Annotated in this window: 48 protein-coding genes, 20 tRNA genes, 3 rRNA genes, 2 pseudogenes, 1 riboswitch and 1 other annotated feature (2 of these 75 only partly in view); of the genes and pseudogenes, 60 read left to right on the forward strand and 13 right to left on the reverse strand. The window is 37.7% G+C overall.

Going from position 1 to position 57,671, the window contains the following annotated elements:
* The 27 genes from AC3IS5_RS04060 to AC3IS5_RS04190 form a co-directional block, all read left to right on the forward strand.
* Window positions 1–1,511, forward strand: a 16S ribosomal RNA gene (locus AC3IS5_RS04060) (it extends 42 nt beyond the left edge of the window).
* Window positions 1,512–1,695: 184 nt separating this feature from the next.
* A 23S ribosomal RNA gene (locus tag AC3IS5_RS04065) occupies window positions 1,696–4,625 on the forward strand.
* A 135-nt stretch (window positions 4,626–4,760) separates the two neighbouring features.
* Window positions 4,761–4,876: ribosomal RNA gene (rrf, locus tag AC3IS5_RS04070) — 5S ribosomal RNA — on the forward strand.
* Together the 16S, 23S and 5S rRNA genes with 20 tRNA genes alongside form the textbook arrangement of a ribosomal RNA operon.
* Window positions 4,877–4,885: 9 nt before the next feature.
* Window positions 4,886–4,961 (forward strand) — tRNA-Val (locus tag AC3IS5_RS04075).
* A gap of 18 nt (window positions 4,962–4,979) precedes the next feature.
* Window positions 4,980–5,055: transfer RNA gene (locus AC3IS5_RS04080), tRNA-Thr, on the forward strand.
* A gap of 12 nt (window positions 5,056–5,067) precedes the next feature.
* Window positions 5,068–5,143 (forward strand) — tRNA-Lys (locus tag AC3IS5_RS04085).
* A 19-nt stretch (window positions 5,144–5,162) separates the two neighbouring features.
* Window positions 5,163–5,247: transfer RNA gene (locus tag AC3IS5_RS04090), tRNA-Leu, on the forward strand.
* Between the two features lie 25 nt (window positions 5,248–5,272).
* Window positions 5,273–5,347, forward strand: a tRNA-Gly gene (locus AC3IS5_RS04095).
* A 6-nt stretch (window positions 5,348–5,353) separates the two neighbouring features.
* A tRNA-Leu gene (locus AC3IS5_RS04100) sits at window positions 5,354–5,442 on the forward strand.
* Between the two features lie 29 nt (window positions 5,443–5,471).
* Window positions 5,472–5,548: transfer RNA gene (locus AC3IS5_RS04105), tRNA-Arg, on the forward strand.
* 4 nt (window positions 5,549–5,552) lie between these two features.
* A tRNA-Pro gene (locus AC3IS5_RS04110) sits at window positions 5,553–5,629 on the forward strand.
* 18 nt (window positions 5,630–5,647) lie between these two features.
* Window positions 5,648–5,723, forward strand: a tRNA-Ala gene (locus tag AC3IS5_RS04115).
* 27 nt (window positions 5,724–5,750) lie between these two features.
* Window positions 5,751–5,824 (forward strand) — tRNA-Met (locus AC3IS5_RS04120).
* A gap of 16 nt (window positions 5,825–5,840) precedes the next feature.
* Window positions 5,841–5,917, forward strand: a tRNA-Ile gene (locus tag AC3IS5_RS04125).
* A gap of 22 nt (window positions 5,918–5,939) precedes the next feature.
* Window positions 5,940–6,032, forward strand: a tRNA-Ser gene (locus tag AC3IS5_RS04130).
* A 32-nt stretch (window positions 6,033–6,064) separates the two neighbouring features.
* Window positions 6,065–6,141, forward strand: a tRNA-Met gene (locus AC3IS5_RS04135).
* A 3-nt stretch (window positions 6,142–6,144) separates the two neighbouring features.
* Window positions 6,145–6,221, forward strand: a tRNA-Asp gene (locus AC3IS5_RS04140).
* A gap of 29 nt (window positions 6,222–6,250) precedes the next feature.
* Window positions 6,251–6,326, forward strand: a tRNA-Phe gene (locus tag AC3IS5_RS04145).
* A 4-nt stretch (window positions 6,327–6,330) separates the two neighbouring features.
* Window positions 6,331–6,404: transfer RNA gene (locus AC3IS5_RS04150), tRNA-Gly, on the forward strand.
* A gap of 7 nt (window positions 6,405–6,411) precedes the next feature.
* Window positions 6,412–6,488, forward strand: a tRNA-Ile gene (locus tag AC3IS5_RS04155).
* 10 nt (window positions 6,489–6,498) lie between these two features.
* Window positions 6,499–6,573 (forward strand) — tRNA-Asn (locus AC3IS5_RS04160).
* A gap of 5 nt (window positions 6,574–6,578) precedes the next feature.
* Window positions 6,579–6,669 (forward strand) — tRNA-Ser (locus AC3IS5_RS04165).
* Between the two features lie 4 nt (window positions 6,670–6,673).
* Window positions 6,674–6,745 (forward strand) — tRNA-Glu (locus AC3IS5_RS04170).
* 270 nt (window positions 6,746–7,015) lie between these two features.
* Window positions 7,016–7,780 (forward strand): MerR family transcriptional regulator, encoded by a 765-nt coding sequence (locus tag AC3IS5_RS04175; protein WP_489426677.1) that lies wholly within the window; start codon window positions 7,016–7,018, stop codon window positions 7,778–7,780.
* Window positions 7,781–7,869: 89 nt separating this feature from the next.
* Window positions 7,870–8,361, forward strand: coding sequence for a TraR/DksA C4-type zinc finger protein (locus tag AC3IS5_RS04180; protein WP_489426678.1), 492 nt, complete (start codon window positions 7,870–7,872; stop codon window positions 8,359–8,361).
* A gap of 226 nt (window positions 8,362–8,587) precedes the next feature.
* Window positions 8,588–9,790 carry an MFS transporter gene (locus AC3IS5_RS04185; RefSeq protein WP_489426679.1) on the forward strand — a complete coding sequence of 401 codons (1,203 nt, stop codon included), beginning with the start codon at window positions 8,588–8,590 and terminating at the stop codon, window positions 9,788–9,790.
* Between the two features lie 45 nt (window positions 9,791–9,835).
* On the forward strand, window positions 9,836–10,774 hold the full coding sequence (locus AC3IS5_RS04190; RefSeq protein ID WP_489426680.1) for a dipeptidase: 939 nt from the start codon (window positions 9,836–9,838) through the stop codon (window positions 10,772–10,774).
* A 79-nt stretch (window positions 10,775–10,853) separates the two neighbouring features.
* Here AC3IS5_RS04190 and AC3IS5_RS04195 read toward each other — a convergent pair whose 3' ends face one another.
* Entirely contained in the window at window positions 10,854–11,789 is a 936-nt protein-coding gene (locus tag AC3IS5_RS04195) for a hypothetical protein (protein ID WP_489426681.1), read from the reverse strand.
* Between the two features lie 354 nt (window positions 11,790–12,143).
* Between AC3IS5_RS04195 and AC3IS5_RS04200 the strand changes: the two genes are divergently transcribed.
* The 8 genes from AC3IS5_RS04200 (at window position 12,144) to AC3IS5_RS04235 (ending at window position 21,388) form a co-directional block, all read left to right on the forward strand.
* Window positions 12,144–13,529, forward strand: coding sequence for an isochorismate synthase (locus AC3IS5_RS04200; protein ID WP_489426682.1), 1,386 nt, complete (start codon window positions 12,144–12,146; stop codon window positions 13,527–13,529).
* Window positions 13,522–15,246, forward strand: coding sequence for a 2-succinyl-5-enolpyruvyl-6-hydroxy-3-cyclohexene-1-carboxylic-acid synthase (menD, locus tag AC3IS5_RS04205; RefSeq protein WP_489426683.1), 1,725 nt, complete (start codon window positions 13,522–13,524; stop codon window positions 15,244–15,246). The genes AC3IS5_RS04200 and menD overlap by 8 nt, the downstream gene beginning before the upstream one ends.
* Entirely contained in the window at window positions 15,234–16,049 is an 816-nt protein-coding gene (menH, locus tag AC3IS5_RS04210) for a 2-succinyl-6-hydroxy-2,4-cyclohexadiene-1-carboxylate synthase (RefSeq protein WP_489426684.1), read from the forward strand. The genes menD and menH overlap by 13 nt, the downstream gene beginning before the upstream one ends.
* A 26-nt stretch (window positions 16,050–16,075) precedes the next feature.
* Window positions 16,076–16,894 (forward strand): 1,4-dihydroxy-2-naphthoyl-CoA synthase, encoded by an 819-nt coding sequence (gene menB / locus AC3IS5_RS04215; RefSeq protein ID WP_038188163.1) that lies wholly within the window; start codon window positions 16,076–16,078, stop codon window positions 16,892–16,894.
* 209 nt (window positions 16,895–17,103) lie between these two features.
* Window positions 17,104–18,552 carry an o-succinylbenzoate--CoA ligase gene (locus AC3IS5_RS04220; RefSeq protein ID WP_489426685.1) on the forward strand — a complete coding sequence of 483 codons (1,449 nt, stop codon included), beginning with the start codon at window positions 17,104–17,106 and terminating at the stop codon, window positions 18,550–18,552.
* 178 nt (window positions 18,553–18,730) lie between these two features.
* Complete coding sequence (locus AC3IS5_RS04225) at window positions 18,731–19,690, forward strand: response regulator transcription factor (RefSeq protein WP_489426686.1); 960 nt, start codon at window positions 18,731–18,733, stop codon at window positions 19,688–19,690.
* Window positions 19,691–19,835: 145 nt separating this feature from the next.
* Window positions 19,836–20,684, forward strand: a complete 849-nt coding sequence (locus AC3IS5_RS04230) for an ABC transporter ATP-binding protein (protein ID WP_489426687.1) — start codon at window positions 19,836–19,838, stop codon at window positions 20,682–20,684.
* Window positions 20,681–21,388, forward strand: a complete 708-nt coding sequence (locus tag AC3IS5_RS04235) for an ABC transporter permease (RefSeq protein WP_489426688.1) — start codon at window positions 20,681–20,683, stop codon at window positions 21,386–21,388. Before AC3IS5_RS04230 ends, AC3IS5_RS04235 begins: the two co-directional genes overlap by 4 nt.
* Before the next feature lie 76 nt (window positions 21,389–21,464).
* On the opposite strand, the gene AC3IS5_RS04240 is transcribed toward AC3IS5_RS04235, so the two are convergent.
* The 3 genes from AC3IS5_RS04240 to AC3IS5_RS04250 form a co-directional block, all read right to left on the reverse strand.
* A complete protein-coding gene (locus AC3IS5_RS04240; RefSeq protein WP_489426689.1) occupies window positions 21,465–22,427 on the reverse strand; it encodes a metal ABC transporter solute-binding protein, Zn/Mn family in 963 nt (320 codons plus the stop codon).
* A gap of 97 nt (window positions 22,428–22,524) precedes the next feature.
* Window positions 22,525–22,758, reverse strand: a complete 234-nt coding sequence (gene yidD, locus AC3IS5_RS04245; protein ID WP_038188145.1) for a membrane protein insertion efficiency factor YidD — start codon at window positions 22,756–22,758, stop codon at window positions 22,525–22,527.
* Complete coding sequence (locus tag AC3IS5_RS04250) at window positions 22,759–22,923, reverse strand: hypothetical protein (protein WP_489426690.1); 165 nt, start codon at window positions 22,921–22,923, stop codon at window positions 22,759–22,761.
* Between the two features lie 98 nt (window positions 22,924–23,021).
* On the opposite strand from AC3IS5_RS04250, the gene AC3IS5_RS04255 reads away from it, so the two are divergent.
* The 8 genes from AC3IS5_RS04255 to AC3IS5_RS04290 all read left to right on the forward strand — a co-directional run bounded on the left by AC3IS5_RS04255 (window position 23,022) and on the right by AC3IS5_RS04290 (window position 27,479).
* Window positions 23,022–23,456, forward strand: coding sequence for a Dps family protein (locus AC3IS5_RS04255; RefSeq protein ID WP_489426691.1), 435 nt, complete (start codon window positions 23,022–23,024; stop codon window positions 23,454–23,456).
* 111 nt (window positions 23,457–23,567) lie between these two features.
* A complete protein-coding gene (locus tag AC3IS5_RS04260; protein WP_489426692.1) occupies window positions 23,568–24,209 on the forward strand; it encodes a hypothetical protein in 642 nt (213 codons plus the stop codon).
* Between the two features lie 79 nt (window positions 24,210–24,288).
* On the forward strand, window positions 24,289–24,471 hold the full coding sequence (locus tag AC3IS5_RS04265; protein ID WP_038188115.1) for a YjfB family protein: 183 nt from the start codon (window positions 24,289–24,291) through the stop codon (window positions 24,469–24,471).
* 171 nt (window positions 24,472–24,642) lie between these two features.
* Entirely contained in the window at window positions 24,643–25,065 is a 423-nt protein-coding gene (locus AC3IS5_RS04270; RefSeq protein WP_489426693.1) for a VOC family protein, read from the forward strand.
* Between the two features lie 351 nt (window positions 25,066–25,416).
* Window positions 25,417–25,728, forward strand: a complete 312-nt coding sequence (locus AC3IS5_RS04275) for a hypothetical protein (protein ID WP_053416703.1) — start codon at window positions 25,417–25,419, stop codon at window positions 25,726–25,728.
* A gap of 51 nt (window positions 25,729–25,779) precedes the next feature.
* Window positions 25,780–26,253: an RNA deprotection pyrophosphohydrolase gene (gene ytkD, locus AC3IS5_RS04280; protein ID WP_489426694.1), complete on the forward strand. Its 474-nt coding sequence runs from the start codon at window positions 25,780–25,782 to the stop codon at window positions 26,251–26,253.
* Window positions 26,231–27,016, forward strand: coding sequence for an alpha/beta hydrolase family protein (locus AC3IS5_RS04285; RefSeq protein WP_489427815.1), 786 nt, complete (start codon window positions 26,231–26,233; stop codon window positions 27,014–27,016). Before ytkD ends, AC3IS5_RS04285 begins: the two co-directional genes overlap by 23 nt.
* Window positions 27,017–27,020: 4 nt before the next feature.
* Entirely contained in the window at window positions 27,021–27,479 is a 459-nt protein-coding gene (locus tag AC3IS5_RS04290; RefSeq protein WP_489426695.1) for a hypothetical protein, read from the forward strand.
* 606 nt (window positions 27,480–28,085) lie between these two features.
* Here AC3IS5_RS04290 and pckA read toward each other — a convergent pair.
* Window positions 28,086–29,672 carry a phosphoenolpyruvate carboxykinase (ATP) gene (gene pckA, locus AC3IS5_RS04295; protein ID WP_489426696.1) on the reverse strand — a complete coding sequence of 529 codons (1,587 nt, stop codon included), beginning with the start codon at window positions 29,670–29,672 and terminating at the stop codon, window positions 28,086–28,088.
* 202 nt (window positions 29,673–29,874) lie between these two features.
* Window positions 29,875–29,993, forward strand: a riboswitch (SAM riboswitch).
* Window positions 29,994–30,254: 261 nt separating this feature from the next.
* Between pckA and metK the strand changes: the two genes are divergently transcribed.
* Window positions 30,255–31,451: a methionine adenosyltransferase gene (gene metK / locus AC3IS5_RS04300; protein ID WP_489426697.1), complete on the forward strand. Its 1,197-nt coding sequence runs from the start codon at window positions 30,255–30,257 to the stop codon at window positions 31,449–31,451.
* A gap of 171 nt (window positions 31,452–31,622) precedes the next feature.
* Here metK and AC3IS5_RS04305 read toward each other — a convergent pair whose 3' ends face one another.
* Entirely contained in the window at window positions 31,623–32,135 is a 513-nt protein-coding gene (locus tag AC3IS5_RS04305; protein WP_427733631.1) for a gamma carbonic anhydrase, read from the reverse strand.
* A gap of 123 nt (window positions 32,136–32,258) precedes the next feature.
* Between AC3IS5_RS04305 and AC3IS5_RS04310 the strand changes: the two genes are divergently transcribed.
* The 4 genes from AC3IS5_RS04310 to AC3IS5_RS04325 all read left to right on the forward strand — a co-directional run bounded on the left by AC3IS5_RS04310 (window position 32,259) and on the right by AC3IS5_RS04325 (window position 37,709).
* Window positions 32,259–33,056, forward strand: a complete 798-nt coding sequence (locus AC3IS5_RS04310) for an alpha/beta hydrolase (protein WP_489426698.1) — start codon at window positions 32,259–32,261, stop codon at window positions 33,054–33,056.
* Between the two features lie 209 nt (window positions 33,057–33,265).
* Window positions 33,266–34,720, forward strand: a complete 1,455-nt coding sequence (locus AC3IS5_RS04315; protein WP_489426699.1) for an alanine/glycine:cation symporter family protein — start codon at window positions 33,266–33,268, stop codon at window positions 34,718–34,720.
* A gap of 420 nt (window positions 34,721–35,140) precedes the next feature.
* The gene (locus tag AC3IS5_RS04320; protein WP_489426700.1) at window positions 35,141–36,613 is read left to right on the forward strand and encodes an alanine/glycine:cation symporter family protein; all 1,473 of its coding nucleotides are present in this window, start codon (window positions 35,141–35,143) and stop codon (window positions 36,611–36,613) included.
* A gap of 94 nt (window positions 36,614–36,707) precedes the next feature.
* A complete protein-coding gene (locus AC3IS5_RS04325) occupies window positions 36,708–37,709 on the forward strand; it encodes an LLM class flavin-dependent oxidoreductase (RefSeq protein ID WP_489426701.1) in 1,002 nt (333 codons plus the stop codon).
* 46 nt (window positions 37,710–37,755) lie between these two features.
* Here the strand turns inward: AC3IS5_RS04325 and AC3IS5_RS04330 are convergent, their stop codons facing one another.
* From AC3IS5_RS04330 to mnmL, 4 genes are all read right to left on the reverse strand, one after another.
* On the reverse strand, window positions 37,756–38,241 hold the full coding sequence (locus tag AC3IS5_RS04330; RefSeq protein WP_489426702.1) for an isoprenylcysteine carboxyl methyltransferase family protein: 486 nt from the start codon (window positions 38,239–38,241) through the stop codon (window positions 37,756–37,758).
* Between the two features lie 58 nt (window positions 38,242–38,299).
* Window positions 38,300–39,367 carry a type III polyketide synthase gene (locus tag AC3IS5_RS04335; protein ID WP_489426703.1) on the reverse strand — a complete coding sequence of 356 codons (1,068 nt, stop codon included), beginning with the start codon at window positions 39,365–39,367 and terminating at the stop codon, window positions 38,300–38,302.
* A gap of 157 nt (window positions 39,368–39,524) precedes the next feature.
* The gene (gene mnmM, locus AC3IS5_RS04340) at window positions 39,525–40,097 is read right to left on the reverse strand and encodes a tRNA 5-(aminomethyl)-2-thiouridylate-methyltransferase MnmM (RefSeq protein WP_489426704.1); all 573 of its coding nucleotides are present in this window, start codon (window positions 40,095–40,097) and stop codon (window positions 39,525–39,527) included.
* Entirely contained in the window at window positions 40,094–41,053 is a 960-nt protein-coding gene (gene mnmL, locus AC3IS5_RS04345; protein ID WP_489426705.1) for a tRNA modification radical SAM protein MnmL/YtqA, read from the reverse strand. The genes mnmM and mnmL overlap by 4 nt, the downstream gene beginning before the upstream one ends.
* A 165-nt stretch (window positions 41,054–41,218) precedes the next feature.
* On the opposite strand from mnmL, the gene AC3IS5_RS04350 reads away from it, so the two are divergent.
* From AC3IS5_RS04350 to leuS, 4 genes are all read left to right on the forward strand, one after another.
* Complete coding sequence (locus AC3IS5_RS04350) at window positions 41,219–42,397, forward strand: MDR family MFS transporter (protein WP_489426706.1); 1,179 nt, start codon at window positions 41,219–41,221, stop codon at window positions 42,395–42,397.
* 128 nt (window positions 42,398–42,525) lie between these two features.
* Window positions 42,526–43,215, forward strand: a complete 690-nt coding sequence (locus AC3IS5_RS04355; protein WP_489426707.1) for a CoA transferase subunit A — start codon at window positions 42,526–42,528, stop codon at window positions 43,213–43,215.
* 19 nt (window positions 43,216–43,234) lie between these two features.
* Entirely contained in the window at window positions 43,235–43,891 is a 657-nt protein-coding gene (locus tag AC3IS5_RS04360) for a 3-oxoacid CoA-transferase subunit B (RefSeq protein WP_489426708.1), read from the forward strand.
* Between the two features lie 233 nt (window positions 43,892–44,124).
* Window positions 44,125–44,340, forward strand: a binding site (T-box leader).
* Window positions 44,341–44,436: 96 nt separating this feature from the next.
* On the forward strand, window positions 44,437–46,851 hold the full coding sequence (gene leuS / locus AC3IS5_RS04365; RefSeq protein WP_489426709.1) for a leucine--tRNA ligase: 2,415 nt from the start codon (window positions 44,437–44,439) through the stop codon (window positions 46,849–46,851).
* Between the two features lie 185 nt (window positions 46,852–47,036).
* Here leuS and AC3IS5_RS04370 read toward each other — a convergent pair whose 3' ends face one another.
* A complete protein-coding gene (locus AC3IS5_RS04370) occupies window positions 47,037–47,345 on the reverse strand; it encodes a hypothetical protein (protein ID WP_489426710.1) in 309 nt (102 codons plus the stop codon).
* Between the two features lie 315 nt (window positions 47,346–47,660).
* On the opposite strand from AC3IS5_RS04370, the gene AC3IS5_RS04375 reads away from it, so the two are divergent.
* The gene (locus tag AC3IS5_RS04375) at window positions 47,661–48,347 is read left to right on the forward strand and encodes an ArsR/SmtB family transcription factor (RefSeq protein WP_489426711.1); all 687 of its coding nucleotides are present in this window, start codon (window positions 47,661–47,663) and stop codon (window positions 48,345–48,347) included.
* Window positions 48,348–48,409: 62 nt separating this feature from the next.
* Here the strand turns inward: AC3IS5_RS04375 and AC3IS5_RS04380 are convergent, their stop codons facing one another.
* Window positions 48,410–49,306 carry a DMT family transporter gene (locus tag AC3IS5_RS04380; protein WP_489426712.1) on the reverse strand — a complete coding sequence of 299 codons (897 nt, stop codon included), beginning with the start codon at window positions 49,304–49,306 and terminating at the stop codon, window positions 48,410–48,412.
* A 284-nt stretch (window positions 49,307–49,590) separates the two neighbouring features.
* Between AC3IS5_RS04380 and AC3IS5_RS04385 the strand changes: the two genes are divergently transcribed.
* From AC3IS5_RS04385 to AC3IS5_RS04395, 3 genes and pseudogenes are all read left to right on the forward strand, one after another.
* On the forward strand, window positions 49,591–50,220 hold the full coding sequence (locus tag AC3IS5_RS04385; protein WP_489426713.1) for a Bax inhibitor-1/YccA family protein: 630 nt from the start codon (window positions 49,591–49,593) through the stop codon (window positions 50,218–50,220).
* A gap of 280 nt (window positions 50,221–50,500) precedes the next feature.
* Window positions 50,501–50,842, forward strand: a pseudogene (locus tag AC3IS5_RS04390) (S-layer homology domain-containing protein); the annotation flags it as partial.
* 276 nt (window positions 50,843–51,118) lie between these two features.
* A pseudogene (locus AC3IS5_RS04395) lies at window positions 51,119–51,520 on the forward strand (CAP domain-containing protein); the annotation flags it as partial.
* Between the two features lie 217 nt (window positions 51,521–51,737).
* Here AC3IS5_RS04395 and AC3IS5_RS04400 read toward each other — a convergent pair.
* Window positions 51,738–53,876 carry a sigma 54-interacting transcriptional regulator gene (locus AC3IS5_RS04400; protein WP_489426714.1) on the reverse strand — a complete coding sequence of 713 codons (2,139 nt, stop codon included), beginning with the start codon at window positions 53,874–53,876 and terminating at the stop codon, window positions 51,738–51,740.
* 404 nt (window positions 53,877–54,280) lie between these two features.
* Here AC3IS5_RS04400 and AC3IS5_RS04405 point away from each other — a divergent pair, with 404 nt between their 5' ends.
* From AC3IS5_RS04405 to AC3IS5_RS04420, 4 genes are all read left to right on the forward strand, one after another.
* On the forward strand, window positions 54,281–55,444 hold the full coding sequence (locus AC3IS5_RS04405) for an acyl-CoA dehydrogenase family protein (protein ID WP_489426715.1): 1,164 nt from the start codon (window positions 54,281–54,283) through the stop codon (window positions 55,442–55,444).
* Window positions 55,445–55,465: 21 nt separating this feature from the next.
* On the forward strand, window positions 55,466–56,650 hold the full coding sequence (locus tag AC3IS5_RS04410) for a CaiB/BaiF CoA transferase family protein (protein ID WP_489426716.1): 1,185 nt from the start codon (window positions 55,466–55,468) through the stop codon (window positions 56,648–56,650).
* A 15-nt stretch (window positions 56,651–56,665) separates the two neighbouring features.
* Complete coding sequence (locus AC3IS5_RS04415; RefSeq protein WP_489426717.1) at window positions 56,666–57,454, forward strand: enoyl-CoA hydratase/isomerase family protein; 789 nt, start codon at window positions 56,666–56,668, stop codon at window positions 57,452–57,454.
* Between the two features lie 96 nt (window positions 57,455–57,550).
* On the forward strand, window positions 57,551–57,671 hold the 5' portion of the coding sequence (locus tag AC3IS5_RS04420) for a 3-hydroxyacyl-CoA dehydrogenase (RefSeq protein ID WP_489426718.1). It continues 650 nt past the right edge of the window; 121 of the gene's 771 nt are visible here — the first part of the coding sequence; it begins with the start codon at window positions 57,551–57,553; the stop codon falls past the right edge of the window.

Below are 57,671 nucleotides of genomic sequence, written 5' to 3' on the forward strand. Positions count from 1 at the left end.
CGTGCCTAATACATGCAAGTCGAGCGAATGATGAAGAAGCTTGCTTCTTCTGATTTAGCGGCGGACGGGTGAGTAACACGTGGGCAACCTACCTAGTAGATTGGGATAACTCCGGGAAACCGGGGCTAATACCGAATAATCCATTTTGTCACATGGCAAAATGCTGAAAGGCGGTTTCGGCTGTCACTACTAGATGGGCCCGCGGTGCATTAGCTAGTTGGTGGGGTAACGGCCTACCAAGGCAACGATGCATAGCCGACCTGAGAGGGTGATCGGCCACATTGGGACTGAGACACGGCCCAAACTCCTACGGGAGGCAGCAGTAGGGAATCTTCCACAATGGACGAAAGTCTGATGGAGCAACGCCGCGTGAGTGATGAAGGTTTTCGGATTGTAAAACTCTGTTGTAAGGGAAGAACAAGTACGTTAGTAACTGAACGTACCTTGACGGTACCTTATTAGAAAGCCACGGCTAACTACGTGCCAGCAGCCGCGGTAATACGTAGGTGGCAAGCGTTGTCCGGATTTATTGGGCGTAAAGCGCGCGCAGGTGGTTTCTTAAGTCTGATGTGAAAGCCCACGGCTCAACCGTGGAGGGTCATTGGAAACTGGGAGACTTGAGTGCAGAAGAGGAAAGTGGAATTCCAAGTGTAGCGGTGAAATGCGTAGAGATTTGGAGGAACACCAGTGGCGAAGGCGACTTTCTGGTCTGTAACTGACACTGAGGCGCGAAAGCGTGGGGAGCAAACAGGATTAGATACCCTGGTAGTCCACGCCGTAAACGATGAGTGCTAAGTGTTAGGGGGTTTCCGCCCCTTAGTGCTGCAGCTAACGCATTAAGCACTCCGCCTGGGGAGTACGGCCGCAAGGTTGAAACTCAAAGGAATTGACGGGGGCCCGCACAAGCGGTGGAGCATGTGGTTTAATTCGAAGCAACGCGAAGAACCTTACCAGGTCTTGACATCCCAATGACCGCTCTAGAGATAGAGTTTTCCCTTCGGGGACATTGGTGACAGGTGGTGCATGGTTGTCGTCAGCTCGTGTCGTGAGATGTTGGGTTAAGTCCCGCAACGAGCGCAACCCTTGATCTTAGTTGCCATCATTAAGTTGGGCACTCTAAGGTGACTGCCGGTGACAAACCGGAGGAAGGTGGGGATGACGTCAAATCATCATGCCCCTTATGACCTGGGCTACACACGTGCTACAATGGACGATACAAAGAGTCGCTAACTCGCGAGGGTATGCTAATCTCATAAAATCGTTCTCAGTTCGGATTGTAGGCTGCAACTCGCCTACATGAAGCCGGAATCGCTAGTAATCGTGGATCAGCATGCCACGGTGAATACGTTCCCGGGCCTTGTACACACCGCCCGTCACACCACGAGAGTTTGTAACACCCGAAGTCGGTGAGGTAACCTTTATGGAGCCAGCCGCCGAAGGTGGGATAGATGATTGGGGTGAAGTCGTAACAAGGTAGCCGTATCGGAAGGTGCGGCTGGATCACCTCCTTTCTAAGGATAATTACGGAAACAGATCTTGGATCTGTCGATTAACGTCTTGCGTTCAGTTTTGAAGGCTCATTGTAAAATGATCTTCAAAACCTTGTTCTTTGAAAACTGGATAAAACGACATTGAAGCAAATTAAGTAACACATTTTTTATTATTAAGTTTTTTAGGCTTAATAACTAACTTTTAGGTTAAGTTATTAAGGGCGCATGGCGGATGCCTTGGCACTAGGAGCCGAAGAAGGACGGCACTAACACCGATATGCTTCGGGGAGCTGTAAGTGAGCTTTGATCCGGAGATTTCCGAATGGGGGAACCCACTGTTCGTAATGGAGCAGTATCTTGACGTGAATACATAGCGTCTTGATGGCAGACCCAGGGAACTGAAACATCTAAGTACCTGGAGGAAGAGAAAGAAAAATCGATTCCCTGAGTAGCGGCGAGCGAAACGGGAATAGCCCAAACTAAGAGGCTTGCCTCTTGGGGTTGTAGGACACTCTATATGGAGTTACAAAGGAATGAGTTAAATGAAGCGGTCTGGAAAGGCCCGCCAGAGCAGGTAACAGCCCTGTAGTTGAAAGTTCATTCTCTCTTGAGTGTATCCTGAGTACGGCGGAACACGTGAAATTCCGTCGGAATCTGGGAGGACCATCTCCCAAGGCTAAATACTACCTAGTGACCGATAGTGAACCAGTACCGTGAGGGAAAGGTGAAAAGCACCCCGGAAGGGGAGTGAAATAGATCCTGAAACCATGTGCCTACAAGTAGTTAGAGCCCGTTAATGGGTGATAGCGTGCCTTTTGTAGAATGAACCGGCGAGTTACGATTACATGCGAGGTTAAGTTTTAGAAGACGGAGCCGTAGCGAAAGCGAGTCTGAATAGGGCGAATGAGTATGTGGTTGTAGACCCGAAACCAGGTGATCTACCCATGTCCAGGGTGAAGGTAAGGTAACACTTACTGGAGGCCCGAACCCACGTACGTTGAAAAGTGCGGGGATGAGGTGTGGGTAGCGGAGAAATTCCAATCGAACCTGGAGATAGCTGGTTCTCTCCGAAATAGCTTTAGGGCTAGCCTCGTGATAGAGAATCCTGGAGGTAGAGCACTGTTTGAACTAGGGGTCCATCCCGGATTACCGAATTCAGACAAACTCCGAATGCCAGTGATTTATGCACGGGAGTCAGACTGCGAGTGATAAGATCCGTAGTCAAAAGGGAAACAGCCCAGACCACCAGCTAAGGTCCCAAAGTAATTGTTAAGTGGAAAAGGATGTGACGTTGCTTAGACAACCAGGATGTTGGCTCAGAAGCAGCCATCATTTAAAGAGTGCGTAATAGCTCACTGGTCGAGTGACGCTGCGCCGAAAATGTATCGGGGCTAAACAATTCACCGAAGCTGTGGATGGACATCTTAGATGTCCGTGGTAGGAGAGCGTTCTAAGTGCTGTGAAGTCAGACCGGAAGGACTGGTGGAGCGCTTAGAAGTGAGAATGCCGGTATGAGTAGCGAAAGACGGGTGAGAATCCCGTCCACCGAATGACTAAGGTTTCCTGAGGAAGGCTCGTCCGCTCAGGGTTAGTCGGGACCTAAGCCGAGGCCGATAGGCGTAGGCGATGGACAACAGGTTGATATTCCTGTACCACCTATTTACCATTTGAGCAATGGGGGGACGCAGTAGGATAGGGTAAGCATGCTGTTGGTTATGCATGTTCAAGCAGTGAGGCGTGAAATGAGGCAAATCCCATTTCTATAACGTTGAGCTGTGATGACGAGGACGTATGTCCGGAGTTCCTGATTTCACACTGCCAAGAAAAGCCTCTAGCGAGGTAAAAGGTGCCCGTACCGCAAACCGACACAGGTAGTCGAGGAGAGAATCCTAAGGTGTGCGAGAGAACTCTCGTTAAGGAACTCGGCAAAATGACCCCGTAACTTCGGGAGAAGGGGTGCTCTAGTAGGGTGAAAGCCCGAGAGAGCCGCAGTGAATAGGCCCAGGCGACTGTTTAGCAAAAACACAGGTCTCTGCAAAACCGTAAGGTGACGTATAGGGGCTGACGCCTGCCCGGTGCTGGAAGGTTAAGAGGAGTGCTTAGCGCAAGCGAAGGTGCGAATTGAAGCCCCAGTAAACGGCGGCCGTAACTATAACGGTCCTAAGGTAGCGAAATTCCTTGTCGGGTAAGTTCCGACCCGCACGAAAGGCGTAACGATCTGGGCACTGTCTCAACGAGAGACTCGGTGAAATTATAGTACCTGTGAAGATGCAGGTTACCCGCGACAGGACGGAAAGACCCCGTGGAGCTTTACTGTAGCCTGATATTGAATTTTGATACATCTTGTACAGGATAGGTAGGAGCCAGAGATTCCGGAGCGCCAGCTTCGGAGGAGGCGTTGGTGGGATACTACCCTAGATGTATTGAACTTCTAACCCATGCCCCTTAGCGGGGTAGGAGACAGTGTCAGGCGGGCAGTTTGACTGGGGCGGTCGCCTCCTAAAGAGTAACGGAGGCGCCCAAAGGTTCCCTCAGAATGGTTGGAAATCATTCGTAGAGTGTAAAGGCATAAGGGAGCTTGACTGCGAGACCTACAAGTCGAGCAGGGTCGAAAGACGGGCTTAGTGATCCGGTGGTTCCGCATGGAAGGGCCATCGCTCAACGGATAAAAGCTACCCCGGGGATAACAGGCTTATCTCCCCCAAGAGTCCACATCGACGGGGAGGTTTGGCACCTCGATGTCGGCTCATCGCATCCTGGGGCTGTAGTCGGTCCCAAGGGTTGGGCTGTTCGCCCATTAAAGCGGTACGCGAGCTGGGTTCAGAACGTCGTGAGACAGTTCGGTCCCTATCCGTCGTGGGCGTAGGAAATTTGAGAGGAGCTGTCCTTAGTACGAGAGGACCGGGATGGACACACCGCTGGTGTACCAGTTGTTCTGCCAAGGGCATCGCTGGGTAGCTATGTGTGGACGGGATAAGTGCTGAAAGCATCTAAGCATGAAGCCCCCCTCAAGATGAGATTTCCCATTACGCAAGTAAGTAAGATCCCTCAAAGACGATGAGGTAGATAGGTTCGAGGTGGAAGTGTGGCGACATACGGAGCTGACGAATACTAATAGATCGAGGACTTAACCAAATTTTACTTAACAAACTTCAATGTAATTTATCCAGTTTTGAGAGAATAAGAAAAAAACTTTTCTAAAATAGCAAAAAAAACACTTGCTAAACTTTAAAAAAGATGTTATAATAATTCTTGTCCTTAAGAAAATAGTCTAGTGACGATAGCAAAGAGGTCACACCCGTTCCCATGCCGAACACGGAAGTTAAGCTCTTTAGCGCCGATGGTAGTTGGGGGTTTCCCCCTGTGAGAGTAGGACGTTGCTAGGCGAACAATATGGAGGATTAGCTCAGCTGGGAGAGCACCTGCCTTACAAGCAGGGGGTCGGCGGTTCGATCCCGTCATCCTCCACCATTATTTTTAATAAACAATGCCGGTGTAGCTCAGTTGGTAGAGCAACTGACTTGTAATCAGTAGGTCGAGGGTTCGACTCCTTTCGCCGGCACCATTCATTTCATATGAGCCATTAGCTCAGTTGGTAGAGCATCTGACTTTTAATCAGAGGGTCGTAGGTTCGAATCCTACATGGCTCACCATTTTTAAAAAACATTATATGCGGGTGTGGCGGAACTGGCAGACGCACTAGACTTAGGATCTAGCGCCGCAAGGCGTGGGGGTTCGACTCCCTTCACCCGCACCATAATTTTTAAGTTTATCAGCATATTGCGGAAGTAGTTCAGTGGTAGAACACCACCTTGCCAAGGTGGGGGTCGCGAGTTCGAACCTCGTCTTCCGCTCCAAAATATGCCGGGGTGGCGGAACTGGCAGACGCACAGGACTTAAAATCCTGCGGTAGGTGACTACCGTACCGGTTCGATTCCGGTCCTCGGCACCAACTTTTAATATAATACAAGTGATATAAATGCGCCCGTAGCTCAATTGGATAGAGCGTCTGACTACGGATCAGAAGGTTGTGGATTCGACTTCTGCCGGGCGCGCCATTAACGGGAAGTAGCTCAGCTTGGTAGAGCACTTGGTTTGGGACCAAGGGGTCGCAGGTTCGAATCCTGTCTTCCCGACCATTAATACTTTAACCCTATGGGGCCTTAGCTCAGCTGGGAGAGCGCCTGCCTTGCACGCAGGAGGTCAGCGGTTCGATCCCGCTAGGCTCCACCAATTTATTGCTAAATTTAATACCATCATGGCGGCGTAGCTCAGCTGGCTAGAGCGTACGGTTCATACCCGTGAGGTCGGGGGTTCGATCCCCTCTGCCGCCATACTAACCAAACTAAAGGACCTTTAGCTCAGTTGGTTAGAGCAGACGGCTCATAACCGTCCGGTCGCAGGTTCGAGTCCTGCAAGGTCCACCATCTACACAACGTTATATTTTTTGGAGGAATACCCAAGTCTGGCTGAAGGGATCGGTCTTGAAAACCGACAGGCGGGTCATACCGCGCGGGGGTTCGAATCCCTCTTCCTCCTCCATTTTTAAAAAGTTAATTTCATAATATCATTATCGCGGGGTGGAGCAGTTCGGTAGCTCGTCGGGCTCATAACCCGAAGGTCACAGGTTCAAATCCTGTCCCCGCAACCAAATGGTCCGGTAGTTCAGTTGGTTAGAATGCCTGCCTGTCACGCAGGAGGTCGCGGGTTCGAGTCCCGTCCGGACCGCCATTTTTTAAAAATATTGTATTAATCATCATGGGTCAGTAGCTCAGTTGGTAGAGCATTAGATTGAAGCTCTAAGTGTCGGCGGTTCGATTCCGTCCTGACCCACCATGATGCGGGTGTAGTTTAGTGGTAAAACCACAGCCTTCCAAGCTGTTGTCGAGAGTTCGATTCTCTTCACCCGCTCCAATTTTATGGGCCTATAGCTCAGCTGGTTAGAGCGCACGCCTGATAAGCGTGAGGTCGATGGTTCGAGTCCATTTAGGCCCACCATTAAAATTTTTCCGAAGTAGCTCAGTGGTAGAGCATCCGGCTGTTAACCGGACGGTCGTAGGTTCGAGTCCTACCTTCGGAGCCATATATGGGGAAGTACTCAAGTGGCTGAAGAGGCGCCCCTGCTAAGGGTGTAGGTCGCGTAAGCGGCGCGAGGGTTCAAATCCCTCCTTCTCCGCCATATAGGCCCCTTGGTCAAGCGGTTAAGACACCGCCCTTTCACGGCGGTAACACGGGTTCGAATCCCGTAGGGGTCATACTAAAAAACCATTAGAATCATATTTGATTCTAATGGTTTTTTTGCGTTTGGAAAGTAAATTGAAAAGGCGTATTTTTAATGAGTTAAAGCAATTTTTGCAGATTATGAAAAAGAGTTCTTTATAATTAGGCAAGATAAAAATCATCATAAATATATGAAGTAACATACTAAGTAAGGGCTGTTTGCGGTACTTAGATTTTTTATATTATATACTGTTGACCTTAACGTTACGTCAAACTATATAGTAGAAACATGGAGGTGAAAAGAGATGGAAATGACGATTCAAAAACTTGCTCAGCTGTCAGGAGTTAGTTCAAGAACATTGCGTTATTATGATGATATTGGCTTGTTAAAACCTGCACGTGTAAATTCTTCAGGTTATCGTATTTATGGGCAAGAAGAGATTGATTTGTTACAGCAAATATTATTTTATCGTGAATTAGGATTTAAGTTAGAAGTCATTAAAGAGATCATAACAGTCGAGAATTTTGACTATAAGAATGCCTTAATGGAGCATTATAAGGCATTAATGGAGAAACGCCAACAATTAGATGTCATGATAACAACAGTAACTAAAACGATTAGTGCTATGAATGGAGGAATTCAAATGTCAAACGAAGAAAAGTTTGAAGGTTTAAAGGAAAATTTGATTTTAGATAATGAAAAACAATATGGCCAAGAGATACGACAAAATTACGGAGAAGCTACAGTTGATTCTTCAAATAATAAAGTGCGAAAAATGACCGAACAGCAATATGAAGAAGTGCAAGCATTAGAGCAAGAAGTGATGAGTTTATTAAAGCGAGCAATGGAAACTGGTCAAGCTGATAGTGATGTTGCTCAGCGTGCTGCTGAAACACATAAGCGATGGTTAATGTATTATTGGCCAAAGTATAGCAAAGAAGCACATGCAGGACTTGCAGAAATGTATCTGGCAGATGAACGTTTCACGAGCTATTATGACAAAGAGCAAACTGGTACAGCGCAACTTTTAAGAGATGCTATATTAATCTATACTGGAATGAACAATTAGAGTACTGCAAAAAGCAGTACTCTTTTTTATGTTTGATTTAAAAAATATAGGAAATAATAATAAATAGGTTATATTAATGGAGGAATAAAATGACGAACACAAAATATCAAAATTTAAAAAATCAAATGATACAAGAGTTATTTGTGTTGCAGGGAAGAAAATATACACATGAGCCCCTAGAGTCAACAGAGTTATCCAATTATGACAACCATCCTGCAGATCAAGCAACTGATTTAACAGACCAAGTGACAGAAATGGCGATAGGCGAACATAATGAACAGCAAATTGAAAAACTTGAGGCTGCGTTGCGAGCTATTGATGATGGTACGTATGGAAAATGTAGCGAATGTGGAGAAGACATTCCATTTGGTCGATTAGAGGCTATTCCAACAGCACTTACATGTGTTGAACATGTACCAGATGATAAGGTACCTACTGACAGACCTGTTGAGGAAGAAATATTAAATGCTTCAACAGAGCGACCTATACTGGATGAAAGATCGATTGTTGATAATGAGGACAGTTTTCTAGAAGTAGAAGCATACGGTTCCTCAGATTCACCTAGCGACCAAATAGAATAAAGCAAAAATGGGACTGTGAAGATACAGTTCCATTTTTGTTGTGCTCAATATTAATGACAATTATATGAAGTTAGAAAGCTCTTTGATGAATTATTCAGAAAATTATATACATGTTAAGTGTACATAATAGTAAAATGGAAATATATAGATTTTATTGTATATAGAGTATTTATAGGTTTAATTACAGTTTCATCAACCGATTGATAAATAAGGGGTGAAAATAAAGATGTGGGAAAAATACTCTTTATTACTTAGTGGAATCGGCGTATCGTTTTTTGGAAATTGGATTTACATAATCGCGTTGAATGTATTGGTTCTTGATATGACCAAATCAGCAGTAGCAGTTGCAGGTATTTATATTGTAGGCCCTGTTGCAAAGTTACTAACGAATTTCTTTGCCGGCTCCATTATTGATAGGCAGAATAAGAGAAGATTAATGATATTGTCTGATGTGGTTAGAGGTTTACTAGTGCTACTTGTGCCTTTTATGGGGTCGATTTGGATTATTTATACCATAATATTTGTTGCAAATATGGCCGGCTCCTTTTTTGGGCCCAGCTCTACTTTTTATATTACGAAATTTGTAAAGGAAACCGATCGACGACGATTCAATTCAATCATGAGTATGATGAATTCAGGTTCGTTTTTAATCGGCCCAGCGCTTGCAGGTATACTAATTGCAACAGTTGGTACAACGATATGTGTCGTGATTAACGCAGTTACATTCTTTTGTTGTGCGATTTGTATTTACTTGTTACCAAATATTGAAGATGAAACAATATTAAAGCGGGAACCAATTACATTAAAAATGATGTTAGCAGATTGGCAGGTTGTTAAGTCATATATAAAACAAGACCATCATTTTATAAAAGTATATTTATTATTCCAAGTTGCTTTAATGATTGCTTTTTCTCTAGATTCACAAGAGGTGACATTTATTAAACAGAACTTAGGATTATCTAATCAAATGTATGGAATAATCGTTAGTATTACGGGCATAGGCTCGATTATTGGAGCATCTATATCAGCAATGTTGGTGAAAAAAATATCATTACAAACGTACTTTGCGGTAGGTATGTTGATGACAACAGTTGGCTATTTATTATTTTACAGCTCGGTAGGGTTTTGGACAGCTACTGCAGCATTTATCTTTTTAGGGTTCTTTATGTCATTCGCCAACTCAGGATATGATACTTTCTATCAAAAAAATGTGCCAACAGAAATTATGGGGCGGTTTGGTAGTGTTACAGCAATGTTCTTAAGTATTTTACAAATTTCATTTACTTTTATTATCGGTGCTCTAGCTGAATGGTTTTCTTTACAAATGGTGGCTGTAGGGTTTTCGGCAATAGCAGTGCTACTGTCGGTTATATTGTGCACACAAGTATTTCAAAAATCAAACAAGCGATATTATGCTGAAACATCGTAACCATGTATAATATGTGCAGTAAGATAGCTAATGGGGGTACAACATATGAATATTATCGATTTGCATTGTGATGTGTTATGGAAATTGTCCATAGCCGAAGAACCACTTAATTTTAGAAATGCACCACAATTACAAGCAAATTTAGAACGCTTAAAGCAAGGAAAAGTGAAGGTGCAATTTTTTGCGATTTTCGTAGATGAAGATATACCTCAAGGGAGAAAATACTTAGAGGCACTCCGCCAAATTGAATTATTCCAAACACAAGTGCTTGCTCCAAATCCGGAGATGGTACATATTACAGATTGGCATCAACTAGAAACGCTACAAGAAGGTGAAATTGGAGCGGTTTTAACATTAGAAGGTTGTGATGCCATCGGAGCCGATCTATTCAAATTACAGGCAATATTAGACGCAGGAGTGAAACTAGTTGGCCTCACTTGGAATAATGAGAATGCTGTTGCTTATGGTGCACAAAATGACCCTAATTTAGGTTTGAAAGATTTTGCAAAAGAGGTTGTGGCATTATTAAATGAACGTGACATTCTCATAGATGTGTCACATTTGAATATGCAGGGATTTTGGGATGTGCTACCGATAGCAAAACATATTATTGCTAGTCATTCGAATGCACGTGCATTATGTGACCATCCTCGTAATTTAACGGATGAACAGGCAAAGGCTCTTGTAGAACATGGTGGTCATATTCATCTAGTTTATTATCCAGAGTTCATTGTCAATCATACTGAATCAGCTACGATGGACGCATTGATTCAACATTTTGTGCATTTAGCGAATGTAGTTGGAGTAGAGAATTTAGGGCTAGGATCAGATTTTGACGGCATTCACCAGTTTGTAGAAAATTTACAGAATGCATCTCAAACTCAAAATTTGTTAGAGAAATTGCAAGAACATTTTACTAAAGATGAAGTGAAAGGTATTGCGAGTAATAACTTCTTATCTTATGTGAAAAAAATACAAAAATAAGCATTATGAAACGTCATGACGCAGGTTGTCATGACGTTTTTTTATGGAGAAAATAAAAAATCATTTTTCTGCAGTGAAGTTAATTCTTTGTTATTTTCACTAGTACTTGCTTATTTTTGCCGAAAATAATTAAATCGTAAGTATCTTTCATTATCCGGTCTTTAGTGGATTCTAATGCGAAAAATTTCTTGAGAGTCTCTTTTAAATAAGTGACATTTTCGGACTTAGACTTATCTAACCCCGTATTTAAAGAAATATAGGTCTTTCCATTCTTTATTTGATAACTTACACCTTTCAGCATGTAATCACTTTTCCCAATAATATTATCAGAAATAGTGCTAATGATTGGACTCCATCTATAATCTTGTTGTCTTTTCGATTTGTCATAAAGTTTAAATTCAACTTTTTTAAATTTAAACTTTTCCTTTTTTAAAGCCTTTTCCACAGCTTGCTTTATAGTCTTTTTTCTTTTTTCAGTATTAGGTAATTCTATAACGAGGACTCCAGACTTTATACCGTTATATTCTATACTAGGCGGTGTATCATATCCGAACTTTTTCATGGTTTTTGAAATGATAGGGAAGATGTTCAACAGTTCTTTATTGATTTTTTCAGTTTTAGATGGCAACTCATTAGGAGGAACATTTTCGAATTTTTCAATTTTGATTTTATAAACGTCAATATAATGGGTTGCCAAAATTTCTTCAACTTTCTTTGTCACTATTGGTTTTTCTTTTTCCAATTCTTCATTAGTTAGATGGAGGGAAATAGTTATGGTATGAGGATTTGGTATTACTCCGACACTCATAACTTCATAATCGGAGTTGTTTAAAGTATCAAAAATTTCCCGCGTAACAGGAATCCCACCCATATCTAATTGGATTGGAGCTAACTTCTTTTCATTACTAGCCATTACTGGTGAAATGGTGGTATTACTTACAAAAAGGCATAAGAAAGCAATTGCAATGCTTACAAAGAAATGTGGCTTCTTCAATAGATTACGTTTTACTTTCATAAATGCTGTCTTCTGTAGCTTGGCATCTAGGTGTTTTCTCGTAGTGATAACCCCTTTTCTTCATTTTTTAGTCCCTTAATAATATTGATTTCTACCCTTCATTTAAATCGGAATGTACATAAGTAAAATATATGTTAGTAGATAAAATCTCATGACATAATCTATCACGACGTTTATATTTTAGCTGTATTAGAATTTTTTAGTAAATTACTAGCGAAAATACATAGAAAATGCGATTGAACTTTGCAAATGAAGTGCCGAATTGCCAATAAAGATGTATGATAGTATAGGATATTTAAGTATGTACGAGTGGATTCCAGTAATTGGTGGAATCCGTTGACGGAGGGAATTTTCATGAATCGGAAGTTGTCAGCAACAACCGGCGACCGAATTGAAACAGAGCAATCGACATTATATTTTCATATAGAAACAATAGAAGTAAGTCGATTGTCAGCGCTCGCCTTTTTTGAAGCGGGTGAGCAATCATTTGCTGGGCAACGATTTTTTTGGCAAAATCGTGAAAAAACATTTACGCTTGCAGGTTTGGGGCATGCTCATACAATTTCAAGCGATGCAAAAGAACATAGATTTGATGACGTTGAACAACAATGGAAAAAGCTAACGCAAAATGTTGTGAATGATGAAAGTAATATTCAACCCATTTTGTTTGGTGGTTTTACATTTGATACGGAAAATGAAGTGTCAGGTGAATGGACAGGTTTCCCAGAAGCTTTTTTTGCTGTTGCAACATATCAACTTGTAGTGAAAAATGATAAAGCTTATGTGAGTATTCATTTGATCACTGATGAAGAAAATACGACAGAAGCGCTCAATGCTTTACGCAAAGAGCGTGATGAATTGATTCATACAGCGCAAGTAAAGGCGTTAAAAACATATGCCAAGCCACAAATTAAGGGCAGCTATGAGCCTTATAAAGAAGAATACTTGGAATCAATTAGCAAGGTGACGTCTTTAATACGCCAAAAAGAAGCAGATAAAGTTGTTATTGCACGATCGCTCGCCTTGCAATTTGAAGAACAAGTAACATCTCCTAATGTGTTGTCACAAGTAATGATGGAGCAGCCAGAAAGTTATCTATTTGGCCTAGAAGAACAAGGTAAATTGTTTTTTGGAGCATCACCTGAGCGTTTAGTAAAGGTTTCCGATAAATATGCCTACTCTTCATGTATTGCAGGTTCTATCAAACGCGGGAAAACGGCTGAAGAAGATGACTTGCTAGGACAAAGCTTATTAAATGATACGAAAAACCTTTCCGAGCATCAATATGTGGTGGATATGATCTTGCAGACATTTAAAGAAAACTGTGCAAGTTATCAAATTCCAAATGCGCCTCAGTTGTTGAAAATTAGAGATATACAACATTTGTTTACACCAGTTGAAGGGCCATTGAAAGAAGAAGCGACTGTTTTACAATTAGTAAAAACATTGCACCCAACACCGGCTTTAGGGGGCGTACCTCGTATGAAGGCTATGGAAGTAATACGAGAATATGAGCCAATGAATCGAGGTCTCTATGCAGCTCCAATTGGGTGGCTAGATGCTCAAGGTAACGGGGAATTTGCTGTAGCTATTCGTTCGGCTCTTTTAGCTAAAGATCAAGCATTTTTATATGCTGGTGGTGGCATTGTGGCTGATTCACAACCAAGCAGTGAATACGATGAAACTTTAGTGAAATTCCGTCCAATGTTACGAGCTTTAGGAGGACAATTACATGAGTGAGAAAGAGACTTTAACGAGCTATGTTTATAAGCTCGTTGCGTCATTATATGAGGCAGGTGCACGAGATGTAGTTGTGAGTCCAGGCTCACGCTCAACTCCACTTGCTTATGCTTTTGCTTCTTCAAAGGAATTTAATTTATACCGTCAAGTAGATGAGCGTTCTGCAGCATTTTTGGCATTAGGTATTGCAAAGGCAAGTGTGCGACCGGTTGTGCTAGTTTGTACATCAGGAACAGCGGCAGCGAATTACTTCCCTGCTATTGTAGAAGCGAGCTATGCGCGTGTACCTTTGATCATTTTAACGGCAGATCGTCCACATGAATTACGTGAAGTTGGGGCACCACAAGCAATCGACCAAGTGAATTTATATGGTACGCATGTAAAATGGTCAGTGGACTTCCCACTACCAGATACATCAACAGGGACAATGTCATTTATCGAACGCCATATAGCACGTGCGATATCGATTGCGACGACTGCACCTGCTGGCCCTGTACAAATTAATGTACCATTCCGTGAACCACTACTCATCAATTTCCAAGAGACATTACCAGTCGGAACCTTTGTGGAAAGTTACGAAGCTGAATTACGCCCTTCGAAAAAAGCATTTAATACATTAGAGGCTGCAATTAATAAAGCTGAAAAAGGATTATTAATCTTCGGTGAGATGAATCCAGGAGTGGACTTAGAAGCTGTTTGGGATTTTATTCGAAAGGTGAAATGGCCAGTTCTTGTAGAGAGCCTATCTCATTTACGCTCGAATATTCCTGAAGATTGTATGGATTATATCATTGATCAGTATGATGCTATTTTGAAAAACGAGGCTTTTAAAAATTCGATGGCACCTAATACTGTTATTCGCTTTGGTGCACAGCTAGTATCAAAACCTCTTTCAATATTTTTAACTTTGGTTAAACCAGATACATTTATAGTAATAGATGAGGATCCGATATTCCGTGATTCTTTAGCAATTGCAACACACCACATACATGCTAGTGTCAGTGACTGGTTAGAAGATGTCACTGTTGAGTCAACAATCGATACTATTTATAGATCTAAATGGATTGCTGCGAATGATATTGCAACAAAGCAAATTGAGCAGTATTTAGAAGAGCAATCTGATGAGGGTGCAATGGCAGCGACGCTATTTACAAATTTACCTGAAGCAAGTGATTTATTTGCTAGTAGTAGTATGCCAATCCGAGATGTGGATACATTTTTTAATAAAACGGTAAAAGATGTAAAAGTTTTTGCCAATCGTGGTGCAAATGGCATTGACGGTGTTGTATCTACTGCTTTTGGTGTGCAAATTGCAAGACAGCGTGAAACGTATTTATTGATTGGTGATTTAGCGTTTTTACATGATGTGAATGGATTAATTACTACACGATATCAAGGGTGTAATATGACGATCGTTGTGATGAATAATGATGGCGGTGGTATTTTCTCATATTTAGCACAAGCTACAGAAGAAGCACATTATGAAGAATTATTCGGAACACCTTCAGGACTTAACTTTAAAGAAATCGCGATAATGTATGGAGCAGAATATCAGGCTGTAGAAACAAAAGAGGAATTTGTAGAAGTGTTACAAACACCAAAACAAAAACCTCTACGTTTGATAGAAGTATTTACAAATCGTCAAGTAAATGTTGCGACACACCGTAAATTATGGAGAGCGATTGGTGAGGAGTTAGATGCAAAATGGCAAGCGTAATAATGACAGTAAACGGTTTAAACGTGCATTATGAAATTATTAATCCGCGCGTCGAAAAAACCGTTGTATTATTACATGGCTTTACGGGTAGCTCTGCAACATGGGACAAAGTAATGAGTTTAATGGGTGATCAAGTACGTATCATTGCAATTGATTTAATTGGTCATGGTTACACAGATAGCCCGAAAAATGTAGAGCATTATTCCATGGAGAAGCAAATTGCAGTCATACATGAATTGTTGGTACAACGTGGTATCAATAAATTCACGTTAGTAGGTTATTCTATGGGGGGACGCATCGCATTAGCTTATGCTTTGCAATATCCCGAAACAATTGAGCAACTTATTTTGGAAAGTGCTTCACCAGGTCTGCAAACGATTGAAGAACGCACTGACAGAGTAAAAGCTGATAATACTCTAGCAGATCGTCTTGAAGAAGAAGGTATACAAGCATTTGTGGATTATTGGGAGAACATATCCTTATTCGAATCCCAAAAACACTTACCTCTAGACATTCAAGAGGAAATTCGTGCAGAGCGCTTATTGCAAAATGAAAGAGGTTTAGCAAATAGTTTAAGAGGTGTTGGTACAGGTCAACAGAATTCATATTGGGATGAGTTGGCAGCCTTTACTAAACCTGTTGTTTTAGTAACAGGTGAGTTAGATAAGAAATTTTATCAAAAAGCTATCGACATGAAGAATTTATTCAAAAATTGTAAGCATGTAGTCGTACCAAAAGCTGGACATGCAATTCATGTGGAAAATCCTGAAACTTTTGCTACAATAATAGAGGAACAAATTTAAAAATTACAAGTAGGAGGATCATATATATGACTCGTCAATGGGTAACAGAGCGTACATACGAAGATATTAAGTATGAATCTTATAATGGTATCGCTAAAATTACAATTAATCGTCCGGAAGTGCGCAATGCATTCCGTCCAAAAACAACTTCAGAATTAATCGACGCATTTACACGTGCACGTGATAATGCAAATATCGGTGTAATTATTTTAACTGGTGAAGGCGACCAAGCTTTCTGCGCAGGCGGAGACCAAAAAGTTCGCGGAAACGGTGGCTATGTTGGAGATGACAACATTCCTCGTCTAAACGTATTAGACTTACAACATTTAATCCGTATCACGCCAAAACCTGTAGTAGCAATGGTTGCTGGTTACGCAATTGGTGGCGGACATGTATTACACATCGTTTGTGATTTAACTATCGCAGCAGAAAACGCTCGCTTCGGCCAAACTGGACCTAAAGTAGGTTCATTTGACGCTGGTTACGGTGCAGGTTACTTAGCACGTATCGTTGGCCATAAAAAAGCACGTGAAATTTGGTACCTATGCCGTCAATACGATGCACAAGAAGCATTGGATATGGGCTTAGTAAATACAGTTGTTCCTCTAGAAAGATTAGAAGACGAAACTGTTCAATGGTGTGAAGAAATGCTTTCTAAATCACCTACTGCATTACGCTTCCTAAAAGCATCATTCAACGCAGACACAGATGGTTTAGCAGGTCTTCAACAATTCGCTGGAGACGCAACTTTACTTTACTATACAACAGACGAAGCAAAAGAAGGTCGCGACGCATTCAAAGAAAAACGCGAACCAGACTTTGGCCAGTTCCCACGTTTCCCTTAATAGCTAAGGAAGACAGCCTAAGTTTGTCGTAACGGTTGCATGACCAACAAAATGCTCTCCAGCTGAGAGCAGTTATTGCCTGAAGCTGGAACTGTTGAATAAATACTTCAAGTAATCTTCAACAAAAGACAGCTCAGAAAAGTTGTCATTTTAAGCTGTCCTCTAAGGGCAGCTTTTTTTATCAACATAATTAAGGCGGGGGTGAAAAAATGATACCAAACTGGCTTTTACAACGTAGCCTATTAACACCTGAGCGGATTGCACTTAGCTTTGAAGAAGAAGAACAGTGGACGTTTAAAGAAGCAAATGAAAAAGCAATTATTCTAGCAAAAAAATTAACTGCAAAGGGTGTAAAGCAGCGATCAAGAGTAGCTATTTATGCACCATCCCATCCCGATATTATTTGGATGATGTATGCTTGTATGCATTTGCAATGTGAGATGGTACTATTAAATTTACGATTAACAGAAAAAGAGCTGGCTTATCAAATTGATGATGCGGCAGTTGATTTTATTTTGGTAGAGGACTTACTAGTGGAGAAATTACCTGTTAATAAAGTGCCAACATTGTCTTTTAATGAAATTAATAAAAGTCATCAGCGAGACTTCGATCTTGCAGGTGAGTGGGATGATGATGAAACGATGACAATCATGTATACATCTGGTACCACCGGCTATCCAAAAGGAGTTCGCCAAACGGTAGGGAATCACGTTTCAAGTGCTACTTCCTCCGTTTATAATATGGGCTTAGTAGAGGGTGATTGCTGGCTTTGTACAATGCCATTATTTCATATCAGTGGATTTTCCATGCTAGCTAAATCATTATTGCACGGTGTTGAAATTAAACTCTATCCTAAATTTAACGTTAAAGAAATAGTAAATGAATTAGTAGCAGGTACTGTAACAAGAATGTCAGTTGTATCTGTCACTTTAGAAAGAATTTTATCGGAGATGGAAGCTAGAAATGCTAAAGTTTCTCCAAAGTTTTTAACAATGCTTGCAGGGGGCGGTCCTGTTCCAATCGATTATTTAAAGCGAGCGGGACAACTTGGGCTTAATGTTTCCCAAACATACGGTATGACAGAAACATCTTCTCAAACAGCAACTTTATCAAGTAAAGATGCAATACGTAAATTAGGATCTGCGGGTAAAGCACTCTTTTTCAATCAAATCCGTATCGATGGAGCAGAGAAAGCTTTCGAACAAGGTGAGATTTTAATTCGTGGACCGCATGTAACGCCTGGGTATATAGGGCGATTTGCAGATAAATCTTCTCAGGACAATGGCTGGTTACATTCAGGAGATATTGGTTATTTAGACGATGAAGGTTATTTGTATGTAGTTGATCGTCGTTCAGATTTAATCATTTCTGGTGGTGAGAATATTTATCCTGCGGAGATTGAAAATGTGCTTGTCTCACATGAAGCTGTGCGTGAGGCTGGTGTATGCGGAGTAGAAGATGATAAATGGGGGCAAGTGCCTAACGCATTTGTTGTTTTAAAAGAAAGAGTAAATGTAGATGAATTGTTGGCATTTTGCAAGGAACATTTAGCCAATTATAAAGTACCACATCGAATTTATATCGTCAGTGAATTACCACGCAATGGTTCAAATAAGTTATTACGAAGAAAATTAAAAGAGCTATTAAACAAAGACTAAAATCAAGATATTTAAATTAATTAAACCACCTATGATTAATATCATAGGTGGTTTAATTGTGTATTAACAGCATTGATTACAAATTTAGTAGCTTTTAATATGTATTTAAATTGGTTTAAATGAATTATTTTCCATTATGTTGTATAATTTTATTATTTGTGAGAGGAAGTTATAAATCATGACAAAAGATTTTCAGCAAGTTGTTATTCCTGAGTCGGTTATTGGTGGTGTCACAATTTGTCCTTCATTCGAATTACCATATAATGAAGGTGCTGTAACTGGTATATACTCTGATGTAGAACAAATAGGATATATTGTACAACAACTCCAATACAACACTCAAATAAATCTTCACTTTAGAAAAGAAGGGGGCTACGAAAGGTTAACGGTAATGGAAACCCTAAAGTTTGAAAGGGCTTTATATAATTCTAATGCAGAACTTGATGAAATCCTTAAAATGACTGGGTTGATGGATAAAAAAGGTGTGAAAATCAAGGATTTAAATGATGTACAAGTCCAAAGAGTTCGGTTTGCCAAATTATTAATGCATGAGCAACCTATACATATTTTAGAAGAGCCTTTTCAAAATCTAGACGTTGAAACTAAACGTATTGTCGATATTGTCATTACAACATTAAAGGAAAAAGGATATATTGTATATCTATTGGCGAATAGTTTAGAAGATCTGCTGAGTTCATCAGATCAACTATACCGTCTGGATTCAACAGGGTTAGAACCATTGGATTTACAAGAAGAGAGAATAGAATCCGAGAAATCACCTGAAACAGAAAGTCAGCTAATTAAATTAGAGAAAATCCCTACCAAGCTGAATGACAAATTTATATTATTTAATCCACCAGAAATTGATTATATTGAGAGTATAGATGGATTAGTGAATGTATATGTCAGTGGAGATACATTTCCGTGTACTTTAATACTTAATGATCTCGAACAACGTCTAGTTCCATTCGGTTTCTTCCGTTGCCATCGCTCGTATATTGTTAACTTACAAAAGGTTAGAGAAATTGTGACGTGGACAAAAAATAGCTATAGCTTAATTTTATCTGGAAACGAAAGAACGCATGTTCCTTTATCTAAAAGTAAGTTAGTAGAATTAAAGAAAATAGTCGGAATATAAATTATTTCTCAGGAAATAATCGACCTTCATTCACCCATAATTTGATATCATTCACCATCATATAGCTCCATTCACTCGATATATAATGCACATTCATAAAGTCTCTTGTATTCTTAGGTCAAGATCGAACACAGGGGGAATACTAATGGAAACAATAATTGAAGTAAGCCATTTGGAAAAGAGTTTTCAAAAGGAGAAGGCAATCCGAGATGTTTCTTTTGAAATTAAAAAGGGGGAAATATTCGGTTTCCTTGGACCAAGTGGATCGGGGAAAACAACTACAATAAAAATTTTAACAGGGCAACTTACTGCATCAGGTGGAGATGTACGCGTTTTTAATAATGATGCGAGAGCATTGCAACAACCAGCAGCACGTAGTCGATTTGGTATCTTAACAGATAATAGCGGTTTATATACGAGGATTTCAATTGAAGAAAACCTCCTACTATATAGTAAATTATATAATTTGCCTGATTCATCAGTTGAGGAGGCGCTCAAGTTTGTTAATTTATATGAGGAACGTAAGAAACGTGTTAATACTTTATCAAAAGGAATGATCCAACGAGTTACATTGGCACGTGCTATTTTACACAAACCAGAATTGTTATTTTTAGATGAGCCGACTTCTGCGCTGGATCCAGTGAACACTAATCATATTTATGCAGGATTACGTAAATTAAATGAGATGGGAACGACAATTTTCTTAACAACGCATGATATGGCAGAAGCTGAGGTGCTTTGTAATCGTGTAGCTTTTCTTGATAAAGGGACTATACGTGTAATTGGTTCACCAACCGACTTAAAACGCCAATTTGGAGATGACTCATTAACAGTTGAACTATTGGATGGTAGAAAGGAGATAATTGGTAAAGGTGCTGGGGATGCTAAACAAATGTTTGAATGGATGCAAAATAATCAAGTAGACCGTATATCGACTAATGAACCGAGTTTAGGGGATATTTTCGTACAAGTAACGGGGAGGGAACTACTATGAATACATCAGTTAAAAGAATCCAAGCAATTTTAGTGAAAGACTACAAGGAGTTTTCGCGCAATTTAGCAGTATCATCAATGATCTTTGCACCACTTATTTTAGCTGCTTTTTATGCTCGAATGGGTGTTGATACGATTCAAGGGTACTTTATGTCGATTAACATTACATTTTCGGTGGTAGCTACCTACGTCCAATGTTGCTTGATTGCTGAAGAGAAAGAGAAGAATACACTGAGGAGTTTAATGTTATCACCAGCATCGACTTCTGAAATCCTAATTGGTAAAAGTACACTAACATTTATATCAACTATGCTTATTGTAGGGGGATGTATGTATTTCTCAGGGTATATGCCAGGGAATTTAGCAGTGATGGCATTAGCACTAATGTTATCAGCGGTATTTTATATAGCTGTAGGAACATTTTTAGGTCTTTTTGCTAAGTCTGTAATGGAATCGTCTGTTATTGTATTACCCGTACTAGCTATATTTTCATTTGGACCAATGGGGATGACGCTTATTGAAAATTATCCTATATTGAAAGTAGTCGAATGGCTACCAAGTGTTCAAATTGTTCTTTTGGGAGAGCTACTTGAAAAAAGTTTTGCTTTAGGGGATTTAATTAAGCCATTTGCAGTGATTATTGGTTGGATTATTATAGCAGCTATAGCTACAGTGGTTACCTTTAAAAAACGAATGGTGGATTAATTGGGAAATTAAAAACCCGTGCATAGAGCCGGTATACGGACTCTTTGTACGGGTTTGATTTTTTGCTTAGCTCATATTATTTTGATTCATTCAAAGCCTTTTTTAATGTCTCGATATCTTTTTTCATTAAAGTAAAATATGTTTCTTCGTTGTTAATGTCCTTATCTGTAAGGACACTTAAATTGTGAAGAGTAAGCGGTTCAGCACCTACTTCTTTTTGGATGACCTCTGCTAACTTAGAAGAAATATTTTGTTCAAATAAAATATAGTGAATATGATCCTCTTTTGCTTGATCGACAATTTTAGTTAATTCTTTTTGAGAGGGTTCGTCTTGTGAATTTAACCCGGCTACTGAAACTTGAGTTAATCCGTATGTTCCAGCAATGTAGCCAAATGCAGAATGAGATACAAAAAATGTCTTAGAAGGGGAATTCTTCGCCATTTCTTTAAATTCTCTATCTAAATCTTGAAGTTCTGAGATTAAAGACTTGTAATTTTGTTCAAATTCTTCTTTATGATTTGGTTGAGTTTTTACTAAAGCGTCTTTAATAGAAAGTGCTAAATCTTGGCTGATGATAGGTGAAAGCCATACATGGGGGTCAACATCACCATGTGCATGATCTTCTTCAGCTTCATGATCATGTGCAACACTTGTACTAACGTCTAGTTTTTCCACGGAAACATTAGCAGCAGTTTCAATAAATTCTACATTCTCATTTTTTAATGTTTTTTGGGCATTGTTAACAAAGCCTTCAAGACCTAAACCAACATAGAAAAATAAATCCGCATCTGCTAAATTCATCATATCTTTTTGCGTTGGGTCAAATGAATGTTCATTTGATCCAGGAGGGTAAATTGAATTAACTTCAACATGCTTACCACCAATACGTTCTGCGAAGTAAGTTAAAGGATAAACAGTAGTGTAAATAGAAAGTACGTCTTTTTTACTTTTATCCTGATTTACTTGGTCATCTGCATTGCAGGCAACAGTAAATAAAGCGAGTATAGCAATTAAAAATATAGATAGAGCCTTTTTCATATAAGCACCTCTTAAATAGTAACCATTACGATTTGTTTTTTAACATGTTTTATCATACAAGAGTTTATAAAAAAACACAATAAAAAAAGCCCCGAAACTAATCTTTTTTCGGAGGCCATTCTTCTGGTACGGGGTCATATCCACCTGGATGTAGCGGATTACAGCGTAAAATGCGACGGATTGCTAAGTAAGCACCCTTAAAAGCACCGTGTTTTTCAATCGCTTCCAACCCGTAATTTGAGCATGTTGGGTAAAATCGACATGATGGTGGAGTCAAAGGTGAAATCGCTTTTTGATAAATGCGAATAAGGAATTTGAAAATATACTTCATTTACTGTTCTTCTTTCTCGGCAGTATAAAAAGGCTGCGTTGGTTTAGGATCAATCGTTTTATGTGAATCTTTTTGGTTGTTTTTTGCGATATAGTAAATTAAATAACTTGCTAAAACTACTGTCAAAATAACAACAGGCATTATGGCAATCCAAGCAATCGACATTTATTTCACCTCAATGATTTCTTCATGTTTATTTTACTTAAAATAGCGGTATATTAACAGTATAGTGCTTAAAACAAAATGAGGAGTGTGAAAGTTTTATGTCAGCTTTACAAAATGAATTAAACCAACTAGTAGCATCATGGTCGGTGCTTTATACAAAATTACATAACTACCATTGGTATGTGAAAGGTCCGTCTTTCTTTACGTTACATGAGAAATTTGAGGAATTATACAATGAAGCAGCGACTCATTTAGATGAAATTGCAGAACGTATATTAACTTTAGGTGGACAACCTGTAGCAACATTAAAAGAACATTTGGAAATTTCCAATGTAAAAGAAGCAACTGGTAACGAATCAACAAATGAAATGGTTGAAGCTGTTATTAGTGATTTTGAAATCATGATGAAATCCTTAAAATCGGGAATGGATGAAGCGGCAAAAGAAGAGGATGATATGACAGAAGATTTATTAAATGCTACCTATCAAAGTCTGGATAAACATGTTTGGATGTTAAAAGCATTCTTAGGTTAGCTAATAATAATGTTAAGACCAGTAACGAAAAGTTACTGGTCTTTTTATGTGTCTTCATATAGGCTTTACATATCTAAGTATTATTTTCCGAATAAGAAAGGTGGATGTACGATGAAATTATTAGGTTGCCTACATGCCCATTATTCCAATATCCGATATATAGAAGAGGCGTTATCTGGAATGAATGTGGAGTTACAGCATTTTGTCGATCCAGGTTTAATAAATCGCATCAATCACGATCATACATTTTCAATTGAAGAAGCAAAACGCAAAGTAATCGAGCAGATTCAATGGATAGAGAACAGTGGTGTAGATGCGACTTTGATTACTTGTACGAATTATATTGCTTTATTGGATGAAAATTATCAAAGTATGAAACCAATAATTAAATTAGACGAACCTTTCTTCCAAGAAATTTGTGACTTATCAAAGCCATTAAAAATTGTATTTACGAATCCAGCAACAGTTGAAGGAACCATCAACCGCTTGAATCAATTCGCAAACAAAGATAGTAAATCATTAGATATTGAAGTACATATTATTGAAGGTGCATTCAAGCTAGTCATGGAAGGCCAACTAGAAGAACACAATAGAATTGTCACTAAAGAGTTAGAGAAGTTGGTAGAAGACAGTACTCAAGTAATCGCAGTAGCACAGTTATCGATGGTAGAAGCAAGTAAACAAATAAATAGTGATATTCTTAATCCTCTCCAAACTCTTGTACCGGCGATTCAAAAAAATTGTGACATATAAATGTTACAAGGGATTTTTTGCATGCATTTAATAATATCTTGGAATTTCCGATACTATTAAAGATAAGGGAGTGATACTAATGGATATTAACTCTATGATGTCAATGGATCTTGCACAGCTGCAACAGACAGTACAAATGAGCGTTCTGCAAAATTCGATGAATATGCAAGCGACAGCAGCCGTACAGTTATTAGAAGCAATGCCAGAGCCTGCTCAAGCGGCTCACCCTTATAAAGGGGCAACTATTGACGTCCAAGTTTGATTTGCTTAAGCCGCGTACTTCAACTTTGTAGTACGTGGTTTTTTTATTGGGTTGAAAAAGTTCTAATTACGAGTTATAAAACTGAAAAATTTGACTACTATATGTTGGAAATATAAAATTAGAATGTAATTATGTTTGAAACAATATGAAGTGAAAAGAGGAGTGTGCAAAATGGCTATTAATGTGTATCTTAATTTTAATGGAAATTGTCGCGAAGCAGCGGAGTTTTATGCAGAGGTTTTTAACACAGAGAAACCAGAAATTATGACTTTTGGTGATTCGCCACAAAATCCTGAATATACTTTACCAGAGGAAGCAAAAGATTTAGTCATGCATACTCGACTAAACATTCTTGGAAGTAATGTTATGTTTTCTGATGTTTTCCCTGGTTCTCCTTTTATAGTAGGAAATAATGTTAGCTTAGCCGTTGTTAGTGACAATGAAGAAAAACTTAAATCTGCATTTGATGCACTAAAAGTTGGTGGAAAAGTTGCTATGGAGTTACAGGAAACATTTTGGAGCAAATGCTATGGAAGTTTAAAGGACAAGTTTGGTATCGAATGGCAATTTAGCCATGAGGGTGAAGAAGCTTAATATATTTGGTGTTGGATATACTTTTTGCAGTACTGTCCGAGCTTTAATAAGATGAATAAAATGTGGCACATTAATAGGGTTTATCTAAATAATATCAACAATAAAAATTTTGAATCCGCCTTTACTTAAAGATTCGTAGAGGCGGGTTTTTACGTTTTATTTATACTACGTAAGCAATATTCACTTGCTGAGCAATAGAGAAAGGTTGTTTATGTGAGGTATCTAAATCTAATTTATTCAATGTTTCATAAAAGCATTTCTTTATGATGCTCTTCACTGATAACTTTTGCTGGACGTCAAAGTATAATTGATTTAGATTAGGTTATCCTATATTAAAAAAAGGATGATATGATGAATAAACCCATTACACTTTACGTTTCGATTGCAAATCAGCGTTACTATACTTCTCCTGACGAATCCCCATGGGAATTTAAACTTCAAATCGAACCTCAATATATAAAAATTTTTGACCAACTATTTAATCAAGCGGAATACTTTGATGGGAAGAGTATATGGAGAGCTCAATTACCTTACATTCCATACCATTTAGATCAGGAAAACGATGAAGTTGATCTACGTTTAAAGAAACTGTATGCACTTGTTCATGAATTTGGCGATACTGAAACGAAGCAACTAATTGAACAAATGCCATATTATAGTTGATTGAAAAACATACCTTCGTTACACTTAGAGCAATAGGGAGTGATCGAAGGTATGTTTACATTTACAGATTTAAACGGTAATGGTGTAGAATTATCTTTTAAGAAAAATGCTTTTAACATGGAGCCTAAGCATGTACTAGTCTTGGCTAAATATCATAAACAGTGGTTATTAACGGAGCATCCAAAACGGGGCCTTGAATTTCCTGGGGGCAAAGTAGAAGGAGAAGAGACGTTAGCACAAGCTGCTGAAAGGGAAGTATATGAAGAAACAGGTGCTATCATTCATGAGATAGAATGGTTAGCAACCTACTATGTTCATGATGAGCATCCATTTAGTAAAGCAGTATATGTGGCAAATGTATTGAAAATCGATGACATTCAGCAAAAATTTGAAACGAATGGAGCTGTATTGCTATCGGATGAAGAGTTACATAATAATGATCGACTAAGTTTCTACATGAAAGATGCAGGGATGAAAAAAATGTTGGAGAAGGTGAGTGAGCGTGAAGATAAATGGCTTCGTTGAAAGTCGTCGTGATTATCCGTCTCCAAATCCCAAAGTTCGTCTAACTGAAATTACATATTGGTCAGAAGGTTTACGAGTGAAAGGATTACTTGCAGAGCCAGTCGCAAAGGGTATTTATGAAGGACTACTCTATCTACGTGGTGGTATGCAAGGGATTGGTATGGTGCGACCTGCTCGTATTGCGCAATTTGCATCGCAAGGATTAGTGGTTTTTGCACCGTATTACCGCGGAAATCGTGGTGGAGAAGGTCGAGATGAATTTGGTGGAAATGACCGTTATGATGCAGTAAACGGTGTCGATGTATTAAAACAATTTTGTCGTACACATCGCATTCATATTTTCGCGTTTTCTAGAGGTGGTCTGATGGCGCTTTGGACTGGGATTTTGCGAGATGACATTACATCTATTGTGACTTGGGCAGGTGTTTCTAATCCTAAATTTACGTATGAAGAACGTATAGATATGCGCAGAATGATGAAAAGGGTAATAGGTGGATCACCAACAAAGGTGCCTGAGGCTTATGAAGAGCGTTCACCAATTGCGGAGATAAGTAAATTAAATGCACCGGTATTAATTATTCATGGTAAAAAGGATGAGAACGTTGGATTGCATCATGCTTTATTGCTTGAAGAAAGCTTAAAGGCATTTAATAAGCATGTAGAAACATGGTATTTTAATGACTATACTCATTTTTTCCCTAGTGCAGTCAATCAAAAAATGGTTAAGAGCGCATGCAATTGGATGAAACTCCAAAAGGGGTGAACTTATGCTAGGTTATGTGAAAATAACAGTCGACCTGGATAAAGTAAAAGTTGATGCAAGTTTTGAGGAAATATATCCATTTTGGCCGACTCTTTGCGATGAATTCACAAAAGAGTGTGTAGATGTAGAAATTCAAAGTTGGCAAGAAGAACATGACGTTATTGAAGAGTTAAAAAAAATATCAGATATCTCTAAAGATGAAGGTCTTATAAAAATTCAAAGAATTCCTCTAACAGATGATAATCGTACGTTTTTTAAAAATCATGCAGCTAATAAAGAGGGAAAATTAAAATGGTTCTCTATGCGCTATTATGATGAAAATGGTAATGGCAGAATAGAGGTTAGGGATTACGGCTTTGAGGTGCGCTTTAATAAGGTCACAGGAGCATATTCTGAAGAAGTGATACAACAATTTTCTAATCCTCATACAGAGGCGGTATTTTATGATGATGACGTTGAATAATCAAACAAAAACATTCAGAATGCTCATATCCTGAATGTTTTTTGTTTGATTATTATTTTAGATGCTTGGCCCTGTTTTTTATAGTCAAGCGCTACGATTCTCTTAAGAAAAATGATACCATAACAATGCTTTCGAGAATATTTGTAGAGTAATAGCTAGAATGAAATAAAAAAGCTGATTTAACTCAGAAAAGGACAGGTGTTTTTGAAAAGTTGACTATTTTTAAGATTGTATATTTAGCATTTAAATTAATTTATTTATTAGGAGCAATTGTTTTATGGATTCTATATAAGCGTTATAAAGATAAAGAAGTAGAGGTTCTTACATTTCATCGTATCATTACAATTATATTAATTTTTATTGTTTTGAATATGGTATTAGGGATAATTAATGTGTTTGTGTAATTATTGGCCACTCTAAATAAGTAGCATATTCGAATTATATTCGTCATCATTTTTCTAACTTCAAAAAGTTGATTGGAGCGGAGGTGGCGACTCCCGCAGAAAGAGTCCACCGTAGTGGAAATTAACGGTCTTATCAATTTATATATATTTTAAAATAAAAAAGACCACTCGGAGAGTGGCCTTTTTTGTTATATTGCATGAATTAAGCGATAGGACCGCCGTTTTTCACGATATCTTCTGATACAACACCGAATTTTTTAAAGTTTTCTCGGAACATGCCAGCAAGTGCAGAAGCTTTTTGATCATAAGCTTCTTTATCTTTCCAAGCGTTTCGTGGATTTAATACTTCAGTAGGAACACCTTCAACAGCTACAGGCATTTCTAAACCGAAGATAGCATCTTTTTCAGTAAAGACGTTATTTAGTTTACCGTCAATTGCAGCGCGAACCATTGTACGAGTGTAAGAAAGTTTCATACGGTTACCAACGCCGTACTCGCCACCAGTCCAACCAGTGTTTACTAAGAAAACGTTTACTTCGTGTTCGTCGATTTTGTTACCTAACATCTCAGCGTAAACTGTTGCTGGAAGTGGTAGGAATGGAGAACCGAAGCATGTTGAGAATACTGGTTCAGGTGAAGTAACACCACGTTCAGTACCTGCTAGTTTAGATGTGAAACCACTTAAGAAGTGATACATTGCTTGCTCTTTTGATAACTTGCTGATTGGAGGCAATACGCCAAATGCATCTGCAGTTAAGAAGATGATTGTTTTAGGATGGCCTGCAACAGATGGATCAACAATGTTTTCGATATTTTGGATTGGGTAAGCAACACGAGTATTTTCTGTTAGCGAAACATCATCGTAGTCAGGAATGCGTGTTTCTTCATCTACTACTACGTTTTCTAATACAGTACCAAAACTGATAGCATTGTAGATTTCAGGTTCTTTCTCTTTAGAAAGGTTGATAGTCTTAGCGTAGCAACCGCCTTCGATATTGAATACACCGTTGTCAGACCAACCATGTTCATCATCACCGATTAGTTTACGATCTGCATCTGCAGATAAAGTTGTTTTACCAGTTCCAGATAAACCGAAGAATAATGCTACATCGCCTGCTTCACCAACGTTTGCTGAACAGTGCATTGAAAGAATACCTTGTTGTGGTAATAAGTAATTCATGATACCGAAAATGGATTTTTTCATTTCTCCAGCATATTCAGTTCCGCCAATAAGGATGATACGTTTTTCAAGGGAAACGATAATGAAAGTTTCTGAATCAGTACCGTCTACTGCTGGGTCCGCTTTGAAAGTTGGAGCAGAAACGATTGTGAAGTCAGCTTCATGAGTTTCTAATTCCTCTTCAGTAGGACGAATGAATAATTGATGTGCAAATAGGTTATGCCAAGCGTATTCGTTCACTACACGAATAGCTAAACGAGATGATGGGTCTGCACCTGCAAAACCTTTAAATACAAATAATTCTTCTTTTTCTTTTAAGTAGTTTACTACTTTAGTGTATAATGAGTCGAAGATATCCGACGAAATTGGTCTGTTTACTTTACCCCAATCAATTTTGTCTTTTGAACTGTCTTCTTCAACCATATATTTATCTTTAGGAGAACGACCTGTATATTTTCCTGTGACTGCTCTTACTGCACCATCAACAGTTAGGATTGCCTCACCGCGTGAAGTAGCTTTTTCTGTTAATTGTGGTACTGAAAGTTGTTCAAGAATATTTTCACCTTTCAATAATTCCTTCAGTTCATTCGTAATTTCTACTGAATTCATCGTTTTACGTACCATCCTTTTTATATTATTCCTCTTAATAGAGGGGATTTATAATTCATTTCGGAAATTAGTATAACACATTTAGTTAATTAATCTATACTAATCACCATATAATTTTTTTGAAAGTTGTACTTTTTTTTAGAAATAAAAAAGAGGTTGACAACTTAGCTATAATGTTCTAATATGAGAAATTGAACGGATACTCTTATCCCGAGCTGGTGGAGGGTCAGGCCCTATGAAACCCGGCAACCTGCATTGTGATTTTATGTGATGCGCTGGTGCTCAATCTGATGCAAGGATTTAATCCTTGAACGATAAGAGTGAAAGGTGCTTATGAATTATTCCCTTCCACTCATTAGTAATAATGGGGGGAAGGGTTTTTTTATTTAAAATAGACCAATTCCTAAATTTTTGATAAGTATATGTAATTTATGCGGTTCTATTTATATAGTGGCACTTTCTAGAATCCTCGTGTTAAAGGCAGCAACGGCTTGGCGTTCAATCCTACTGGAAAGAACTAACATGGGTAATGAGTACCGTATCATTTCCGAGGCAATCTCGCAGATAATAGGAGGAAACCAAATGACAAACCGTCGACTGTTTACATCAGAGAGTGTAACAGAAGGACATCCAGATAAAATTTGTGATCAAATTTCGGATGCCATTTTAGATGAAATCGTTTCAAAAGACCCGAATGCACGTGTAGCATGTGAAACTACAGTAACAACTGGTCTTGTATTAGTAGCAGGAGAAATTACAACATCAACTTATGTTGATATTCCTAAAATCGTTCGTGAAACGGTAATGGAAATCGGCTATACACGTGGTAAATATGGCTTTGATGGCGAAAACGTAGCTGTTTTAACGGCAATCGGTGAGCAATCAGCTGATATCGCATTGGGCGTTGACCAAGCACTAGAAGCACGCGAAGGCTCAATGACAGATGAAGATATTGAAGCAATTGGTGCAGGTGACCAAGGTTTAATGTTCGGATACGCATGTAACGAGACACCTGAGTTAATGCCTTTACCTATTAGCTTGGCACATAAATTAGCACGACGTTTAACTGAAGTTCGTAAAACAAAAGAGTTAGATTATTTACGTCCAGATGGTAAAACACAAGTAACAATCGAGTATGATGAAAATAATCGTCCAGTTCGTGTGGATACAATTGTTATTTCAACTCAACATGATCCAGAAGTAACATTAGAGCAAATTAAAGAGGATTTACAAGCACGTGTAATTGCTCCAGTTGTACCTACTGAATTACTAGATGAAAAAACAAAATACTTCATCAACCCAACTGGTCGTTTTGTAATTGGTGGACCAAAAGGTGATGCAGGCTTAACAGGACGCAAAATTATCGTAGATACTTATGGTGGATATGCTCGTCATGGTGGCGGTGCTTTCTCTGGTAAGGATGCGACTAAGGTTGACCGTTCTGCAGCTTATGCAGCACGTTATGTTGCCAAAAATATCGTAGCAGCTGAACTTGCTGAGCGTTGTGAAGTACAATTAGCTTATGCAATTGGTGTTGCACAACCAGTTTCAATTGCAATCGATACTTTCGGTACTGGTAAAGTAAATGAAGCAGATTTAGTTGAATGGGTTCGTGAATTATTTGATTTACGCCCAGCTGGTATTATTAAAATGCTTGATCTACGTCGCCCAATCTATAAACAAACAGCTGCTTATGGTCACTTTGGCCGTACAGATTTGAATGTTCCTTGGGAAGCTACAGATAAAGCTGCCGTTTTAAAAGAAAAAGCGGGACTTTAATTCAATCTAAAAAATCTCAATAACATAAAATATCCCGAGTTACATGTTGATTATTTAAGTAATCATCGTAGCTCGGGATATTTTTTATTTTATATAGAAGAAACTCATAGTAAGAGAATAAAAAAACCTGAGAAATCGTTTGAAAAACGATACTCAGGCATCTTGATTGAATTATTTTTGAAGTGATTTATAATATTGTCCTTTTTCGTAATACTCGTTGACAATACGGTCCATATCTTTTTTATCTTCCTCTGTTAACTCTCTAATAACTTTTGCAGGGCGTCCAAATGCTAATGTGTTTGGAGGGATTTTCTTGCCTTGTGAAACGAGACTGCCGGCACCTATAAATGCACCTTCACCAATTTCAGCACCATCTAGGATAATTGAAGCCATCCCGACAAGAGCGCCTTTTTTTACAGTACAGCTATGTAATGTTACTTGATGTCCAATTGTCACATCGTCTTCTAAGATAAGTGGATAAGCAGGACTTTGATGTAAACAACATAAATCTTGGATATTCACTTTGCGTCCGATAATCGTAGGCGAAACATCTCCGCGAATAACTGTATTGTAAAAAATAGAAGAATCAGGTCCGATAGTAACATCACCAGTGATAATTACGTTATCACCGATAAAAACGGATGGGTCAATAGATGGTTTTTTGTCTCTAAATGGATAAATCATCGAAAAACGCCTCATTTCAAGTTATTATGTATTATTATCGTAACAAAAGGAAGCATTGAATGGAACTGAAATAGTCAGAATACGTTAGAATATATACATAGGAATTTATGAGGTGAGAGAGTAATGTGGAAATGGGAAACGGATGGCCAAGCAAGAGCTGTCGCTGTAATAATACATAGTGCATACGAACATCATCGTCGTTATGCATGGTTAATCGAAAATTTAAGAACATCTGGTATTCATGTTATTTCAGGAGATTTACCTGGACATGGAGAAGAGAGTAGACATAAACGTGTGCATAGTGAAGAGTTTAAAAGTTACGAAACATTTGTTAAACAACTAATGCAAGCAGCTTTAACATATAACTTACCTGTATTTGTAGTGGGACATGGTTTAGGAGCTATTTTAGGAATCCATGTTGTTGAAAAATTCAAGTACGAATGTACAGGTGTGATATTAACGTCACCTTGGATGCATTTAAAACACCAACCATCCAAATTATCAAATGCTTTAACAGGTCTAAGTAAACTGACTGGAAATCTGAAAATCAATCATGAAATCAACATTAAACACTTAACGAGAAGCTATGAATTTTATAAAGAAGAAAAAGATGATATTTACTATAATGATGTCATTACTGTCAATTGGTATCGTGAACTTCATGGATTCATGAAAGGAATATCACAACAAACGGTATTTCCAAATATCCCGATTTTATTAATGACTGGTGGCAACGATAAAATAGCGGATGTAGCGTATTGTAAAAAATGGCTAGCACAACAAAGTTTATCAGAGTATCAATATAAGGAATGGAAAGCTTGTTATCATGATTTGTTCCAAGAACCTGAACGTGAAGATATTTATGCATATATGGAAAGTTTTATCTTTAATACATTAAAATCAGTTGGATATATTATTTAAGTTTAGACGGAATTTTACAAAATTCCGTCTTTTTTATTTGTAACCGATTTCAATTGTCATATAACACATAAGGGATATTCCCAATTTTATGGTTTTGATATATAATACATAACAATTGCTATTTTAATAGAATGTCTTTTTATTTTATTTGAAACTGGCAATATATATTATTCTTGGAATAATTTATTATGATCAATGGGGGACGATAGATGGAAGCCATTATTACCAGTGTTTATGAAATTTTATGGGGACCGTGGATGATCTACGGTATTCTACTAGTCGGATTATTATTTACTATATTAACAAAAGGTGTACAAGTCCGTTTATTGAAAGACATGTTTAAACAAATTTTCAGTGGTAAAGAATCTGAAGCAGGTGTATCCTCTTTCCAAGCATTATCTATGGCATTATCTGGTCGTGTTGGGACAGGTAATATTGCAGGTACTGCTACAGCAATTGCCTTTGGGGGACCGGGTGCAATTTTCTGGATGTGGGTAATTGCCTTCATAGGATCTGCAACCGCTTATGTAGAATCAACATTAGCACAAATATATAAAGAAAAAAGAAACGGTGTTTATCGAGGTGGACCTGCATTTTATATCGAGAAAAGTACAGGGAAGCGTTGGTTAGGAATGATTTTTGCTGTAGCAGCAGTTGTAGCAATGTCATTTTTACAACCAACCGTGCAGTCGAATGCTATTGCTGACTCGATGTATACTGCATTTGGCATAGAGCACTGGATTTCAGGTTTAGTAGTTTGTGTTATTTTAGGAGCTATTATTTTAGGTGGCGTAAAACGTATAGCTTCAGTAGCTTCTTTTATTGTACCGTTTATGGCGTTAGGATATCTTCTTGTCGCAGCTATTATTATTGTAATTAATATTGAGAAGGTACCTGAAGTATTCTCTTTAATTATTCGAAGTGCGTTTGGTCTAGATTCTACTTTTGGTGGGATGATCGGTGCAGCAATAGCGTGGGGAGTAAAACGTGGTGTTTATGCAAGTGAGGCTGGACAAGGTACGGGGCCACATCCAGCTGCTGCTGCTGAGGTATCTCACCCAGTAAAACAAGGTCTAGTACAAACAGCTTCTGTATACTTAGCTGTATTTTTAGTTTGTACGGCAACAGCATTTATGATTCTATTCTCAGGTATGTATAATGTCCAATTAGATGATGGTAAAGGTGAATATTTAGTTGAAAATGCACCAGGTATTATCGCAGGGACAGCCTATACTCAAGCAGCTGTCGATAGTGCATTCCCGAATGCTGGGGTAGGATCGGGTTTTGTTGCCATTGCATTATTCTTTTTTGCTTTTACAACGACAATGGCTTATTATTACATTGCTGAAACGAATATTGCTTATATGTTTGAAGGGAAGCGGCAGAAAGTCGGCATACGTGTCGTACAAATTATTATTATTGCTACGACTTTCTATGGTGCCGTTCGAACATCAGATTTAGCCTGGATTTTAGGTGACATTGGTCTAGGACTAATGGTTTGGGTAAACATCATAGCGCTATTATTCTTGGTGAAACCGGCGCTTATTGCATTAAAAGATTATGAAATGCAGAAAAAGCAAGGTATTGACCCACAATTCGATCCAGTCAAATTAGGAATCAAAAATGCTGATTTCTGGGAACAAAAAAATAAAGAAAGAAAATAAGTATTTAACTGATATTTGAATCGATTTATCCGATAATGAAATTTTGTATTCATATAAAAATATTAAAGTTTTAAAATATAATAGAGCGTCTCTTAGTCTGACAATGACATAAGGGGCGCTTTTTTCTTGCCGAAAATTTTTGGTTTGCCATAAGTGGAGAAGAGAGTAATATTTTCTAATTGAATTTGTAGAAAAAAATATTGATTTAATGATTAAAAGATAAAGCTCTGTCCTTAAATAATAATGTATACCTCTCGGATTTTTCTATATATAACACATATAATGGTTTACGGTTTATGAAATTTAGCTATATAACAGAACGTAACACATATCCGCTAATGCTTTTTTATAAATTTTATATTCCTATCATTAAAAGAAAATACGAAGTATTAACTAAAAAATAAAAAAGGAGGAGAATGGATGGTGAGTTTTGTTTCGTTTCTGAATGACTTTTTATGGGGACCGTGGATGATTTATGGCATACTCGCCGTAGGTTTATTTTTCTCAATCATTACACGATTTTTACAAGTTCGATTGGTAAAAGACATGTGTGTTCTTATGTTCAAAGGGGAAAAGTCAAAAAAAGGTATTTCTTCATTCCAAGCTATGACGATTGCGCTATCTGGTCGAGTAGGAACAGGTAATATTGCAGGTACAGCTACAGCTATTGCGTTTGGAGGACCGGGTGCGGTGTTTTGGATGTGGGCTATCGCTTTTATTGGAGCCGCGACAGCTTACGTTGAATCGACACTCGCTCAGATTTACAAGGAAGAAAAAGATGATCAATATCGTGGTGGTCCAGCTTTCTATATTGAAAAAGGCTTGGGGAAAAAAAGTTTTGGTGTAATTTTTGCCATTATTGCATTAATCGCAATGGCAGTTTTAATGCCTGGCGTACAAACTAATGCAATTGCAGGGGCAATGGAAAGTGCTTTTGGGATTAAAATGTGGATTTCAGGACTTATCATCGTTGTTTTGTTAGCAATTATTATTATTGGTGGTATTAAATCAATTGCAAAAGTAGCCCAATATGTTGTACCTTTTATGGCTATTGCCTATATTTTAATGGCGATTGTGATTATTTTAATGAATATTACTGAAGTACCTGCAGTAATTAAATTAATCTTTGCAAATGCCTTTGCTCTGGATTCAACCTTTGGGGGTATCATTGGAGCTGCAATTGCCTGGGGTGTAAAACGTGGTATTTACTCAAATGAAGCTGGTCAAGGTACAGGAGCCCATCCAGCAGCAGCAGCAGAAGTATCTCATCCAGCTAAACAAGGTATCGTGCAAGCGGCTTCCGTTTATATTGATACGTTATTAGTTTGTTCAGCAACAGCATTCATGATTTTGTTTACAGGGACTTTTAATGTTTATGATGAAGCGAATGCAACATTCCTTCATCAAGGTGACTTTGGTAAAGGGATTGTAGCGTCTAATATTGAAGCTGGTGCGGCGTATACACAATACGCAGTGGACTCTGCTTTACCAGGATTCGGTTCAGAATTTGTAGCCATTGCTTTATTCTTCTTTGCTTTTACAACTGTAATGGCATATTACTATATAGCAGAAACAAATATCTCATATCTATTTAAAGGAAAGGCCGAGAAGTTATGGATTTGGGTTATGAAATTTGTTTTCTTGGCTGCCGTGTTCTATGGGACAGTAAAAACTTCTACTATAGCATGGGCTCTAGGTGATGTAGGATTAGGGTTAATGGTTTGGGTTAATGTCATAGGTATACTATTTGTTATGAAGCCAGCTCTACTTGCATTAAAAGACTATGAAGCCCAGAAGAAACAAGGAAAAGACCCTGTATTTAATCCAGAACAATTAGGTATCAAAAATGCAAACTTCTGGGTTAACTACAATAAAAATAAAAAATCAGAATAACATTCTAAGTGCTAAGGGTATTCCATTTGCCCTTAGTACTTTTTATTGGTGTTAATTTATAAGTTTCGGTACTCTTTAGCTAGGAGGCGATTTTTTGGACATTCGATTAAGTATATTAGACCAGTCACCCATCTCTGAAGGGTCCAATGCTGTCGAGGCATTGCGACAAACAACTGTTTTAGCACAAAAGGCAGAAGAATGGGGATATTCAAGATTCTGGGTTTCAGAACATCATGATACAACAACTTTAGCGGGTTCATCGCCTGAAATACTAATATCTCATTTAGCGTCAGCAACTAAGCGTATTCGTATTGGATCAGGTGGTGTGATGCTACCACATTACTCAGCATATAAAGTTGCAGAGAATTTTAAGTTATTAGAAGCCTTATACCCAGGGCGTATAGATGCAGGGATGGGAAGAGCACCAGGTGGAATGCCACGTGCAACCCATGCTTTACATGATGGGAATTTTCGTGATGTCAATCAGTTCCCTAACCAGATAGATGATTTACTTATGTATTTGCATGATGCAGTACCAGAAGGTCATCAATTCCAAGGCTTAAAAGCAACGCCAGTGACCAATAGCGCTCCACCTGTTTGGATGCTTGGTTCAAGTGCTAATTCAGCATATTTAGCAGCGGAAAAAGGCTTACCTTATATGTTCGCTCAATTTATTAATGGTGATGGAGGCCCTTCTTATGCAAAGGCATATAGAGATCGCTTTAAACCATCTCAATATTTGCAACAGCCAAAGCAAGCAGTTGCCGTCTTTGTTGTATGTGCAGAGACTGAAGAAGATGCTAAGAAAATTGCATCTTCAAAGGAACTGACTATGCTCCGTTTAGTACAAGGTAAGCCATCAGCTGGAACACCATCTATTGAAACAGCTATGAATTATCCATATACAATCTATGATTTGCAAAGTATTGAGGAATTCCGTAAAAGATTAGTTGTGGGAAATCCTCAACAAGTAAAAGAACAAATTGAAAACTTAGCAGAAGTATACCAAGCAGAAGAAGTGATGCTTGTAACGATTGCTTATAATTTTGAAGACAAATTAAAATCCTTTGAACTAATTGCAAAAGAAATAATTTAAAAATAACCTCTACTTAGCAAATTTAGCTATGTAGAGGTTATTTATATTAACTGGAAATTTTATCAGGTTCATTAGAAGGATGATTGCTATATTGTGAAAGTGCTTCTTCTTCTATCGGAATACGTATAAGCATCATTCCAAAATTAAGCAACGTAAAAATAATAGCAGTGAAATATGCTTGGAAAATAAGAGGTATAATGGCAATTTCGAGAGCGACAATGGCGTAATTTGGATGTGGCATCCATTTATATGGCCCTCGCTTTACTAGTTTGGCTCCGGGCAAAATAATGATTTTCGTATTCCAAAAACGACCAAGTGATTGAATCGCCCAAACACGTGCAAATTGTAGCGTGATGAAAGCAATTAATAGATAAGGCCATAGCGGGCTCAGTGGAGGTTTGAACCATAAATATTCAACAAGTAAGCTAAATAAAAAGAGAGTATGCAATATCACGATGAGTGGATAATGCCCCTGTCCAGCTTCAATAGCCCCCTGTTTTTTTTGGTAGCGCTCATTTGACCTTGCAACCATTAATTCTCCTATGCGTTGTAAACAAATTAGTATGAAGACGATAGAAAATAGCAAGTCATCACTTCCATTCTAAGAGTAATAGTTCTCCACTAAAACCAGGTCCTAAAGCGGCCATTAAGCCAATATCTCCTTTATTAGCATACTCTGTCATTGTCTTTTCTAATACATATAAAACAGTAGGAGAAGACATATTGCCATGATCTTGTAATATGGTTTTACTTGGTATAAGTAATTGCGAATCTATTCGTAGAGCAGTTTCATAAGCAGCCAATACTTTTTTTCCACCCGGATGTGCTACAAAATGATTGAGGTTTGAAAGCCCTGTTTTGTTAGCTTGTAAAAATTCTTCTACAAAAGGGGCTAGCCAATTTTCGATAACGCTAGGAATACTTTTGGAGAATATGACATGAAAGCCTGTATTTTCAACAGCCCATCCCATGACATCCTCTGAGTTTGGTAGCCATTTGGAAGCAGTAGCTTTAATAGCGGGTAGTGGCTGGCGAGAAGATGCCATGACAGCATCCCCACAAACGAGCGCACAAGCGACACCATCTCCGAAAAGGGATGTGCCTATAAGGTTACTTTTAGTTAAATCATTCGCTTGGAAAGTAAGGCTACAAAGCTCAATACATAGTACTAAAACTTTTGAAGCAGGGTGGGCAATACAGTAGTCATTAGCCCGACTAATTCCTGCGGCACCACCGCCACAACCTAGTCCCCAAATAGGAATTCGTACAACATGTTCAGAAAAAGGGAGTTTGTTCATAATACGAGCATCAATACTTGGTGTTGAAATGCCAGTACTAGAGATAAATACAATGGCATCAATATCCTTCGTACTGACACCGCCAGCTTTTTCTAAACAGCTCTCAATAGCAGTAACACCAAAAGAGACAGCGTGTTCAATGTAAAGTCGGTTACGTTCGGCGAAATCGTGATCTTGTTTATACCAATCAATTGGCATAGTAAGATGGCGATTAAGAATTTCACCATTTTCAAAAACACGTAAATAGCGCTCTAGTTGATTTATTTTTTGCGAAAAAAGAGTGCGAACAAAATGCTCAGCCTGAGTTTGTACCAATGTAAAGGGTGGATTATATGTACTAACTGCATGAATTTTTGGCATACTGATTCTCCTTATAAAAATAGAATATTATCAGTATCACTATGTGCAATGGCTTTTATTCAAGTATTTTTTGTAGATGAATGAGGTGGAAGGTATAAAAAAAGACTTCCATCACCTGTATGAACGGTAATAGAAGTCTTGTATTGTAGTAAATCGTTTAAGGTAAGTCCTTCATCTTCTCTAGAGCAATGATAAATGGAGGGTCATTTTTTTGGTTGATAAATTCATAACGTAAAACATGAACGTATTTTTGTGGTAAGTCACTAACATAAGCTAATAATTTATCGCGTTCATCCTTGCCGCCTTCATGACCGTGGTAAACAACGAGAATAATCATACCACCCACATGTAATAGGTCTAATAAGTCAGAGACTGCTTCGATTGTTGTGCCAGGCTTTGTGACAATCGAATGTTCGCTGCCAGGTAAATAACCGAGATTGAAAATAGCTGCTTTAATAGGCTCTGATACATAGTGTTTAACGTTTTGATGACCATCTAAAATAACAGTAGCTTGTTTGTCTAATTGGTTTTCCTCAAGGCGTAACTTTGTCGCGTCAACTGCTTGCTGCTGAACATCAAAAGCATAGACACGCCCTGTAGCGCCTACAAGCTCTGCTAGAAAGGCTGTATCATGACCATTTCCAGCTGTCGCATCAACCACAGAATCACCAGCCACAACTGTATCTGCTAGTAAAGCCTTAGTGTACTGTAATACGCGCTGAAGCTTCATTTAGATGGCACTTCCGCATTATAAAACTTCCCTTGCCAGCTACCTCGTCTTTCAAGTTCAGCATCAATACCATTTAACACTTCCCACTTGTTAACACTCCACATTGGTCCAATCATTAAGTCGATAGGTCCGTCACCTGTAATTCGATGTACGATCATGTCAGGAGGGATGATTTCTAGTTGGTCAGCTACCAGCTTAATATATTCATCCTTATCCAGAAATTCAAGCATGCCTTTTTCATATTGTTTAACCATCGGTGTACCTTTTAATAAATGAAGTAGATGAATCTTGATCCCTTGTACGTCAAGTTTAGCGACAGCTCGTGCAGTTTCCATCATCATTTCATTTGTTTCAAGAGGTAACCCGTTAATGATATGACTACATACTCGTATATTGTGCTTGCGTAATTTTTCGACGCCTTCAACATAAGTCGCGAAATCATGTGCACGATTAATCATTGTTGCTGTTTTTTCATGGACTGTTTGTAAACCTAGTTCTACCCATAAATAAGTTCTTTCGTTAAGTTCAGCTAAATATTCAACAACGTCGTCAGGCAAGCAATCAGGTCGGGTAGCAATACTAATTCCCATAACACCTTCTTGAGCTAAAGCCGCTTCGAATTTCTCTTTTAAGATTGGTAATGGGGCATGTGTATTTGTATACGCTTGGAAATAGGCCATCGTTTTGCCGTTTTTCCATTTTTGCTCCATTTTATGTTTGATTTTTTCGAATTGAACTGGAATTGGATCTACGCGATCACCAGCAAAGTCACCTGAGCCGGCTGCACTACAAAATGTACAACCACCAAATGCTACAGTGCCGTCACGGTTTGGACAGTCAAAGCCTGCATCCAAAGCTACTTTATATACTTTGTGACCAAACTTATCACGTAAATATCGATTCCATGTATAATAACGTTTCCCATCCGAAGGGAACGGAAATAAATTTTCAGTCATGCGTTTTCACTCCTCTAACGAACTATTTTAACATGGGAATGGCCTATTCATCGAATCATTTTGTTTCAAGTGAAGAAAATTAATAGAAAAAAGCTTAATGGGGTTGTTGAAATAGTGGAAATGAAATAAGGTTATTTAGTTATAAGAAACAATGGGGGTAAGGGGATGCCAAAAAGTGTCTGGCTTTTAATAATTGGTATGCTTGTAAATGTTACAGGCAATTCATTTTTATGGCCTTTAAATACAATTTATATGCATGATCATCTAGGGCAATCTCTTTCTGTTGCGGGGCTTGTGTTAATGGCAAATGCTGCCGCAGGTGTTGTTGGTAACTTACTAGGTGGTTATTTATTTGACCGTTATGGCGGCTATAAGGCAATCATGTTCGGAATTATCGTGACGATTTTAGGTCTAATCGGCTTAACAATTTGGCATGGATGGCCTCATTACGTGTGGTTTTTAACGCTAATCGGTTTTAGTGGTGGGGTAGTATTCCCAAGTATGTTCGCAATGGTAGGTACTGCTTGGCCTGAAGGAGGGCGACGTGGATTTAATGCCATTTACCTAGCTCAAAACTTAGGTGTAGCGATTGGTCCAGCTCTTGCAGGAGTTGTAGCGTCGTATAGCTTTGACTATTTATTTAGTGCGAATTTGCTAATGTACGTAGTGTTCTTTTTCATTGCCTTTTTTGGTTTCCGGTCCATGGGTGAACAATCAATGGGGCCAACATCTGTTTTGAGTGAAAGTAAGCGTGTGAAAGATAAATCCTCTTTTATCGCACTATTAATAATATCATCAGGTTTCCTATTCAGTTGGATTGCCTATTCACAATGGACGACAACAATTTCATCTTATACACAAGATTTAGGTATTTCATTGAAGCAATATAGTTTGCTTTGGACTGTAAATGGCTTATTGATTGTAATCGGGCAACCACTGATTAATCCGATTGTGAAAAAATTGGAACATCTTATGAAAGCGCAACTAGTGTTAGGGATTTCCATCTACATCGTATCTTTTATTGTAGTGAGCTTTGCAGAATCATTCCAAATGTTCATGGTCGCAATTATCATTTTGACTTTTGGTGAAATGTTCGTATGGCCAGCAATTCCTACAATTGCTAGCACGTTAGCGCCCAAAGGACGAGATGGATTTTATCAAGGGGTTGTAAATAGTGCTGCGATGTTAGGAAAAATGGTCGGACCCTTTATAGGTGGTGTGCTAGCTGATCAATTAGGGATGCATATTATGTTCATTGTTTTAACAATTTTCCTTGCGATTGCTATAGTACCTTACGTCATGTATGATCGACCACTAAAAGATAAAAAAACTGAGAGTCTTTGAGATTCTCAGTTTTTTTATTTGCATAAAATACTACATAAATTTATATATTTGCTAGAATTTGAATATTTGATACTTGTTTGAGAAAATGGAAGAGGGAGAAAATTCAAGTAAAGAAAGGGGTAGTGAAGATGAAGCCTATTTATACTTCAGCAAGTGAAGCAATTGCTGATATTCAAGATGGTATGACACTTATGGTGGGTGGATTTGGCTTAGTTGGTATTCCAGAGCAACTCATTCTAGCTTTAGTTGAAAAAGAAGTGAAAGACTTAACCATCATTTCTAACAATTGTGGCATTGATGATTGGGGACTTGGATTACTGCTACATAAAAAACAAATAAAGAAAATGATCGGCTCTTATGTAGGAGAAAATAAGGAATTCGAGCGTCAAGTACTATCTGGTGAGATTGAGGTAGAACTGACACCACAAGGTACACTAGCCGAGAAAATTCGTGCAGGTGGAGCAGGGATTCCAGCATTTTATACACCTGCGGGAGTGGGGACTCCTATTGCAGAAGGGAAGGAAACACGCATATTCGGTGGTAAGGAATATGTCTTAGAGGAAGCCTTACGTGCAGACTTTTCCTTAATAAGAGCAGCTAAAGCAGATCGTTTTGGTAATTTAATTTATAACAAAACAGCACAAAACTTTAATCCAATCATGGCTGCAGCTGGACGATTTACGATTGCTGAAATAGAGGAACTAGTGGAGCCGGGGGACATTGACCCTAACCAAGTTCAGACACCGAGCATTTACGTACAAGGTCTAGTTCAGGCGAAACAAGAAAAAAGAATTGAACGCTTAATGATTCGTTCTTAAAGAAAGGGGACTTTGAGATATGAATGTAAGAGAAATAATAGCTCGTCGTGCGGAGCAGGAAATTGCTGACGGGAATTATGTCAATTTAGGAATTGGTATGCCAACATTAGTAGCTAATTATATAGCTTCAAATAAAGAAGTAATTTTACAATCAGAAAATGGATTATTAGGAATAGGACCATATCCGACAGAGGATGAGGTAGATCCTGATTTGATTAATGCAGGAAAAGAAACAGTAACAACTATTCCTGGCTCTGCTTTTTTTAGCAATGCTGAATCATTTGCGATGATCCGAGGAGGCCATATTGATGTAGCCATTTTAGGTGGAATGGAAGTATCTGAAACAGGTGACTTAGCCAATTGGATGATTCCAGGGAAAATGATTAAAGGTATGGGCGGAGCTATGGACTTAGTGCATGGTGCAAAGAAAATTATTGTAATAATGGAGCATGTAGCAAAGGATGGTTCTGCTAAGATTAAAAAGACTTGTGAGCTACCGTTAACAGGAAAATCCGTTGTCGACAAAATCATTACGGATCGCGCTGTCATTGATGTAACACCTACAGGACTGGTATTAAGAGAAGTATTTGAAGGGTATACAGTAGAAGAAGTTGTTGCAGCCACTGGGGCCGATTTAAATATAGAAAATGTACAGGAAAATGTAGTTGTTAGATAAGAGCTATTCTATATAAAAAGAAAGGCATAAGTAGGATATGCCTTTCTTTTTTCACATTAAAAATAAAACGTGTATTATTGATATCCTTTCTTCACATATAAATAGGGTAGAAATCGTAGCCTTTACATATTATAAAGAACATTTCATTTTGAGTATCTTAACCCTTTTATTTCCAATGATTATTAAATTGCTTGTCATTTTGGCTCAATTCGATTAGAATTAGATTAAAATATAACAAGACTATGATAAGGAATAGTAAATTTATTTGATTTTCAAGAGAGCTAGCGGGTGGTGTGAGCTAGTAAATGGATAAATTGAACTCGCCTTGGAGTCTGCAATGGTGAATACAAGTGTAACCAAAGCCGTTTTCCGCGTTAAGGAGTCAAGTTGAGTGTAATACACTAATTTGGGTGGTACCGCGGGAACCTTTTTAAGCTCTCGTCCCTTTTTCTAGGGACGGGAGTTTTTATTTTGTCTAAAATATAGGAATATTATGACAATATAAATGGAAAAACTTGTTTTATTATTTTAAGGAGGAGAAATCATTGAATTTCAATCATCAAGAGATCGAAAAGAAATGGCAATCGTATTGGGCAGAACATAATACATTTAAAACTGTCAATGACGAATCAAAGCCAAAATTTTATGCACTAGATATGTTCCCATATCCATCAGGAGCGGGTCTACATGTTGGACACCCTGAAGGATATACAGCAACAGATATTTTAAGTCGTTTCAAACGTATGCAAGGCTATAATGTCCTTCACCCAATCGGTTGGGATGCATTCGGACTACCTGCTGAACAATACGCTTTAGACACGGGTAATGATCCTGCTGAATTTACAGCAAAAAATATTGCTACATTTAAACGCCAAATTCAAGAACTTGGCTTCTCGTATGACTGGGATCGTGAAATCAATACAACAGATCCAAGCTACTATAAATGGACTCAATGGATTTTCGTTCAACTATACAAAAAAGGCTTAGCTTATATTGATGAGGTAGCTGTTAACTGGTGCCCAGCACTTGGTACAGTACTTGCTAATGAAGAAGTAATTGACGGTAAATCAGAACGTGGTGGTCACCCTGTTGAACGCCGTCCTATGAAACAATGGATGCTGAAAATTACTGCTTATGCTGACCGTTTAGTCGACGATTTAGAAGAAGTAGATTGGCCAGAAAATATTAAAGATATGCAACGTCACTGGATTGGTCGCTCTGAAGGTGCAGAAGTGGCATTCACAGTAGATGGTACAAATCAATCGTTCCGTGTATTCACAACACGCCCGGACACATTATTTGGTGCTACTTATGCAGTACTTGCGCCTGAACATAAACTAGTAGCTGAAATTACAACAGATGCACAAAAAGCATCAGTTGAAGCATACCTAGATGAAGTGAAAATGAAATCTGATCTTGAACGTACTGATCTTGCAAAAGAAAAAACGGGTGTCTTCACAGGTGCTTATGCAGTCAATCCGATTAATGGTGAGAAAATGCCGATTTGGATTGCTGACTATGTACTTGCAACATATGGTACAGGTGCAATCATGGCTGTTCCTGCTCACGATGAACGTGACTACGAATTTGCAAAACAATTCGATTTACCGATCGTTGAAGTTGTAGCGGGTGGAGATATCGAAAAAGAAGCATATGCTGGAGAAGGTAAACATGTTAACTCTGGATTCCTTGATGGTTTAGGCAAAGAAGAAGCGATTGCTAAAGCGATTGAATGGTTAGAAGAAAAAGGCGTAGGTGAAAAGAAAATTTCTTATCGTTTACGTGACTGGTTATTTAGCCGTCAACGTTATTGGGGAGAGCCAATCCCAGTTATTCATTGGGAAGATGGCGAAGTAACAACGCTTGATGAATCAGAGCTACCACTTATTTTACCTAAAACTGATGATATCCGCCCAAGTGGAACTGGAGAATCACCTCTTGCGAATATTGAAGAGTGGGTAAATGTAGTTGACCCTGTAACAGGTAAAAAAGGTCGTCGAGAAACAAATACTATGCCACAATGGGCTGGTTCAAGTTGGTACTTCCTGCGTTATATTGATCCAACAAATGATGAAATGCTTGCGGATCCAGAATTATTAAAACGCTGGTTACCAGTTGATATTTACATTGGTGGTCAAGAGCACGCTGTTCTACATTTACTATATGCTCGTTTCTGGCATAAAGTATTGTACGATCTAGGTGTTGTACCAACTAAAGAGCCTTTCCAAAAATTATTCAACCAAGGGATGATTTTAGGAGAAGGTAATGAAAAAATGTCTAAATCAAAAGGGAATGTAGTAAACCCTGACGATATTATTGCGAGCCACGGTGCAGATACACTTCGACTTTACGAAATGTTCATGGGCCCACTTGAAGCATCTATTCCATGGTCTGAAAATGGCCTTGATGGAGCACGACGCTTCTTAGATCGTATCTGGCGTCTATTTATCAATGAAGATGGGTCGCTATCAGATAAAATCCAAGCCTCAGATGATACTACTTTAGAAAAAGTGTATAACCAAACAGTGAAAAAAGTAACTGAAAACTACGAGCATATCCGTTTCAATACGGCTATTTCACAAATGATGGTATTCATCAATGATTGCTACAAAGCAGATGTCGTGCCAACAGCATATGCTGAAGGCTTCGTTAAAATGTTAGCGCCAATTGCTCCTCATATTGCAGAAGAGTTATGGGCGAAGTTTGGTAAAGCAGAAACATTAACGTACGCTGCATGGCCAACATTTGATGAGTCGAAATTAACTGACGATGAAATCGAAGTAGTAGTGCAAGTAAACGGTAAAGTAAAAACCAAAATTTTAGTAGCAAAAGACGCATCTCGCGAGGACTTACAAGAAATTGCATTAGCAGATGAAAAAATTGCAGAACTAATTGCGGGTAAAGAAATTAAGAAAATTATCGCTGTTCCTGGGAAACTTGTGAATATTGTAGCGATTTAAGCTTCAACATTTAATACTTTTGCTGTTTAGCAGATTAACCACATCTTCTCTTTAACATGGAGAGAAGATGTGGTTTTTTTATTTTTTACTAGCGCAAGGGATACTGGGGTTTCATATTTAGTCCGCACAAAAATACACAGTTTCAATTTTGCGAAATTGAAACTGTGTATTTTTAATTGATTATTTTAAAAATCTCTCTGAATTGAACTTTTGCCTAAACCCATAAAAAAATCAATGAAATAAGCAACCGCGATTAAAATATGAATGGTCCATCCAAGGATAGGGATCCACGTCAGTAAAGTTAAGATAATCGCTAAAATTGGTACAACTTTTGAGTGACCAGTAACAAAGCGCAGAACAAGAACGATTACGTGAATAACAAGCGCAGTCGTTAAAGCAGAATATCCAGAACCAATCATAATAGCTCCACCTAAAATAGGTATAGCTAAGAATAGTTCATATAAAAAAGCAATAATAGTTGGGATTATGAACATATACAAGACCTCCTGATTAGATATGATACCCTATATACGTTTGAAAACAACAATAGTTGCAAAGATAATTAATTTTAAAATTAAAGACAGGGAAAATTAATGTGTAAAGATAAAGTGGTATAAATTTTAAAGATTTTTCAACTGTTATTGCTAAGGATTTTAAATAAGAAACGTTAAAATTGAGCAGTTATTTGGAAATTAAAATGGCTAAATTGGTGTTGATGATCAAATAAGACTCAATGTATTTGGTGCATATTGTAAGTGTTCTATACTTTGACTATAATCGAAATATGGAATGCAGAAAGGGTGTTGGAAATGAGTATAAATCCCAATGTGGCTGAAGTTGCTTCTCTCCTTGGAGAAACATCAAGAGCAACAATTCTTACAAGTTTAATGGATGGGCGTTTTCATACAGCCAGTGAATTAGCTTATATGGCTGCTGTAACACCTCAAACAGCTAGCTTTCACCTTGCAAAATTAGTAGAAGGTAATTTGGTGAAAGTAGAGAAACAGGGACGCCATCGCTATTATCAACTGACGGGTGGAGAAGTCGCACGTATTTTGGAATCGTTTCTTGCCATTTCGCCACCTCCTGAAGTTCGTTCATTAAAACAATCTAGCCAAGTAAAATTACTTCAGGAAGCTAGAACTTGCTATGATCATTTAGCTGGTAAATTAGGTATAAACTTAACCGAATCGATGTTGAATTCAGGTTATCTAAAAAAAGAAGAGAGAGAATTTATAGTTACTCCTAAAGGAGAACACTTCTTTACTGAATTCGGCATTGATTTAGATATACTTAAAAGAAAACGCCGCTCATTTTCACATGCTTGCTTAGACTGGAGTGAGCGTCAACATCATCTTGCTGGTGCTTTAGGACATGGACTTATGACACATTTTTTTGATTTAGGATGGATAGTTCGAGTACCATCTATACGTGCTGTAAAAATTACCGAAAAAGGAAAAGTAGGTTTCAAACAAAATTTTAATATAAATATGTAATGTTGAAATGAAAAACCCTCACCTCAGGTAGATAAGGCGAAAGTTTTAAGATTGGACGAAAGCTATTCATTTACCTTTACAGTACTTTGAAATAGATTGTTTTTTTGCTTGAAATTTCTATTGACCAAATAAATACCAATAATAATAAATAGGCCACCAACTATAAGAGAAGGATATAACGGTTCATCTAATAATAACCAACCAGTTAGCACACCAAAGAATGGTGCTAAAAATAAAAAGGCACTCGTTTTCCCTGGATCACCTTTTTGTAAAAGATAATACCAGACAGCAAATTGAACAATGGATGACATAATGCTTAGCCATAATAAAATGAGTATGGAATTACTATTCAAAATGAAAAATGATTTTTCAAGAGTAAAACTACCAAGTAATAATATTAATCCACCAAACAGCATCTGATAGGCGGATAATACCCAATTATCAAAAAATGCTCCCCACTTTTTAGCTAATAATGTGGCCATCGCCCAAAAAACAGCAGATAGAATGCCGAAAAGAATACCAATCTTGAATTCAATTTGCGCTCCCATCGTAATACTTACTCCTACTAAACCGAAAAGAACGCCAATCCATTGATAATATTTATAGCGTATTTGAGAAAAAATCGTGCCGATTACTACAACGAGTAATGGGTTTGTGAAAGTGAGAATTGAGGACTCACTAGCCGTAATTGTTCGTAAACTTAAAAAGATACAACCCATAACACCAGCTGTTTGCAAACTACCAATTATCAATAACTTTAGCCAATTCTCCTTTGAAGTTGGATGAGGTCTTTTTAAAATAATCACGATTATTGCCATGATGATTCCAGCAAGTGTAAAGCGTAATGCTGCTAATAACAATGGCGATGAATAAGGCAAACCAATTTTAACTACTGCAAAAGAAGAACCCATTAAAAATGTCGTTAAAAGTATTAACGGTATAAATTTGAAAGTATTCATATTTAATCTCCTTACATATTATAATGACTAATCTATAACTAGTATAAATGCTGAATATTTCAACTGTTATCGAAGTATGGAATGCAAAAATGTAAGATAAACATATAGTGGTAAATAACTAGGCAAGATGAGTGAACTCATTATAGTTTTATATTTTTTAGCTAAAGAAGAATTTTGTTATTGTTAGAAAGGGAAAAGAAGTTTGATATATCCATACTATTAAACATTTCTTCAAAAAAGATTTATACTAGAAGTAGCATAACAATATAGGAGAGATAAATTTAATGGAATCACAATTTCCGAAAGTTCTTCGGTTTTTCACATTGCTATGGGTAGTCACAGCAATCGGGCTATTTGCTGGGGTATTCGTTCCCGCATCATTAGTAATGCCTATTAGTATCGCAACACTTGTCTTACTGTTAATCGTTATGTTTAGTCGAGCTGCAAGAAAAGCGAGCAAATCGATCTCCATCCTTTTTGCTTTCTTAACAGGTGTGACATTATATAGTTTGCTTCAATTTTACATCGGTGCATTAGGTGGAGGTCTAGTGCTGGTTATCTTCGGTACAACTGCAGCAATCTTCATCGTAGCTGGTATTATTGGCTATAATACTAAACGCAATTTAGGTAACTGGGGCAAATTTTTGTTTATCGTATTAATCGGTGTCATCGTTTTTTCTATCATTACGATTTTCGTCGGCTTTAGCGATATTGTAATGGTCTTTTCAAGTGCAATTGGTGTTTTGCTGTTTGTAGGTTATACGTTGTACGATATGAATCAAATTGCTCGAAGTCATATTAGTGGTGAAGAAGTGCCACTCGTTGCATTAAATCTATACTTAGACTTTATCAACCTATTCACAGAACTACTAAAACTCATTTACCATTTGAAAAATATACTAGATCGAAATTAACTGATAAAAAGATAGGAAAAGCATGAATGAGATGCTTTCCCTGTCTTTTTTTATGGAGAATAATACAAATTAACTGAGTAATTTATTTTAAAATGTAATATAAGGTTTATTAAATTATCCATTTATTTGATAAGAAATTGTACTTTTAGTCCTTTTAAACTAATTTTAACTATATTACTATAATAAAGTTGTACATAAAAGTTTAGGTAAATAAAGCAACAGAAGGGAAGTAAGTACGATGTATAAGAAGATATTTTCATGTTTGATTGCAATCATCTTTATGGTAGGAACGTTGTCTTCAACGGGATTTGCGGCAACTAATGTTAAGTTTAAAGACGTTTCAAAAACTCACTCAAACAAAAAAGCAATTGAGTATGTAGTTTCGAAAAAAATAATGACTGGGTATAAAGGAAGCAAATTTAAACCGTCTAGTTATGTAACACGAGAAGATGCTGCGAAAGCAATCGTGAAAGCTTTAAAACTTTCTACTAAGAACCGTCCAAATCCGAAATTTACGGATTTAAAGAAATCGAGTAAGGCATATCCATATGCTGCAACTTTAGTAGACGAAAAAATTTGGAAGAAATCAAAAAAATTCAATCCAAAAGGTAAAATAACGAAGATTGAAATGGCGACTATGTTAACAAAGGCCTATAAACTAAAATCCGTTAAAAATCTGTCTTACTCAGATGTATCTAAGAAAAACAAAGCTTATAAAGATGTACAAGCATTTGTAACAACAGGTGTTGGTAAAAGAAAATCATCTACAAAGTTTGGTGCAAGTGATTTAGTTAAACGAGGAGCTTTTGCTCAGTACATATATAATGGGATTCTTTATAAAAAAGGTAAATTAAAATCACCATATAAAAAAGAACCTGTAAAGAAACCAGAACCAAAACCAGAGCCTAAACCTTTAACTTTTAGTGAACAAGTGGTTAATCTTATGAATGTGGAAAGAAAAAAAGTTGGAGTGGAACCACTTAAAATAGACAAAAGTCTAGAGAAAACAGCTACCCTTAAATCAGAAGATATGCGTGATCTTCAATACTTTAGCCACACGAGCCCTACATACGGTTCGCCGTTTGATATGATGCGTAAATACGGAATTAGTTATTACTATGCAGGTGAAAATATTGCGGCTGGCCAATCAACGCCAGAAGAAGTGATGAATTCTTGGATGAATAGCCCGGGTCATAAAGCAAACATGCTAAATGGCCGTTTTACTCATATTGGGGTAGGTTATGCCAAAGGTGGCCCTTATAGACATTATTGGACACAGCAGTTTATTCAAGTAAGGTAAGTTATTAAGTTATAAGTGTTTTAATAAAAAAGCGAGGAGAAAAACAATATGTTTTCTCCTCGCTTTTTATTTTAGGGACTTAAGGATATTTCTTGATTTATCAAAAATTCTCTTTTAATGTCTCTTTTATTAATGCCAATGAAGTACGATTGGCTTTCTCTTTTGCGTATCTATTATATTGGTAGTATGCTCGAAATGGATTATATCGTAATAATCTTCAAATACTTATATTATATTTTTTTATCTTTTCGTAAAGCCATGTGCGACTGATACCCAATAATCTACTTGCTTTCGCTTTGTTTCCATTTGTTTCTTTAAGTGCAGCAAGTATGAGTTCTTTTTCTTTATGATCAATAGCATTCCAATATGGCTTATTATTAAGTTCCTCCGAATATGCTAGAAGTGTATTTGTTGGACCTATTCTTATACTTTCAGTTGATTTGAGAATATTAGTGTTAGCATGAAACGATTCTGGAAGGTGTTGAGCATCTATATATCCATCACTTGTTAGATTTGCGGCCCTTTCTAAAATATTATGTAGCTCACGAACATTACCTGGCCAGTTATAGTTTATTAACTTTGTTAATGCAGAGTGAGTAATTCCTTCTAAATGAAATCCTGAAAGTTTTAGTTGTGAAATAATGGATTCTGCAATATCAGGTATATCTTCAATTCGTTCTCGTAAAGGTGGAATGTTAATCCTCATTATATTTAAACGATAATATAAATCTTCTCTGAATTTCCCCTCTTTAATAAGTGTTTCAAGGTTTTGATTTGTTGCAGCAATAATTTTAGTTTGGAGTTTAATAATACGATTGCTCCCTATTGGTTCAAACTCCTTTTCTTGTAAAACTCGTAATAGTTTTGATTGAAGGGAAAGGGGCATATCACCGATTTCATCTAAAAATAATGTTCCATTTTGAGCCATTTCAAACTTCCCCTTTTTCCCACCCTTTTTTGCACCAGTAAATGAGCCCTCAGCATAACCGAAGAACTCTGATTCCATTAATTCTGGAGGAATAGCTGCACAGTTCACTTGAATAAACATACCGTTCTGAGAAGAAGAGGCATGAATTCCATGTGCAAATAATTCTTTTCCGGTGCCACTTTCCCCTAAAAGTAAAACCGTTGATAAACTTTGAGAAGCAGCTAAGGCTTCCTTTTTTATCCGTTTAATAGTGGAAGATTCCCCGATAATATTAGCAAAAGAGTATTTTGTTCCTTTAAGTTCATTCAATTCTTTTTGATAGTAAGTGACTTGTTGTTCCAAGTTATTTACCTTTTTAATCGCTTCTTGCAAATGCTTTAAACCACGGTATGTAATTTTACAAATTGCTCCGATAGTTTCTTCATTGTTTTTTATAGGTAAGATTGTAATAAGACATTGTGTCTTACCAATTAATTTTGCAACATTCGTTATTCTGACACCTGTTTGTAAAGCTTCATCTAACCCTAAATCAGGGTAGATGTTCAAAATGGATTGCCCTAAAAGTTCAGTACTTTGAACATTATATAATTCACAAAAGCCATTATTGACCATCGTTATTTCTGCCTTTTGATCGACTAAAATAATGCCATCATAAGCTAGCTCAATAACGCTTCTTAACTTTTCCTCCCATTCCTTAGAAAAACGCAGTTCACTGGCCATTTTTTCGATATTAGTCCAATCATCCATAATGACCATGGAACCAACTAGTTTATTTTTTTCTATCAATGGATAGCTCTGTACGACAAGGCTATGCCCATTTAAATGCATCTTCTTTTTCACTATTTGTTCTTTATGATGCAATGTCCCAGTTAATAGATTAGTAATCTCCTCGAGTCCGTTTAATTCATTGAATACATGTTGTTTGTTGGGTAATAATTGAAGGATTTTTTCTGCTACAGGATTAATAGCGTTAATCTTAAACTTAGTATCAACGGAAAATATTCCGAAATTTAAGTTTTCGAATAGTAATGATTGTTGCGTTTGTAATCGATCAAATACGAGGTCATATGCAAATAATATTTGTGATGTAGAAAGAATGCCAATAGGTTGCATTTTACGATTGACGACAGGAGCATGTCCGATTTGATGATTTAGCAGCAATTTTCGAGTCTCATTAATATCTTGATCTGGATATAAAAAAATGGGATTAAAATTAATAAAAGATGAAATAGGGTACTGAAATGAATAACCATCCGCTAGTATTTGGATAATTTTATTTTTTGTTAATAAACCTATTAATCTTTTATCTTCGTTAACTACCGGAATAATTTGTGAATTTATTTTAGCGAAAATTTCTAATGTATCTTGGATTGTGTAATTTACTGTACAAGTAGGCGAATCTTTCATCATGACATCCTCGACACGCATTATAAAATTCCTCCACTCATTAAATTTACTGATAATTAAAAATATTATAACAAATAGGTGTGGAGTTTACACTTATTTGTTAACACTTGTCACTTATTAACGGAAATATGTTCACGATTATGGACATATGTATTTATTAATCCCTTAACAATCAAGAGATACAAATGAAAAATAAAGTTGGTATGCATCTTGCTTATATAGAGTGAGGCTAAAGTTTTTTGTAAGAAGGTGATTTGGTTGAGGTTTAATGAATTCGTAGTAGGTCAAAAATTTCAATCATAGCCAATAAAAGAAGAAATTATGGAGTTTGCATATAAATATGATCCTCAGTATATGCATATTGATGAAAGAAAAGATGGAAATAGCATAGGATGGCATAGTCAAAGTGTAAAGGAGAGATAGATATGGCAATCAGTGAGATGCATCAAGCAGATGAGTTGTTGTTATTTCGTAAATCCATTCAATCTATAGCAAAGAAATTAATTGAACCGGAATATAGTAAGTGGGAAGAGAATGGGACCATCCCTCGTGATGTTTGGAAAAAGCTTGGAGATGAAGGACTGTTATGTATAGATATTCCAGAAAGATACGGTGGGTCAGGAGCGCCTTTCTCTTATTCTGCAACAGTTATCGATGAGTTGAATCGTCTAGGTTATGCAGCAATTGCGGTTAATTTATCTGTCCATTCTAATATTATTGCTCATTATATATTGAGCTCAGGAAATGAAGAACAAAAAAATTACTACCTACCAAAAATGGCTACCGGTGAACTTGTCGGTGCAATTGCAATGACTGAGCCCGGAGCAGGAAGTGATCTTCAAGGAATTCAAACAACAGCCCGGTTTGATGAAGATCAATTAACTTATGTTATAAATGGTTCAAAAACATTTGTTAGTAATGGTCAACTTTGTGATTTTGTGATTGTTGTTGCTAAAACGGACTTGCAAGTACCTGCATCAAAAGGAACAACATTATTTATTGTAGATTTATCAACTTCAGGTATTAGTCGAGGGAAAAACCTTCAAAAAATTGGGTTACATGCATGTGACACTTCTGAAATGTTTCTAGAAGATGTATTAGTTCCGGAGAAAGCAATTTTAGGCGAATTAAATAGAGGGTTTATTACATTAATGAAGGAACTTCCAAGGGAGAGGTTAACAATCGCAATTGGAGCCCAAGGAGCAATGGAAGGAGTATTAGATTTAACCATTGCTTATGTAAAAGAACGTAATGCATTTGGAAAACCGATTAGTCAATTTCAAAATACTAAATTTCGCATTGCAGAAATGAAGACGGAAGCAAGAGTGAATCGCTCGTTTGTTAATGAATGTCTGTATTTAATGGAAAGAGGAGAACTTGATACTGAAACAGCAAGTATGGCTAAACTTACATGCACAGAAGCACAAGGGAAAATCGTAGACGGTTGCCTTCAATTATTCGGAGGGTATGGGTACATGCAGGAATATCCAATTTCTAGAGCTTTCGTGGATGCTAGAATTCAAAGAATTTTTGGAGGTACCTCTGAAATTATGAAAGAGATTATTAGTAGAGGCATTTTTGGAAAGTAAGATTAGCAGGGGGGATGGATAATGGGCATTTTAAAAGGATTGAAAATACTAGATTTTTCAACCTTGTTACCGGGTCCTTATGCCACGATGATGTTCGCTGATATGGGAGCGGAAGTAATCCGGGTGGAGTCTCAGGCAAGGGTCGATCTGATTAGAGTGATGCCGCCTTTTGACAAAGATGGTTTGTCTGCTGCGCACGGTTATTTAAATCGCTCAAAACGATCGTTGACATTAAATTTGAAGCAGGCGGCATCAGTGGAAATCATTAAATCGTTAGTGGCCGAATACGATATCGTTATTGAACAATTTAGGCCGGGTGTCATGGAGCGCTTAGGTCTTGATTATGAATCACTAAAGAAGGTGAATTCTAAACTCATTTACTGCTCGCTGACAGGATACGGTCAAACAGGGCCATACCGCAATCGGCCGGGGCATGATAATAACTATTTGTCAGTAGCTGGTGTAATGGACTACTCACGTCGTAAAGGAAAAGCTCCGACAACGATGGGTATCCAAATTGCGGATATTGCGGGTGGTTCATTGCATTCGGTTATTGGCATATTGGCAGCTGTTGTTCATCGTGAGAAGACTGGGGAAGGGCAATACATCGACGTAAGTATGACAGATGCTGCCTTCTCAATGAATGCGGTATATGGATCGGGATATCTCGTCGGAGGAATCGAGCCACAACCAGAAGAAATGCAGTTAAATGGTGGCACATTTTATGATTTTTATGAAACGAAAGATGGACGGTATTTTTCCGTTGGTAGCATTGAGCCGCCTTTTAAAAAGATACTTTGTCAGGCCCTAGGAAAACCGGAATTATTTGAAATAGGAATGAGTGAAAAGGCCACGGATCAAGACATGTTTAAGAAAGAAATTAAAGCAGTTTTTTTAACAAAGAATTATGAAGAATGGCTTGCCGTGTTTGATGAAGATTTAGAGGGATGCGTGGAACCGGTATTAACGTTTGCCGAAGCGTGCGATCATCCGCAACTTCAAGCAAGGAGAATGATAGTAGATGTTCCGAAAGCGGATGGGTCCAGTCAAAAACAAATGGCTACTCCAATCAAATTTTCATCAGCTAAACCAATTTATCAGTATGTAGGTACAGCTGTCGGTGAAAATACAGCAGAAATTCTAGTAGGACAAGGATTTAGTGAGCATCAAATTAGAGAATGGAAAGAACAAGGCGTATTTAAATAAAGGGGGTAACTTACAATGAGCAATCAACCAATTATTTATGAAAAACGTAATCAAACAGCCTGGATTTATTTAAACCGTCCAGACGAAATGAACGCAATAGGAAAAGCTTTATTGCTTGCTTTGAAAGAGGCAATTGTCCAAGCAGAAAACGATGGTGATGTCCGAGTTGTTGTACTTTCAGGCAAGGGGAAAGCATTTTGTGCAGGAGCAAATTTAAAGGAACTTTTGGAAGACCTTGAGGTGAAGTATCAAAAGGAACCGGGCTTATTAGATTTAAGTGAAGAGCTTTTTGGGAAGTTAGAAAAGTTGAGTAAACCTTTAATTGCTGCATTAAATGGTATTACATTGGCGGGCGGTTTAGAGCTTGCGATGACCGCAGATTTTGTTATTGCGTCTGAAAAAGCGAAAATCGGGGATGCTCATGCTAATTTCGGTGTTTTGCCTGGAGCAGGTGGCGCTGTGAAGTTGCCACGAAAAATTGGTGTTAACCGTGCGAAGTACTTACTGTTCACTGGAGAATTTATTAGTGCAGCTGAAATGAAGGAATATGGATTTGTCCAAGAAGTAGTTAGTTCAGAGGAATTGGAAAATACTGTGCAATCAATCGCCGACAAAATTTCGGAGAAAAGTCCTTTGGTCCTTCGCAAGATGAAACAACTTGTAACGGATGGATTGGAGCAACCTTTAGAAATAGCATTGAAACAAGAATTGCTATCGTTGAAGGAGCATACAAAATCATACGATATGGCAGAAGGATTAGCTGCTTTCACAGAAAAAAGAAAACCAGTTTTTGAAGGATATTAACTTCAAACAATAGTAGTTCAAACTATTACTTTATAAAAAGAATTCTAACGGTGAATGCCGCAAATTTTGATCAATAAAAGAATTGGAGTGGAGAACATGAATGTAAAAGGTAAAGTAGCAATTGTTACGGGAGGAGCTTCAGGTTTAGGACTTGGTACGGTTACAAGTTTAGTAGAAAGAGGAGCAAAAGTAGTCATTTTTGATTTGAATGAAGAAA

Source organism: Viridibacillus sp. KH_047 (assembly GCF_057838945.1).

Bases quoted from the DNA above. Each gene is read 5' to 3' on its own strand.
- AC3IS5_RS04175 (WP_489426677.1), top strand. From the start codon at position 7,016: ATGGAAATGACGATTCAAAAACTTGCTCAGCTGTCAGGAGTTAGTTCA.
- AC3IS5_RS04180 (WP_489426678.1), top strand. From the start codon at position 7,870: ATGACGAACACAAAATATCAAAATTTAAAAAATCAAATGATACAAGAG.
- AC3IS5_RS04185 (WP_489426679.1), top strand. From the start codon at position 8,588: ATGTGGGAAAAATACTCTTTATTACTTAGTGGAATCGGCGTATCGTTT.
- AC3IS5_RS04190 (WP_489426680.1), top strand. From the start codon at position 9,836: ATGAATATTATCGATTTGCATTGTGATGTGTTATGGAAATTGTCCATA.
- AC3IS5_RS04195 (WP_489426681.1), bottom strand. From the start codon at position 11,789: ATGAAAGTAAAACGTAATCTATTGAAGAAGCCACATTTCTTTGTAAGC.
- AC3IS5_RS04200 (WP_489426682.1), top strand. From the start codon at position 12,144: ATGAATCGGAAGTTGTCAGCAACAACCGGCGACCGAATTGAAACAGAG.
- menD (WP_489426683.1), top strand. From the start codon at position 13,522: ATGAGTGAGAAAGAGACTTTAACGAGCTATGTTTATAAGCTCGTTGCG.
- menH (WP_489426684.1), top strand. From the start codon at position 15,234: ATGGCAAGCGTAATAATGACAGTAAACGGTTTAAACGTGCATTATGAA.
- menB (WP_038188163.1), top strand. From the start codon at position 16,076: ATGACTCGTCAATGGGTAACAGAGCGTACATACGAAGATATTAAGTAT.
- AC3IS5_RS04220 (WP_489426685.1), top strand. From the start codon at position 17,104: ATGATACCAAACTGGCTTTTACAACGTAGCCTATTAACACCTGAGCGG.
- AC3IS5_RS04225 (WP_489426686.1), top strand. From the start codon at position 18,731: ATGACAAAAGATTTTCAGCAAGTTGTTATTCCTGAGTCGGTTATTGGT.
- AC3IS5_RS04230 (WP_489426687.1), top strand. From the start codon at position 19,836: ATGGAAACAATAATTGAAGTAAGCCATTTGGAAAAGAGTTTTCAAAAG.
- AC3IS5_RS04235 (WP_489426688.1), top strand. From the start codon at position 20,681: ATGAATACATCAGTTAAAAGAATCCAAGCAATTTTAGTGAAAGACTAC.
- AC3IS5_RS04240 (WP_489426689.1), bottom strand. From the start codon at position 22,427: ATGAAAAAGGCTCTATCTATATTTTTAATTGCTATACTCGCTTTATTT.
- yidD (WP_038188145.1), bottom strand. From the start codon at position 22,758: ATGAAGTATATTTTCAAATTCCTTATTCGCATTTATCAAAAAGCGATT.
- AC3IS5_RS04250 (WP_489426690.1), bottom strand. From the start codon at position 22,923: ATGTCGATTGCTTGGATTGCCATAATGCCTGTTGTTATTTTGACAGTA.
- AC3IS5_RS04255 (WP_489426691.1), top strand. From the start codon at position 23,022: ATGTCAGCTTTACAAAATGAATTAAACCAACTAGTAGCATCATGGTCG.
- AC3IS5_RS04260 (WP_489426692.1), top strand. From the start codon at position 23,568: ATGAAATTATTAGGTTGCCTACATGCCCATTATTCCAATATCCGATAT.
- AC3IS5_RS04265 (WP_038188115.1), top strand. From the start codon at position 24,289: ATGGATATTAACTCTATGATGTCAATGGATCTTGCACAGCTGCAACAG.
- AC3IS5_RS04270 (WP_489426693.1), top strand. From the start codon at position 24,643: ATGGCTATTAATGTGTATCTTAATTTTAATGGAAATTGTCGCGAAGCA.
- AC3IS5_RS04275 (WP_053416703.1), top strand. From the start codon at position 25,417: ATGAATAAACCCATTACACTTTACGTTTCGATTGCAAATCAGCGTTAC.
- ytkD (WP_489426694.1), top strand. From the start codon at position 25,780: ATGTTTACATTTACAGATTTAAACGGTAATGGTGTAGAATTATCTTTT.
- AC3IS5_RS04290 (WP_489426695.1), top strand. From the start codon at position 27,021: ATGCTAGGTTATGTGAAAATAACAGTCGACCTGGATAAAGTAAAAGTT.
- pckA (WP_489426696.1), bottom strand. From the start codon at position 29,672: ATGAATTCAGTAGAAATTACGAATGAACTGAAGGAATTATTGAAAGGT.
- metK (WP_489426697.1), top strand. From the start codon at position 30,255: ATGACAAACCGTCGACTGTTTACATCAGAGAGTGTAACAGAAGGACAT.
- AC3IS5_RS04305 (WP_427733631.1), bottom strand. From the start codon at position 32,135: ATGATTTATCCATTTAGAGACAAAAAACCATCTATTGACCCATCCGTT.
- AC3IS5_RS04310 (WP_489426698.1), top strand. From the start codon at position 32,259: ATGTGGAAATGGGAAACGGATGGCCAAGCAAGAGCTGTCGCTGTAATA.
- AC3IS5_RS04315 (WP_489426699.1), top strand. From the start codon at position 33,266: ATGGAAGCCATTATTACCAGTGTTTATGAAATTTTATGGGGACCGTGG.
- AC3IS5_RS04320 (WP_489426700.1), top strand. From the start codon at position 35,141: ATGGTGAGTTTTGTTTCGTTTCTGAATGACTTTTTATGGGGACCGTGG.
- AC3IS5_RS04330 (WP_489426702.1), bottom strand. From the start codon at position 38,241: ATGGTTGCAAGGTCAAATGAGCGCTACCAAAAAAAACAGGGGGCTATT.
- AC3IS5_RS04335 (WP_489426703.1), bottom strand. From the start codon at position 39,367: ATGCCAAAAATTCATGCAGTTAGTACATATAATCCACCCTTTACATTG.
- mnmM (WP_489426704.1), bottom strand. From the start codon at position 40,097: ATGAAGCTTCAGCGCGTATTACAGTACACTAAGGCTTTACTAGCAGAT.
- mnmL (WP_489426705.1), bottom strand. From the start codon at position 41,053: ATGACTGAAAATTTATTTCCGTTCCCTTCGGATGGGAAACGTTATTAT.
- AC3IS5_RS04350 (WP_489426706.1), top strand. From the start codon at position 41,219: ATGCCAAAAAGTGTCTGGCTTTTAATAATTGGTATGCTTGTAAATGTT.
- AC3IS5_RS04355 (WP_489426707.1), top strand. From the start codon at position 42,526: ATGAAGCCTATTTATACTTCAGCAAGTGAAGCAATTGCTGATATTCAA.
- AC3IS5_RS04360 (WP_489426708.1), top strand. From the start codon at position 43,235: ATGAATGTAAGAGAAATAATAGCTCGTCGTGCGGAGCAGGAAATTGCT.
- AC3IS5_RS04370 (WP_489426710.1), bottom strand. From the start codon at position 47,345: ATGTTCATAATCCCAACTATTATTGCTTTTTTATATGAACTATTCTTA.
- AC3IS5_RS04375 (WP_489426711.1), top strand. From the start codon at position 47,661: ATGAGTATAAATCCCAATGTGGCTGAAGTTGCTTCTCTCCTTGGAGAA.
- AC3IS5_RS04380 (WP_489426712.1), bottom strand. From the start codon at position 49,306: ATGAATACTTTCAAATTTATACCGTTAATACTTTTAACGACATTTTTA.
- AC3IS5_RS04385 (WP_489426713.1), top strand. From the start codon at position 49,591: ATGGAATCACAATTTCCGAAAGTTCTTCGGTTTTTCACATTGCTATGG.
- AC3IS5_RS04400 (WP_489426714.1), bottom strand. From the start codon at position 53,876: ATGCGTGTCGAGGATGTCATGATGAAAGATTCGCCTACTTGTACAGTA.
- AC3IS5_RS04405 (WP_489426715.1), top strand. From the start codon at position 54,281: ATGGCAATCAGTGAGATGCATCAAGCAGATGAGTTGTTGTTATTTCGT.
- AC3IS5_RS04410 (WP_489426716.1), top strand. From the start codon at position 55,466: ATGGGCATTTTAAAAGGATTGAAAATACTAGATTTTTCAACCTTGTTA.
- AC3IS5_RS04415 (WP_489426717.1), top strand. From the start codon at position 56,666: ATGAGCAATCAACCAATTATTTATGAAAAACGTAATCAAACAGCCTGG.